At 65.0% G+C, this 42130-nt stretch carries 36 protein-coding genes and 2 pseudogenes; 19 read left to right on the forward strand and 19 right to left on the reverse strand.

Annotation, left to right across the window (positions count from 1 at the left end; genetic code table 11):
* Nucleotides 1-163 precede the first annotated feature (163 nt).
* The 3 genes from AC3WK8_RS30215 to AC3WK8_RS30225 are packed head-to-tail and all read left to right on the forward strand — an operon-like array spanning nucleotide 164 to nucleotide 3756.
* Nucleotides 164-823 carry a paraquat-inducible protein A gene (locus AC3WK8_RS30215; RefSeq protein ID WP_085594626.1) on the forward strand — a complete coding sequence of 220 codons (660 nt, stop codon included), beginning with the start codon at nucleotides 164-166 and terminating at the stop codon, nucleotides 821-823.
* A complete protein-coding gene (locus AC3WK8_RS30220) occupies nucleotides 810-1433 on the forward strand; it encodes a paraquat-inducible protein A (protein ID WP_085594628.1) in 624 nt (207 codons plus the stop codon). The genes AC3WK8_RS30215 and AC3WK8_RS30220 overlap by 14 nt, the downstream gene beginning before the upstream one ends.
* Complete coding sequence (locus AC3WK8_RS30225; RefSeq protein ID WP_103326736.1) at nucleotides 1426-3756, forward strand: PqiB family protein; 2331 nt, start codon at nucleotides 1426-1428, stop codon at nucleotides 3754-3756. The genes AC3WK8_RS30220 and AC3WK8_RS30225 overlap by 8 nt, the downstream gene beginning before the upstream one ends.
* Before the next feature lie 64 nt (nucleotides 3757-3820).
* Here AC3WK8_RS30225 and mksF read toward each other — a convergent pair whose 3' ends face one another.
* The 3 genes from mksF to mksB are packed head-to-tail and all read right to left on the reverse strand — an operon-like array spanning nucleotide 3821 to nucleotide 8641.
* On the reverse strand, nucleotides 3821-6670 hold the full coding sequence (mksF, locus tag AC3WK8_RS30230) for an Mks condensin complex protein MksF (RefSeq protein ID WP_085594632.1): 2850 nt from the start codon (nucleotides 6668-6670) through the stop codon (nucleotides 3821-3823).
* Nucleotides 6667-7374 (reverse strand): Mks condensin complex protein MksE, encoded by a 708-nt coding sequence (gene mksE / locus AC3WK8_RS30235; protein ID WP_053132143.1) that lies wholly within the window; start codon nucleotides 7372-7374, stop codon nucleotides 6667-6669. Before mksE ends, mksF begins: the two co-directional genes overlap by 4 nt.
* Nucleotides 7364-8641: an Mks condensin complex protein MksB gene (gene mksB, locus AC3WK8_RS30240; RefSeq protein WP_053132175.1), complete on the reverse strand. Its 1278-nt coding sequence runs from the start codon at nucleotides 8639-8641 to the stop codon at nucleotides 7364-7366. The genes mksE and mksB overlap by 11 nt, the downstream gene beginning before the upstream one ends.
* A 178-nt stretch (nucleotides 8642-8819) precedes the next feature.
* Here mksB and AC3WK8_RS30245 point away from each other — a divergent pair, with 178 nt between their 5' ends.
* Together AC3WK8_RS30245 and rimI are read left to right on the forward strand one after the other, a co-directional pair.
* Nucleotides 8820-9605, forward strand: a complete 786-nt coding sequence (locus AC3WK8_RS30245; protein ID WP_103326740.1) for an energy transducer TonB — start codon at nucleotides 8820-8822, stop codon at nucleotides 9603-9605.
* An 8-nt stretch (nucleotides 9606-9613) separates the two neighbouring features.
* The gene (gene rimI, locus AC3WK8_RS30250; RefSeq protein ID WP_085594636.1) at nucleotides 9614-10066 is read left to right on the forward strand and encodes a ribosomal protein S18-alanine N-acetyltransferase; all 453 of its coding nucleotides are present in this window, start codon (nucleotides 9614-9616) and stop codon (nucleotides 10064-10066) included.
* Nucleotides 10067-10088: 22 nt separating this feature from the next.
* Here rimI and AC3WK8_RS30255 read toward each other — a convergent pair whose 3' ends face one another.
* Entirely contained in the window at nucleotides 10089-10421 is a 333-nt protein-coding gene (locus AC3WK8_RS30255) for a serine kinase/phosphatase (RefSeq protein ID WP_103326742.1), read from the reverse strand.
* 153 nt (nucleotides 10422-10574) lie between these two features.
* Between AC3WK8_RS30255 and can the strand changes: the two genes are divergently transcribed.
* Nucleotides 10575-11219 (forward strand): carbonate dehydratase, encoded by a 645-nt coding sequence (gene can / locus AC3WK8_RS30260; protein ID WP_053132134.1) that lies wholly within the window; start codon nucleotides 10575-10577, stop codon nucleotides 11217-11219.
* A gap of 40 nt (nucleotides 11220-11259) precedes the next feature.
* On the opposite strand, the gene AC3WK8_RS30265 is transcribed toward can, so the two are convergent.
* The 5 genes from AC3WK8_RS30265 to AC3WK8_RS30285 form a co-directional block, all read right to left on the reverse strand.
* Complete coding sequence (locus tag AC3WK8_RS30265; RefSeq protein ID WP_103326744.1) at nucleotides 11260-12432, reverse strand: hypothetical protein; 1173 nt, start codon at nucleotides 12430-12432, stop codon at nucleotides 11260-11262.
* A 117-nt stretch (nucleotides 12433-12549) separates the two neighbouring features.
* The gene (locus tag AC3WK8_RS30270) at nucleotides 12550-14169 is read right to left on the reverse strand and encodes a J domain-containing protein (protein ID WP_207245166.1); all 1620 of its coding nucleotides are present in this window, start codon (nucleotides 14167-14169) and stop codon (nucleotides 12550-12552) included.
* Between the two features lie 9 nt (nucleotides 14170-14178).
* Nucleotides 14179-15876, reverse strand: coding sequence for a molecular chaperone HscC (locus AC3WK8_RS30275; protein ID WP_103326747.1), 1698 nt, complete (start codon nucleotides 15874-15876; stop codon nucleotides 14179-14181).
* 166 nt (nucleotides 15877-16042) lie between these two features.
* Nucleotides 16043-17743, reverse strand: coding sequence for an acid phosphatase (locus AC3WK8_RS30280; RefSeq protein ID WP_103326749.1), 1701 nt, complete (start codon nucleotides 17741-17743; stop codon nucleotides 16043-16045).
* A gap of 188 nt (nucleotides 17744-17931) precedes the next feature.
* A complete protein-coding gene (locus AC3WK8_RS30285; RefSeq protein ID WP_085594650.1) occupies nucleotides 17932-19350 on the reverse strand; it encodes a short-chain fatty acid transporter in 1419 nt (472 codons plus the stop codon).
* Between the two features lie 115 nt (nucleotides 19351-19465).
* Here AC3WK8_RS30285 and AC3WK8_RS30290 point away from each other — a divergent pair, with 115 nt between their 5' ends.
* Together AC3WK8_RS30290 and AC3WK8_RS30295 are read left to right on the forward strand one after the other, a co-directional pair.
* Nucleotides 19466-19699 carry a Pathogenicity locus gene (locus tag AC3WK8_RS30290; RefSeq protein WP_053132117.1) on the forward strand — a complete coding sequence of 78 codons (234 nt, stop codon included), beginning with the start codon at nucleotides 19466-19468 and terminating at the stop codon, nucleotides 19697-19699.
* 88 nt (nucleotides 19700-19787) lie between these two features.
* Nucleotides 19788-21104 (forward strand): MFS transporter, encoded by a 1317-nt coding sequence (locus AC3WK8_RS30295; protein WP_103326751.1) that lies wholly within the window; start codon nucleotides 19788-19790, stop codon nucleotides 21102-21104.
* Between the two features lie 15 nt (nucleotides 21105-21119).
* On the opposite strand, the gene AC3WK8_RS30300 is transcribed toward AC3WK8_RS30295, so the two are convergent.
* Nucleotides 21120-21539, reverse strand: a complete 420-nt coding sequence (locus AC3WK8_RS30300; protein ID WP_053132113.1) for a lysozyme inhibitor LprI family protein — start codon at nucleotides 21537-21539, stop codon at nucleotides 21120-21122.
* A 213-nt stretch (nucleotides 21540-21752) separates the two neighbouring features.
* Here AC3WK8_RS30300 and AC3WK8_RS30305 point away from each other — a divergent pair, with 213 nt between their 5' ends.
* The gene (locus tag AC3WK8_RS30305) at nucleotides 21753-22649 is read left to right on the forward strand and encodes a cation diffusion facilitator family transporter (RefSeq protein WP_103326753.1); all 897 of its coding nucleotides are present in this window, start codon (nucleotides 21753-21755) and stop codon (nucleotides 22647-22649) included.
* A gap of 9 nt (nucleotides 22650-22658) precedes the next feature.
* Here AC3WK8_RS30305 and AC3WK8_RS30310 read toward each other — a convergent pair whose 3' ends face one another.
* A complete protein-coding gene (locus AC3WK8_RS30310) occupies nucleotides 22659-23333 on the reverse strand; it encodes a heavy metal response regulator transcription factor (protein ID WP_053132105.1) in 675 nt (224 codons plus the stop codon).
* A gap of 382 nt (nucleotides 23334-23715) precedes the next feature.
* On the opposite strand from AC3WK8_RS30310, the gene AC3WK8_RS30315 reads away from it, so the two are divergent.
* The 3 genes from AC3WK8_RS30315 (at nucleotide 23716) to AC3WK8_RS30325 (ending at nucleotide 29575) form a co-directional block, all read left to right on the forward strand.
* Nucleotides 23716-24984: a TolC family protein gene (locus tag AC3WK8_RS30315; protein ID WP_085594658.1), complete on the forward strand. Its 1269-nt coding sequence runs from the start codon at nucleotides 23716-23718 to the stop codon at nucleotides 24982-24984.
* A 199-nt stretch (nucleotides 24985-25183) separates the two neighbouring features.
* Nucleotides 25184-26413: an efflux RND transporter periplasmic adaptor subunit gene (locus AC3WK8_RS30320; protein WP_022640941.1), complete on the forward strand. Its 1230-nt coding sequence runs from the start codon at nucleotides 25184-25186 to the stop codon at nucleotides 26411-26413.
* Between the two features lie 27 nt (nucleotides 26414-26440).
* The gene (locus tag AC3WK8_RS30325) at nucleotides 26441-29575 is read left to right on the forward strand and encodes a CusA/CzcA family heavy metal efflux RND transporter (RefSeq protein WP_103326755.1); all 3135 of its coding nucleotides are present in this window, start codon (nucleotides 26441-26443) and stop codon (nucleotides 29573-29575) included.
* Between the two features lie 232 nt (nucleotides 29576-29807).
* On the opposite strand, the gene AC3WK8_RS30330 is transcribed toward AC3WK8_RS30325, so the two are convergent.
* Nucleotides 29808-30014: a hypothetical protein gene (locus tag AC3WK8_RS30330; RefSeq protein WP_085594662.1), complete on the reverse strand. Its 207-nt coding sequence runs from the start codon at nucleotides 30012-30014 to the stop codon at nucleotides 29808-29810.
* Between the two features lie 175 nt (nucleotides 30015-30189).
* Nucleotides 30190-31518, reverse strand: a complete 1329-nt coding sequence (locus tag AC3WK8_RS30335) for an OprD family porin (RefSeq protein WP_103326757.1) — start codon at nucleotides 31516-31518, stop codon at nucleotides 30190-30192.
* A 328-nt stretch (nucleotides 31519-31846) separates the two neighbouring features.
* Between AC3WK8_RS30335 and AC3WK8_RS30340 the strand changes: the two genes are divergently transcribed.
* Nucleotides 31847-32179: a DUF2790 domain-containing protein gene (locus AC3WK8_RS30340; protein ID WP_085594666.1), complete on the forward strand. Its 333-nt coding sequence runs from the start codon at nucleotides 31847-31849 to the stop codon at nucleotides 32177-32179.
* A gap of 75 nt (nucleotides 32180-32254) precedes the next feature.
* Here AC3WK8_RS30340 and AC3WK8_RS30345 read toward each other — a convergent pair whose 3' ends face one another.
* Nucleotides 32255-32749 carry a RidA family protein gene (locus AC3WK8_RS30345; protein ID WP_103326759.1) on the reverse strand — a complete coding sequence of 165 codons (495 nt, stop codon included), beginning with the start codon at nucleotides 32747-32749 and terminating at the stop codon, nucleotides 32255-32257.
* Nucleotides 32750-33054: 305 nt separating this feature from the next.
* Between AC3WK8_RS30345 and AC3WK8_RS30350 the strand changes: the two are divergent.
* A pseudogene (locus AC3WK8_RS30350) lies at nucleotides 33055-33687 on the forward strand (PAS domain-containing protein); the annotation flags it as partial.
* Nucleotides 33688-33852: 165 nt separating this feature from the next.
* Nucleotides 33853-34281, forward strand: a pseudogene (locus AC3WK8_RS30355) (methyl-accepting chemotaxis protein); the annotation flags it as partial.
* A 44-nt stretch (nucleotides 34282-34325) separates the two neighbouring features.
* On the opposite strand, the gene AC3WK8_RS30360 reads toward AC3WK8_RS30355, so the two are convergent.
* The 3 genes from AC3WK8_RS30360 to AC3WK8_RS30370 all read right to left on the reverse strand — a co-directional run bounded on the left by AC3WK8_RS30360 (nucleotide 34326) and on the right by AC3WK8_RS30370 (nucleotide 36693).
* A complete protein-coding gene (locus tag AC3WK8_RS30360; RefSeq protein WP_022640933.1) occupies nucleotides 34326-34874 on the reverse strand; it encodes a GNAT family N-acetyltransferase in 549 nt (182 codons plus the stop codon).
* A 49-nt stretch (nucleotides 34875-34923) separates the two neighbouring features.
* Nucleotides 34924-35829: a LysR family transcriptional regulator gene (locus AC3WK8_RS30365; RefSeq protein WP_085594672.1), complete on the reverse strand. Its 906-nt coding sequence runs from the start codon at nucleotides 35827-35829 to the stop codon at nucleotides 34924-34926.
* Between the two features lie 90 nt (nucleotides 35830-35919).
* Nucleotides 35920-36693 (reverse strand): SDR family oxidoreductase, encoded by a 774-nt coding sequence (locus AC3WK8_RS30370; RefSeq protein WP_103326761.1) that lies wholly within the window; start codon nucleotides 36691-36693, stop codon nucleotides 35920-35922.
* Nucleotides 36694-36855: 162 nt separating this feature from the next.
* On the opposite strand from AC3WK8_RS30370, the gene AC3WK8_RS30375 reads away from it, so the two are divergent.
* Nucleotides 36856-37461 carry a flavin reductase family protein gene (locus AC3WK8_RS30375; RefSeq protein ID WP_103326763.1) on the forward strand — a complete coding sequence of 202 codons (606 nt, stop codon included), beginning with the start codon at nucleotides 36856-36858 and terminating at the stop codon, nucleotides 37459-37461.
* Between the two features lie 12 nt (nucleotides 37462-37473).
* A complete protein-coding gene (locus AC3WK8_RS30380) occupies nucleotides 37474-37968 on the forward strand; it encodes a YbaK/prolyl-tRNA synthetase associated domain-containing protein (RefSeq protein ID WP_103326765.1) in 495 nt (164 codons plus the stop codon).
* Nucleotides 37969-37974: 6 nt separating this feature from the next.
* On the opposite strand, the gene AC3WK8_RS30385 is transcribed toward AC3WK8_RS30380, so the two are convergent.
* Nucleotides 37975-38859 (reverse strand): LysR family transcriptional regulator, encoded by an 885-nt coding sequence (locus tag AC3WK8_RS30385; protein WP_103326767.1) that lies wholly within the window; start codon nucleotides 38857-38859, stop codon nucleotides 37975-37977.
* 95 nt (nucleotides 38860-38954) lie between these two features.
* On the opposite strand from AC3WK8_RS30385, the gene AC3WK8_RS30390 reads away from it, so the two are divergent.
* A complete protein-coding gene (locus tag AC3WK8_RS30390) occupies nucleotides 38955-40361 on the forward strand; it encodes an MFS transporter (protein WP_103326769.1) in 1407 nt (468 codons plus the stop codon).
* Nucleotides 40362-40366: 5 nt separating this feature from the next.
* Here AC3WK8_RS30390 and AC3WK8_RS30395 read toward each other — a convergent pair whose 3' ends face one another.
* Nucleotides 40367-41296, reverse strand: a complete 930-nt coding sequence (locus AC3WK8_RS30395; protein WP_103326771.1) for a DMT family transporter — start codon at nucleotides 41294-41296, stop codon at nucleotides 40367-40369.
* Nucleotides 41297-41398: 102 nt separating this feature from the next.
* Between AC3WK8_RS30395 and AC3WK8_RS30400 the strand changes: the two genes are divergently transcribed.
* Nucleotides 41399-42130: LysR substrate-binding domain-containing protein (locus AC3WK8_RS30400; protein WP_103326773.1), on the forward strand; the 732-nt coding region annotated here is incomplete at its 3' end.

Genomic DNA, 42130 nt, shown 5'->3' on the forward strand with positions numbered 1-42130 from the left:
AGGTCATCGTCAAGATTAAATTCCGAAACCCCAATTGCGAAAGCAGTTGGGGTTTTGTCTTTGCGCGGACGAAAAACATTCCGATTCGAGGACAAATTTGCACAGTTATTTTCGAATCGGAACACTAGAATAGTGGCTATTTTTCTCAATTCCCGAGCCCTCTATGCTGGATCCGGTTGATACCCCCGGGGTGTCGGAATTGCCGCTGGATGATCTGGTCGCCTGCCATGAGTGCGACTTGCTGATGCGCAAGCCAAGACTCGCCCATGGCGAAAAAGCCCAATGCCCGCGTTGCGGTTACGAGTTGTATGCCCACCGGCACAACGTCGTCCAACGCAGCCTGGCCCTGGTGATCGCCGCCTTGCTGCTCTATGTGCCGGCCAATTTCCTGCCCATCATGCAGCTCGATCTCATGGGCCAGTCTTCCGACGATACGGTCTGGAGTGGAGTTCTAGGGCTGTTCGACACGGGCATGCAAGGCGTGGCAGTGGTGGTGTTCCTCTGCAGCATGGGCATCCCGTTGTTGAAGCTGATCTGCCAATTGCTGGTCCTGTTGAGCATTCGCTGGTGCATCGGTCGAAGCTACGGTCTGTTGCTCTATCGTATTTATCACCACCTGCGCGACTGGGGCATGCTCGAGGTCTACCTCATGGGGGTGCTGGTAGCCATCGTCAAGCTGGCCGACATGGCGTCCATTACCGTGGGCCTGGGCCTGGTGTGCTTTATCGCGTTGCTGTTGATCCAGGTCTGGCTGGAAGTGGTGATGTCGCCACACCAGGTCTGGCAGGCGTTATCTGGAGAAGACGTACATGCGGGCGATTGATGCGGGCATCCTGATTTGTACCGAATGCCATGAGTTGAACCGGCAGCAGGCCGACAGTCACAGCCAGACCTGCACACGTTGTGGAGCCAAGGTCCATGCCCGTCGTCCCAACAGCATCCTGCGGACCTGGGCATTGCTGATCACGGCGGCCATCCTCTATATCCCGGCCAACGTCCTGCCGATCATGACGGTCAGCGCCCTGGGCCAAGGCAGCCCCAGCACCATCATGTCGGGTGTCATCCAATTGGTGCAGCACGGCATGATCCCCATCGCCACGGTGGTATTCGTCGCCAGCATCCTGGTGCCGACCTTCAAGCTGGTGGGTATCGCCTTGCTGCTGTTCTCGGTGCAACGCCACCAACCGTTGTCGGCTAGGCAGCGGATCGTCATGTATCGCTTCATCGAATTCATCGGCCGCTGGTCGATGCTGGATATCTTCGTCATCGCCATCCTGGTGGCGGTGGTCAACTTTGGCCGGCTGGCCAGCATCGAAGCCAACCTCGGTGCGGTCGCCTTTGCCAGCGTGGTGATCCTCACCATGATGGCTGCGATAACCTTCGATCCCCGACTGATCTGGGACAACACGGAGTCGGACGACGACCATGAGTGATTTGCCTACTGCCAAAACCCGACCGGCTTCCAACTGGTCGGCCATCTGGGTGCTGCCCCTGATTGCCCTGGTCATTGGTGGCTGGCTGGGCTGGCGCGCCTACAGCGAGACCGGGATCCTGATCCAGCTACGCTTTGAAAGCGGCGAAGGCGTCCAGGCCAACAAGACCGAGGTGTTCTACAAAGGCATGCCCGTGGGCAAGGTCAAGTCCCTGGAACTGGATGATGAAGGCAGCTCCAAGGGCGTGGTCGCCACCGTCGAGATGAGCAAGGATGTCGAGCAGTACCTGAAGACCAACACGCGCTTCTGGCTGGTCAAGCCTAGTGTCAGCCTGGCCGGTATCACCGGCCTGGAAACCCTGGTCTCGGGCAACTACATCGCCGTCAGCCCGGGAGAAGGTGGCGAGCCGACCCGCAAGTTCACCGCGCTGGTCGAGGAGCCGCCCCTGTCCGATGCCAAGCCCGGCCTGCACCTGACCATCAAGGCCGAGCGCCTGGGTTCGCTGACCCGTGGCAGTCCGGTGTTCTACAAACAGATCCAGGTCGGCCAGATCAAGAGCTACCTGCTCTCCGAAGACCAGAGCACCGTCGAACTCAAGGTCTACATCGAGCCGACCTACGCCAGCCTGGTGCGCAAGCACACGCGCTTCTGGAATGCCAGCGGGATCAGTGTCGACGCCAACCTGAGCGGGCTGAAGATCCGCAGCGAATCCCTGGCCAGCATCGTCGCCGGTGGTATTGCCTTCGCCACTCCGGAGAATCGCAAGGACAGCCCGCCAACCGATCCGAGCCTGCCGTTTCGCCTCTACGAAGACTTCGACGCCGCCCAGGCCGGTATCCGGGTCAAGGTCAAGCTCAGCGATTTCGAAGGCTTGCAGGCCGGGCATACGCCAGTGATGTACAAGGGCATCCAGGTCGGCAGCCTGAAAGCCCTGAAGGTCGATGCCGACCTGACCAGCGCCACCGCCGAACTGACCCTTGACCCACTGGCCGAAGACTACCTGGTGCAGGGCACCCAGTTCTGGACCGTCAAGCCATCCATCACCCTGGCGGGCATCACCGGGCTGGAGGCCCTGCTCAAGGGCAACTACATCGCCGTTCGCCCGGGTGACAAGGGCGCCGCGCCGCAGCGTGAATTCGAGGCTCGGGCCAAGGCGCCACCGCTGGACCTGCGTACGCCGGGCCTGCACATGGTGCTGTTCACCGACAACCTCGGTTCCCTTGAGGTCGGCAGCCCGATCCTCTACAAGCAAGTCAAGGTCGGCGCGGTGCAGAGCTACCAGTTCTCCCATACCCGCAAGCAGCTGGTGATCGGCGTCCATATCGAGAAGGAGTACGAGAAACTGGTCAACGGTTCGACCCGCTTCTGGAACGTCAGCGGCATCACCCTTACCGGAGGGCTGACCGGCGGTATCCAGATCAAGAGCGAGTCGTTGCAAAGCCTGATGGCCGGCGGTATCGCCTTCGATACGCCGATACCTGACGTGCCGCTGAAAAAACGCATCCCGCGGTTCCGCCTGTTCGCCAACCAGGAAGAGGCAGCGCAGCGCGGCATCACGGTGCAGATCAAGGTCGATCGCGCCGATGGCCTGCGTGCCGGCACCCCGGTGCGCTTCAAGGGCCTGGATGTGGGCAAGCTCGAACAAGTCAGCCTCAGCCCCGATATGCAGTCGGTGATGCTCAAGGCGCGGATCACCGAGGTGCCCGAGCGTATTGCCCGGGTCGGCAGCCAATTCTGGGTGGTCAAGCCCGAGTTGGGTTTGATGAAGACCTCGAACCTGGAGACCCTGGTCACTGGCCAGTACATCGAGGTCCAGCCACCGGAGAAAAACCTCGGTGCGCAAACCAGCTTCGTGGCCCTGCCACAGCCACCACAGGCCAGTGTCCAGGAGCCTGGCCTGAGCCTGGTGCTGAGCGCTGCCCGGCGTGGATCGCTGAAGATCGGCGTACCGGTGACCTACCGCGAGATAACGGTGGGCAAGGTCACTGGCTACGAACTGGGGCAAACGGCCGATCGGGTCCTGATCCACATTCTTATCGAGCCCAAGTACGCGCCACTGGTACGCAGTGGCACGCGCTTCTGGAACAGCAGCGGCTTTGGCGTGGATTTCGGCCTGTTCAAGGGCGCGACCGTGCGTACTGAATCCCTGGAGACCCTGATCCAGGGCGGTATCGCCTTCGCCACCCCGGAGGGCGAGCGCATGGGCAACCCGGCGCGGCCCGAGCAGACTTTCCCGCTGTTCGACCAGTTCGAGGATGAATGGCTGACCTGGGCGCCGAAGATTCCCCTCGGCAAGCAACCGGCCGCCCCAGTGACGCGCTAGCGCCAACCCAATAAAAAAGGCCGCCCTCGCAAGAGGGCGGCCTTTGTGTTTCAGCGCAGGGAAATCAGGCTTCGTCCAACTCCGCCTGTGTTTCATCCTCGGCGTGTTCGTTCATCACCGCCTTGACCTGGTCGTGGCGCCGGATGAACTTCCAGTCCGCTTCATCGATATAGATGCCGTTCGGACCGCTACCGCCTTCCAGGTCGATGGCCACCTGGGCCGAAACCTGCGGCTTCACACTGGCCAGGATCGGCACGAAGCCCAGTTGCAGGCTGGTCTCGAGCAGCGCCGCCTGGTTGCGTTCGTCGATGTCCGCCGCCTCGTCGAGGTAGTAGGGCAGGCGAATACGCCCGGCCTGGTCGCGGTCCATCAAGTGCAGCAACAAGTACATGTTGGTCAGCGCCTTGATGGTCATGGTGGTGCCGTTGGACGCCGCGCCATCGATGTCGGTATGGATCACCGGCTGGCCGTTGACCTTGGTGATCTCGAACGCCAGCTCGAACAGGTCCTTCAGGCCCAGCTGGTTGTGGTTGGCCGCCACCAGCCGCGCCAGGTACTCCTTGGCCTCTTCGTTCTTGTTGTCCTGCTCGGCGCTCTGGCTCAGGTCGAACACCGACAGGGTCTCGCCTTCCTCGTACTGGCCGGCGCTGTGGATGATCTGGTCGATGTGCTTGAGCGCTTCCTTGTTGGGCGCCAGGACGATGCGGAAGCTCTGCAGGTTGGAAACCTGGCGCTTGTTGATCTCGCGGTTGAACAGCGCCAGCTGGTGTTCCAGGCTGTCGTAGTCGCTGCGGATATTGCGCAGGGTCCGGGCGATGTCGGTGACCGCCGCACGGCGCGCCTTGCCCAGGGTCAGGGCTTCCTCGGTGCGGTGCGAATAGGCGTTGATCAGCAATTGCAGGCGACGCTCGACATCATCCTCGCTGTCGAACTTGGCCACGCCCTTGAGGCGCACCTGGGCATACAACGCCTCGATCTGGCCATCGACCCGCTGCAGGCCCTGCCAGCTGTCCTGGTAGTCGTTGAGCAACGGCAGCAGGTTGTCCATGGAGTCGTCCACCGGGTCCATGAACGGTGTGCCGAACGGCAGGTCCGCCGGCAGCAGCTGGCGACGGCGCAGGGCGTCGTCGAGGGTGCGCTGCTTGGCTTCCATGTCGCTGATCTGGCGACCCACCAGTTGCAGCTTGGCCGACAGTTGCTGGACGCGCTCGGTGAAGGCGTCGCTGGAGCGCTTGAGTTCGTCCTGGGCGGCCTCCATCTGCGCCAACTGTTCCAGCTTCTCGCCTTCCTCGGCGCTCAGGGTCTGGGTCCGGCGGAAGTCTTCCAGGGCTTTCTGCGCATCCAGTACCTGCTGGTACAGGGCCTCGGTCTGGGTCTTGCTCGCGGCGCGGTCGGCAGCCACGGCGGCCTGGGTCTTGAGCTGCTTGAGCTCCTTCTCCAGGCGCTCCTTCTGGTCGCGCAGGGCCGCGCGGTCGGCCAGGGCCTGCAACGCCGGTGGTTCGATATGGGAGATGTCGATGGTCAGCCCGGGCACTTCGAAACGCTCGCCCTTGAAGCCGTCGAGGATCAGCTCCACGGACTTCACCCAGTCGCCATTGTCGTCCAGGGCGATGCCGTGCTCGCCCAGGGGCAGGCTGAACAGCGCGCTGTTGAACAGGCGCATCAGGCGTTCCACATCCTGCTGGGAGAACTCCTCGCGCAGGCGGGCGTAGCTGTTGTTGTCGGCGTGGTCGAGCTGCTGCTTCACCGACTTCAGGCGTTTTTCCAGGTCGCGCAGGCGCTCTTCCAGGTCTTCGGCGGAGAACTGCCGTGACTGGGCCAGGGCGCCGGCCAGTTCGTCGTGGGCATCCTTGGCCGCCAGCAGTTGCTGCTCCAGCACCTTGACGTCATCCACCAGGGCGAAGCGGTGCTTGAGCACCGACAGCTCGCCCAGCCAGCGCTGGGTGCCGGTGATTTCCCGCTCCAGGCGCATCATTTCCTGGGTACTGCTGCGCTGGTCGTTCTGCAGGGCGTCCTGCTCGTTGCGGTAGTGCTCGGCCTGGATGGTCAGCTCTTCCTTGCGTGCACTGGCGTAGTCCGACCAGGTGCCCAACAGCGAGTCCAGCAGCGGCGACAGGCGATGCAGCTTGCCGCGCAGGATGTCCCGTTGCTTCACGCCGTTGGCCAGGGCCTCCACCAGCGGGCCGGCAGCCACCAGGGAGTTGTAGTCCTGCTCCATGCGCCGCACATCGCGGAACGCCTCGTCGCAGGCGGCGATGTAGTCGACGCTGCCCGAGCGCAGGCTGTGCTCGAAGGCATCGAGGAACAGCTGCTTGAGCTTGGCGGCGGTGATTTCGCGCATGTGCAGCAGGTTGATGAACAGCGCGCGGAAGGTCTTCAGGCTCTGCTCGCTGGTGGAGCGCAGCGGGATCAGGGTCAGGTCCAGCGGGATCGAGGTGTGGCCACCGACCAGCAGGCGCCGCAGTTCATCGGGCTTGAGCTCGTAGGCCTTCAGGCCATGGCGCTCCAGGTTGGTGAACAGCTCTTTCTGCCGCAGGCAGGTGTCGTCCTTCTGGTAGTGGGCCAGGTCCAGTTGTCCGGCGTAGGCGAAGAACTGGTGGCCGAAGCCGCCACCCGGTCCGCGTCCCGACACGCCGATGACGTGGGGGCCGTGGGGCAGCGAGACTTCCACCAGGATGTAGCTGGTGTCGGAGGCGAAGTAGAAGCGCCGCGACTGCTCCAGGCTGTACTTGCCGAAGCTCATGTCCGACATGCGCGCCAGGATCGGGAATTGCAGGGCGTTGATCGACGCCGACTTGCCCAGGTTGTTCGCACCGTAGACCGACAGCGGCTCTTCCAGGGGGAACAGGCCCAGGCTGTAGCCAGCGGTGTTCAAAAGGGCAAAGCGGCGGATGCCGTAGCGTTCCTTGCTCATGCGTCGAGCTCCTGTTCTTCGGCGATGGCCCGGGCCAGCGCGTCTTCTTCACTTTCCTCGGACTCGTCGAATTCGCTCAGGTCCAGCGGGTCATCGGTTTGCAGCAGTTTCTCGTCGCTGTCCTCGTCCACCAGCACCGGGGTCGGCAATGGCAGCACGCTGTGCAGGCTGGCCGCCAGGTCGCGGTCTTGCTGTACCGACAGGCAGACGTCGAGGAAGCGGTGCATCGGCGGCAGGAAGCGGTAGATCCCCGGTTCCTCCAGGGCGAAGCCCAGCTGGGTCATGCGGCGCATGATCTTTTCTTCCAGCTCTTCCTGGGTCTGCACTTCGGCCTGGATGAACAGGTCGCGGTACTTGTCCAGCAGCGAGGGCAGCTCGTCGCGACCCAGGCTGCCGCCGTCGAGCACGGCGATCGGGTCGCGGCCCTGGTCGGCCAGGTGCTCCACCAGGATGAAGGTGAACAGCGCCAGGCGCTGGGCGGTCTTGTTCACCTGCGCCGCGGCGTTTTCCGGCACGAAGTAATAGAAGCCGCGGGTATCGCACACCAGCTCGAAGCCCAGGGCCTTGAACAGGGTTCGGTACTGGTCCTGGAAGTTCGACAGTTGCGCGTACAGCTCCGGATCGCGGCGGCTGACGTGGTAGCCCTTGAACAGCTCGCGGAAGATCGGCGCCAGCTGGGACAGTTCGGAAAGATCAAGATGCATTGGCATTACTCGCAGTTTGCTCGGGCTGGTCGTCGCGAGCCGAGAGCAGGGCGAAGGAGCGCAGGCTGACCTGGTGCTCCTGGGTGTGGTATTCGCGGCGTTCGAGACGCTCGCGCTTGAAGCGTTTTTCCCGGGACAGGCGGGAGAACCAGTACAGCAGCTCGTCGGTGGCGCCGTCCGGTTCCTGGTCCAGCAGCCAGCTCATCAGGTCCGGCATCGGTAGGGCGTTCTCGCAGCGTTCGAGCATTTCCCGGACCGTGCGCGGTGCCTTGGGGGCCAGGCCCTTGTGGGTCTTGTGGGCCTTGGGGAAGCGCGCCGGCTTGGGCTCGAAGCGGGCCAGGGCGTAGACATAGGCCTCCACCTGGCCGGAGCTGCCGAGGAAGGTACTCTGCGGACGGGTGAACATCGGCATCGCCGCCTGGGGCACCGCATCGATGCCCTTGCGCCGGATGACCGACAGGGCCAGGGCCGCGCCGCGGGTCACGGCGTTGTGCCGGCGGGCCTCTTCGCGCAGCGGCAGCAGCAGTTCCCGGGCATGGCGCAGGGTCAGCTGGGCGCTGGTCTGCATCTCCAGGATCCGCGCGTGGGTGCGCAGCAGCATGTCGTCGTCCACCAGGTGGCCCAGGCGCTGCTGTTCGGTGAGCATGCGCAGCAGCACGTTCTCCACCTTGCGCACGCCCTGCTCGAAGGCGCCGTCGGCGTTCACCAGCTGGATCATCGGCTCGACGTATTCGTCCCAGGTGGCCAGCACCTCGGCGTAGCGCTGGCGCAGGGGGATCTGCCGGTCGCTGGTCTTGGCCCGTTCGGCCACCGCCACCAGGGCCTGTTCGTCGTTGGCGAGTTTCTTCAGGACATCGCGTACCCGCATGTCCAGCAGGCGCAACTGGCGCGCCAGGTCGTGGCCGTCGCGGATCTCGAAGGCGTCCTGGATGTAGCCTGCCAGGCGCTCCAGGTGGCGCAGGTAGGCTTCGATCTCCAGGCACAGGCCCAGGCGGTGTTCACGCCGCAGGTAGGCGAGGAAGTCGTGGATCTGCGCATTGAGCTCGAAGCGGTTCGGGCTTTTCGCCACCGGGACCAGGATGTCCAGGCGTATCCATACGTCCAGCAGGTTGGTGATGTCCTGGGGCGTACTGTCCAGTTGCTGGGTGGCCAGTTGTGAGCGCAGTTCGGCAAGACTCAGGGTGCCTTGGTCGAAGTGCTCGCACAGTGGCTCCAGAAGTGCCCAGTGTTCGGCGAGGGCGCGCAACACGCGCTTGGGTTCGATCATCGGAATGGCCGGCTGGTTGGCAATGAAAAGCGGCGATTGTACTGCATCAGGGGGCCGACGATTCACCCAGGATCCAGTAAGGAGACGGACTGTCGCTTTTGCGCTGCATCAACTGCGGGCGATCTTCGGCGAAGGACGGTAGAATCCCCCACCTCAGTTATCCACAAGTGGCCGACCCTTGCTTATCGAGTCCCGTCGTCGCGCTTATCTGTCCGCCATGCAGGTGGTCAGTTGGTTGCCGCGCAGCGAATTGCCCTTTGCCGCCCCCTCGCGCCCCGAATTGCTGGTTTTGCCGGAGCCGGTGGTGGAGGCGCCGCCTGCGCCCGTCGCCGAGGCCCGGGCCGCAGCGGCCCCGGTGGCACGCAGTGTCGAGCGGCCGAAGATCGAAGTGCCGCGCCCGGCTGCGGCCTCTGCCCGCCCGGTCGCCAAGCCCGTGGTCGAGGACGAGGAAGCCGCCCCGGTGGTCAAGGCGCCGGTGGTCCCACCGCCGCGCTTCGCCCTGCAACTGTTGCGGGCCGGACATTGCCTGTTGCTGGTGGAATTGCCCACCGGCGAGGCGTTCCAGAGCCGCGACCCGGCCTACCTGCTGCTCAAGGACATGCTGCGCGCCGCCGGCCTGCCGGACAGCCCGCAGATCCTCGCCGAGCCGGTGCGCTGGCCGCGCCTGACCCGCGGCAACCTGGACCAGGGCCCCGAGGCCGCGCGGGATTTCGTCCAGGCCTTCGTCGGCATGCGGGTCGAAGAACAACCCTGCGCCTGCCTGTGGCTGGTGGGCCTGCCGGCCATACGTTTTGCCGGCGAGGCCGATGCCGAGTCCTACAACCGTGAGCTGGAGGTCGAGGGCCTGGGCTCGGCCTGGGCCTTGCCCGGGCTGGAACTGTTGATGGACGAGCCGCAGCGCAAGGCCGACGTCTGGCAAGCCATGCGCCGGTTGATGGCGCGCTGGAAAAGCAATGATGAGTAAGAGTAGCGATGAGTGACGCGTTGACCTTCCGCCTGGCCACCGAGGCGGACCTGGATGCCATCCTGAAGATCGAATATGCCGCGTTCAGTCACCCCTGGACCCGCGGCATCTTCATGGATGCCCTCAAATCCTATGAAGTCTGGCTGATGTTCGAAGGCAGCCAGCAAGTGGGGCACGGGGTGATCCAGGTGATCATCGACGAAGCTCACCTGCTGAACATCACCGTCAAGCCGGAAAACCAGGGCCGCGGCCTGGGCCTGCACCTGCTGGAGGCACTGATGAAGCGTGCCTACCAGAAGGACGCCCGGGAATGCTTCCTGGAAGTGCGCTCGAGCAACCAGACCGCCTATCGATTGTACGAGCGTTATGGCTTCAACGAGGTCGGGCGCCGCCGCGACTACTACCCGGCGGTGGGCGGGCGCGAAGACGCGCTGGTCATGGCCTGTACCCTGGTGGATTGAGCCGCGCCAGCCAGCGCTTTCTTCAGCGCTGGTCATCCAGTGGCTTGCGCCTGGCCAGCTCGGCTTCATCCAGGCCCGAGCCACCACCGATCTGCGAATCGTCGACGATGCTCAGGTCCCAGTCGGCGGGCCGGTTGGCCCCTTTCTCCCGGACGGAGCGGGCGCCATCTTCCGGCGTCAGGACCTCCGGGCTCAGGTCGTTCGCGGTGGACCCATCCTCGGTGGCCGGGCCGTCGCTGCCAGCCACCGGGGCCTGGTCGTCGAAATGCAATTCCTCCATCGAACCCATGCGGTCCTGGTCGTCATCGATGGGCTCGGGTTGGGGCGCGTTGTAGGGGCGTCGTGGTTCAGTCATGGAAGGTCCTCGAACTTCAGGGGCTTGTAGGGGTGGACCGAGCCCCTTGCCGAAGATTCCCCCCCATGGGATGACCGGTATCTGCCGCATCGCGCGTGACCCCGGCCGGAGGTCGTCTGTCAAACCTGCGCATCATTCCTGAGGCTTCACAGCATGAACGAACTACAAGACCTGATTGATAACAACGAGCGTTGGGCCGAAGCGATCAAGCAGCAGGATCCGGAGTTCTTCTCCAAGCTGGCCCGCCAGCAGACCCCGGAGTACCTGTGGATCGGCTGTTCGGACGCACGGGTGCCGGCCAACGAGATTGTCGGCATGCTGCCGGGCGACCTGTTCGTACACCGTAACGTGGCCAATGTGGTGCTGCACACCGACCTCAACTGCCTGTCGGTGATCCAGTACGCGGTGGATGTACTCAAGGTCAAGCACATCCTGGTCACCGGCCATTATGGCTGTGGCGGTGTACGGGCCTCGATGCAGGACCGCCAGCTGGGCTTGATCGATGGCTGGCTGCGTTCGATCCGCGACCTTTACTACGAACACCGTGATGCGCTGGGGGCCCTGACCACGGAAGAGGAGCGGGTCGACCGCCTGTGTGAACTCAACGTGATCCAGCAAGTGGCCAACGTCGGTCACACCAGCATCGTGCAGAACGCCTGGCATCGTGGGCAGAGCCTGTCGATCCACGGCTGCATCTATGGGATCAAGGACGGCCGCTGGAAGAGCCTGAACACCACCATCAGCGGCCCCGAGCAGTTGCCGCCGCAGTACCGCCTGCGCCCGGTGGGCTCGCCCTGAGGCACCGCCAGCGCCGGTCCGGGCCGACGCTGGCGCGACCTCACAGGTGTGGCGCTTCGGTGCTGGGCGCCGGTGCGGGGGACTGGAGCTGCAGCAACTGGCTCTTGACCGCCGCGCTGGCGCACTTGGCCGCTGCCTGCTGCTGGTCCAGCTTGCGGATCGAGGTGTAGAACAACTCGCAGGTCTTGGCCTTCTGCGTCACCTGCCAGGTCTGGGTGCAACTGTTCAACTGCGCCTGCGCATCGCTACCCGGCTTGCTGCCCATTCCCGCCTGCCAGCAGGCCGCGCTCAAATCCTGGCCCATCACCTTCAAGCCCGCGGCATCGGCCTTGGTTTCATCATCGTCGTAGTTGGCCGGATCTGCCGCATACCAGATGTAGCTCGGGTGGTTGGAGCCCAGTACCGGCACCTTGAGCCCGGCACTGGGGCTGATCTGCGCCAGGCCCAGCACATTCACCGTTACCCCGTACTGCTGCTTGAGCCAGCTGCGCACCGGCGCGCCGAAGGCCACCATCGGCAGGGCGGCGCCGCTGCTGCCCTGGCTGACCTCCTTGACCATGGTGGTCTGGTAGTTGTTGAAGTAGCCGTAGACGCCTTCCAGGTCCTTGCCGGCATTGGACGGTGCGGCGATCGGCGCGATGTCGACGATGGTCTGGTAGGCCGGGGTCTGCGTGGCGTCGATGCCGTTGGCGACCAGCAGGGTGGCCCAGCGATCGGTGGTAGCCGATTCGAGGTAGTCCTGGGCCTGGGTCAGGGAGTAGTCCGGCGGGAAGTGCAGCAGCTCGACGCTCTTGCGGTTTTCCAGGGCCATGCCCAAGGGCAGGAACAGGTACCAGCTATAGGCCCACTTGCCGTCGCTGTTGAGTTGGCTGGCGCCCTTGTAGGCCAGGTCGCCGGCGTCCAGCAAGGCGCCCAGGGGCTTGCCGTAGCCCGCCGGAACCCCGCTGAACGAGGCCAGGACCTTGTCGCCAGCGGTCTTGACGCTGACCTTGGCGTTGGCATAGCCATCGCGTTGCACGCTCTGGGTCAGGTAGTGCGCCACCGTCTGTTCCAGGGTCCAGTCGCGATAGCAGATGACGTTGCAGTTGTTGGGAAAGGCGAACAGCCGGGTCACCCGTTGCGGGCTGCCCAGGTCGACCTCGACATCGGCCATGACGGTGGAACTCAGCGTAGCGGCGGCCAGCGCGAGGGTCAGTCCTGCGAGTTTCAACATGCTCAGATCCTTTTCAGCGTGAACCCCGTCGAAGGGGGCAAGACATACTGGTACAGCGCCGGGCGCAGCGACAGCCGGCGCTGCAAAAATACCTTCCATCCGGCCGCTTGTCGGTACCTACCCCGGGATCAGGCGGGTCAGGGGAAAGCCCAGGCCATGGATCTGGCAGGCGCGCACGAGCACCACCATGAGCAGCAGGTACACCGGTTGCCATGGGCTGAAGTGATTCCAGTGCAGTGCCCCCAGCCACGGATGCCGGGCATGGAACTGCGGGTTCGCCTGGCCGATGCGTCCTGAGTGCAGCCAACCGATCAGGACAAAACCCAGGTAGCCGAGCATTCCGAGCAGACCGAGCCAGAAGCCGAACAGCGCCAGCATCACCAATTGCGGCACGCCGTGGCGCAGGATGAGCCAGTAGCTCCTTGGATTCAGGCGCTTGGGCACCAGGCGCTCGGTCAACCACAGGTCCGGTAACAGCAAGTGGCCAATCAATTGTTGCCAATTGCTGAGCAGGAGGATCCCGAACCCTCCCAGCATGGCACTGCAGACCAGCCCCAGCATCAGCGCCAGCTCAGGGCCGTAGCCTGGCCTGGGCATGAAGTACAGGCCCAGGGCCAGGCCGCTGCCCAGGCTGCAGCGTATCCAGTTGTCCATACCTATCAGGCGTGGAACCAGGCTCCTCCAGAACAACAGGTCGTGCTGGGGCAGGCGTTCCACCAGGGCCGGGAAGCGCGAGGCCAAGGTATGCGACAGCTCCAGGCAGGCCTGCCAGTGTTCGCTCTGGAAGTGACGGACCAGGGCGACCTGGCGGCGCCGGGACGGCGGGGTCAGGAACAGCCGCGCGGCTGCGGACTGGGGGGTGGTATCCGCGTTGTTGGCGGCATCGGCCTCTAGCTTCTGGTAGAAGGCTTCCTGTTGGTAGCGCTCGGCCAGCGCTCGCCACATCCACTCGGGTTCCGGGGTCGCGCCGCGCTTTTCATCCCAGCCGAACAGCTGGCATACCCCTTCGAACACCGACGCCGGCCAGGGCTGCTGATGCAACAGTTCCAGGACCTCGCCCTGCCAGTACTGGCGATGGTCGAAGATCTGCAGCCAGGGCTGTGCGCAGTAGCCGCCCAGGCATTCGAGGAACTGCCGGTCCCGGCCTGCGGCCAGCAGTTCTTCCAGCACTCGGCGATATTGCTGCAACAGGCCTTGTACCAAGACCGCTTCCTGCAAGGCGGTCATCGACGGACGTTGCCAGGGCGTCAGCCAATCCAGGTGGGCCACGGCCCATTCGATCAGCGCCAGGTGTTGTCCGGGAGTGTCGTAACAGATTGCCAGCAAATGCTTGAGGAAAGGTTCGGCGCAGTCCTGCTCTTGGGCCTGCTGCCAGCGCTGTGGCAGGTTGCTGGCGTCCAGGCCGTCCTGCAGCGATCGTAGCACTGGCACCGGCACCGGCACTGGCACTGGCACTGGCACTGGCACCGGCGCGGGGCCGGGCACTGGCAAAGGGGCCAGTTCCACCAGGCTCGACCATTGCCGCAGGTTGTCGGCTGCTGGCTGTTGCGCCTCGTGCGCAGCCTCGCTGATTCGCCAGCGGGCCAGTTGCAGTGCCCGTTCGTAGGCTTCGCGCAAGCGCTGGAAGCCCTCGGCATCGGTGTCGGGCCGCACGCTCTTCAACTGCCGGGCGTAGCTGCGCTTGATCTCTCGTTCATTGGCATCTTGTGGCAGCTCCAGCACCGACCAGCAGTCCATGGGTGGCTCCTAGTGCCAGTGGCCGTTTTCCAGGAGCTGCAGTTGCTCGTTGAGCTGGCCGCGCAGTTCACGGATCCGGCGCTCGTCCTGGGTGTCCAGCATCTGCTGGAACTGTCCGGCCCAGTAGCCGACCTGCTCGCGCAGTTCCCCCAGGCTCTCCTGGTAGAGGCGTTCCAGGCGAGCGCTGAGCAGGGTATTGGCCTGCTGGTCCCGAGGGTGGACCTTCAGTTGTGCCAGGGCCAGCAGGCGCTCCTGGATTTCCTCCGGGGTCAGTACCCCCGGGTTGTTCTCGATCACCAGCGAGTGGCTGTCCCCGGTCAGGGGAATGGTCACCTGGGCCTCCAGCAGGCCGTTGATGTCGTAGGTGAAGCGCACATCCAGCGAGACTTCCCCGGCCGGGCGCTTGGGCACCTTGATTTCCAGCTGGCCCAGGGCGACGTTGTCGCGCACCAGGCGGCTCTCGCCCTGGAAGATCTTCAGCAGCACATGGTCCTGATTGTCGTGCAGGGTCTGCACGGACTTGACCCGGCTCACCGGCACCACGCTGTTGCGCTCGATGATCGGCAGGTAGTGCCCGCTTTCGAACTGGTTGCCGTGCTGTTGGGTGGTCTCGATACCCAGGGTGTAGGAGCAGACGTCGGTCAGCACCACTTCTTCCAGGGCCAGGCTGCGTGCCTTGAGCGCGGCCTGCACCGCAGCGCCCTGGGCCACCACCTGGTCCGGGTCGAGGGTGATCGAGGGAAACCGGCCGAACAGCCCGGCTGCCAGCTTGCGCACCAGGGGCATGCGGCTGGCGCCACCGACCAGGAGGATTTCATCCAGGTCGCTGACCCGGATCCGCGCGTCGCGCAGGGCCCGCTCGATGGGCAGGCGCAGGCGTTCCAGCAGGGGCGCGTAGAGCGTCGCCAACTGGGCCTGGGTGATGGTCTGGGTCCACTGCCGGCCGTCCACCCGCAAGCTGAATTCGGCGCTGCTGTCCTGGCCCAGGGCCCGGCGCACGCGCTCGGCTTCGCGGCGCAGGGCCTGGAGCACGCTCTGGCGCTCGGGGAAGTCCGGGACCTGGGCCTGTTGTGCGAGGAAGTGCTCCAGCAACAGGCTGTCGAAGTCCTCGCCACCGAGGAAATTGTCGCCGGCGCTGGCGCGGACCTCCATGACCCCGTCGAACAGCTCCAGGATCGACACGTCGAAGGTGCCGCCGCCCAGGTCGAAGACCAGGAACGAGGTTTCCTTGTCACGCTGGTGCAGGCCGTAGGCCAGGGCGGCGGCAGTGGGTTCGTTGACCAGTTTCTCGACCTTGAGCCCGGCCAGCTCGCCGGCGATCCGCGTGGCCTTGCGCTGGGCGTCGCTGAAGTAGGCCGGCACGCTGATCACCGCTTCTACCACCGGTTCGCCATAGCTGCGCTCGACGTCTTCCTTGAGGCTCTTGAGCACCAGCGCCGAGAGTTCTTCCGGGCGCCAGGAGCGCTCGCCCAGGCGTACTTCGGTGTTGCTGCCCATGTAGCGCTTGAACAGCGCGGTGGTCAGGTGTGGATGGGTATGCAGGCGTTCCTTGGCGGCCTGGCCCACCAGGACCCGGCCTTCGTCGTCCAGGCCCACCACGCTGGGCGTCAGGAGCTGCCCCAGGGCGTTGGGCACCAGTTCGCTGGTAGTTTCGCGCCAGACCGCGACCAGGCTGTTGGTGGTTCCCAGGTCGATGCCTACGATCATGACGATGAACTCCTTGGCGGGGGTAAAACGGCTGAAACGAATAAGAGGCGCGCAGGATATTACCCGGCGGGGGAATGGGTAAAGAAAATGATGTCACATGGCTATTATAGGGGCGCGCCAACCATTGCCGCCCCTGGTTGGCGGCAATGGCGCACCGGGGGCCGGGTCAGGCCTTGAAGTGCAGGGCGTTGGTCAGGTCGCCCATGGGCTTCTGGCCACGAGCGACCATGGCCTGGTCGCGCTCCTTGAGGCCGTCGAGAGTCTCGAGTTGGAACACCCGGGTGATCAGCCGCAGGACCGAGGCGGTGTCATAGACCGTATGGTCCACCGTGCCCTTGCGGGCGAACGGCGAGACCACCAGCGCCGGGATCCGCGTCCCCGGGCCCCAGCGGTCGCCCTGGGGCGGTGCGACGTGGTCCCACCAGCCGCCGTTCTCGTCGAAGGTGACCACCACCACCATGTTTTTCCACTGCGGGCTCTCGCGCAGCACCTTCAGCGCCCGGTCCAGGTGCCGGTCGCCGGCGGCGACATCGGCATAACCGGCGTGCAGGTTGAGGTTGCCCTGGGGCTTGTAGAAGGTCACCGCCGGCAGCTTGCCGGCCTCGGCGTCGGCGAAGAACTTGTTGCTGCTCGACTCGTCCCCCAGGCCGCCGTCACGCAGGCGCTTGGCGCGCTCGCCCGGGTTCTCCGGGCCCTGGCGCACGAAATAGTTGAACGGCTGGTGGTGGTACTGGAAGTTGGGGATCTTGGGAATCCCGCCGGAATCCTTGAACTGCTCCAGGGTGGCCTGCCAGGCGCCGCCGTACCAGGCCCAGTCGACATTCTTCTTCGACAGCTTGTCACCGATGTGTTCGTGGGTCTGGGGCACCAACACGCTGGGCAAGTCGGGCTTGGCGTAGTCCGGGCGGTCCGGGTCGCGGATCCAGGTCGGCCAGTAGGGCGGGGCCATGGTGTTGACCGCGTAGCCGTCCGGGGTCAGCGCGCTGGGGCCGAATTGCGGTGCACCGTCCATGGCACTGGCCGGGGATTTCTCCAGGGGCTTGAGACGGGTGCCCTTGGGATCGTCGCCCTGCAAGGTGGCGATCTGTGACTTGGCCACCGAGTTGGCTGCATCCGGGTAGAACGGCGCCCTGGCGCTGATCAGGTACTGGTGGTTGAGGAAGGAGCCGCCGAAGGCGCCCTGGAAGAAGTTGTCGCACAGCACGAACTCCCGGGCCACGTCCCACAAGCGCAGGGAGTAGCGGGTCTGGGCGTAGTAGCCCATGGGCAGGGCGCCGGAGTCGGCCCAGGCGACGAAGCCATCGTTCTTGCCGCCGTTGATCTGCATCTGGTTCTGGTAGAACACATGCCACAGGTCGCGGGTCACCAGGCCCAGGGGCAGGTCCTCGCCCTGTGGTCCCTTGAGGGGGAATGGGGCATTGGGCAGGTTTTCCTGGAACTGGCTTTCCACCGGATAGGTAACCCCATCCAGGGTCTGCGGACCGACTTGCAGCAGGCCGCCCCAGATCGGTGGCAGCTTGTCGAGCAGGCGGCCATCGCGATCGCGTTGTTGGAACGCCTCGGGCTTGAGGGCCGCCAGCGGCTGCTCGACCCCGGGGAAGTTGGCGAACAGGTTGTTGAAGCTGCGGTTCTCGGCGTAGATCACCACCACGGTCTGCACCTGCTCGCGCAGCGCCTGGTCCAGTTCGGTGGGCGACAGCGGGCGCTCATCGGGCTTGCACTGGGGGTCGCCGGCCTTGCCGCAAGCCGCCAGGGTGGCACCGACGCCCAGCACCGCGGCCCCGCCCAAAAAGCGCCGGCGGCTGGTGCCTGTGGGGTGCTCGGCAGCGTTTTCCTTGGTGTCACGCGGGTCGGTATCGTCGCTCATGGCGGCTCCTTGCTCGTCTGTCCGGGTAATCGTTACAAAGTATTTCGCAGGCACGGTAACAACCGAATATGACAAAAAAGCTACAGCGACGCAGGGGTGGGTTGGCTTCGGTGGAACCGCTCAAGCCCGGGCTGTGCCGGGAGTTATCCACAAGCCGCGCAGGGCGGCTTGTGGAGCCTGGGCGATGCTCAGGGGGTCATGGGTGGCAGGTAGGCCAGGGTCGTGCCCAGGGCCCAGAGCAGGATCAGCACCAGGGGCGTATGTACCAGCAACTGGACGAAGGAGAAGCCGATCAGGTCCCGGGCCTTCAGGCCCAGCACGCCCAGCAGCGGCAACATGTAGAAGGGGTTGATCAGGTTCGGCAAGGCCTCGGCAGCGTTGTAGATCTGCACCGCCCAGCCCAGGTGGTACTGCAGGTCGTTGGCCACCTGCATCACGTAGGGCGCCTCGATGATCCACTTGCCGCCGCCGGAGGGAATGAAGAAGCCCAGTACCGCCGAGTACAGGCCCATCAGCAAGGCGTAGGTATCGTGGGAGGCGATCTGCACGAAGAAGGTCGAGATGTGATGGGCCAGGGTCTGGCCGTCCACGCCCTTGACCACGGTCATCAGCGCCGCGATGGAGCCGTACAGCGGGAACTGGATCAGCACCCCGGTGGTGGTCGGCACCGCCCGGGCCACGGCATCGAGAAAGCTGCGCGGGCGCCAGTGCAGCAGGGCCCCGGTCATCAGGAACAGGAAATTGTAGGTGTTGAGCCCGGAGATCGCGGTGATCGCCGGCTTGGTGGCGAACTCGTGATACAGCCAGCCGGCGGCCAGCAGGGCCAGGAGGATGATCAGCAGCGGGCTGTGTTCCAGCCATTCGCCTGGGCGGGTGCGTGGTTGCGCCTTGGGCAGGCTGAAGCTGGGATCGACCCCGCAGGCCTGGGCGTCACGGGCGCTGCCGGGGCCGGGGGCGGTGGCGTAGGCAATCACCAGCGACACCACCACCAGCGCCAGCAGCAGTACGCCCGACTGCCAGAGGAAGATGGTCTGGGTGAAGGGGATCACCCCGGTGATGGCCAGGATCGAAGGCGGCAGGCTGCCGGGGTTGGCCTGCAATTGCGCGGCCGAGGATGACAACCCCAGGGCCCAGACCGCGCCCAGGCCCAGGTAGGCCGCGGCGCCGGCGGCGCGGTAGTCCATGCGCAGCTCGGTACGCCGGGCCAGGGCCCGGACCAGCAGGCCGCCGAACACCAGGGACAGGCCCCAGTTGAGCAGCGAGGCGAGCATCGAGATCAGTGCCACCCAGGCTACCGCCGAGCGGCCGTTGGCCGGGATGCGAGCCAGTTTGTCGATCAGTTTCACCGCTGGCGGCGAGCTGGCCACCACATAACCGCCAATGACCACGAAGGCCATCTGCATGGTGAAGGGGATCAGGCTCCAGAAACCGTCGCCAAAGGCCATGGCTGCATCGGTGGGCTTGGCACCCATGGCCAGGGTGGCCAGGGCGACGATGATCACCGCCAGCGCGGCGAACACCCAGGAGTCGGGAAACCAGCGCTCGGCCCAGTTCGAACAGCGCAGGGCGAAGCGGGCGGAGCGGCTATCTTGAATATCGGCGGCCACGTGGATACCTCGTGTTTTCTTATGTTTGTAAGGAGGTCGGCCGCCCCGGGCTGGGGCGGTCGAGAACTGTGCAAGAATGCGGCAATTGCCACGTACTGCAAAGGATTGAACGCACATGACATTTTCCCCCGAAGAACGCGCCGCGCTGCTCCAGGTCAAGGGTGTGGGACCCACGGTGGTGGGGCGCCTGGAGCAGTTGGGCATCGCCTCCCTGGCCGAGCTGGCTGGCGCCGACGCCCTGGATATCGTGACCCGGGCCTCCTCCCTGGTGGGTTCCAGTTGCTGGAAGAACAGCCCCCAGGCCCGCGCGGCGATCCAGGCCGCCATCGCCCTGGCCAAGGGCAACTGAATCTGCGCCCGGTGCGGGGAACGGCTTGTTCCCCGGGACTTTTGCGTAGACCATGGCGCCCTTGTCTTGTGCCACCCGAGTTGCCCTCATGACCCTTGCCAGCGAATCGACGGCGCGTTTTTCCCGCGCCGACTACAGGACCCTGGGCCTGGCCGCCCTGGGCGGGGCCCTGGAAATCTACGACTTCATCATCTTCGTATTCTTCGCCCTGACCCTGAGCCAGCTGTTCTTCCCACCGGAAATGCCCGAGTGGCTGCGGCTGTTGCAGAGCTTCGGGATCTTTGTCACCGGTTACCTGGCCAGGCCCCTGGGCGGCATCCTCATGGCCCACTTCGCCGACCGCCTGGGGCGCAAGAAGGTCTTCAGCCTGAGCATCCTGATGATGGCGCTGCCGTGCCTGCTGATCGGCAGCATGCCCACCTATGCCCAGATCGGTTATTTCGCGCCCTTGTTGCTGCTGGCGCTGCGGGTCCTGCAAGGCGCCGCGGTGGGTGGCGAGGTGCCCAGTGCCTGGGTGTTCGTCGCCGAGCATGCTCCCCGGGCCCATCGCGGTTATGCCCTGGGGTTTCTCCAGGCCGGACTGACCTTCGGCTATTTGCTGGGGGCGTTGACCGCGACCCTCCTGGCCCAGGTCTTCAGCCCCGAGGAAATCCTCGACCACGCCTGGCGCTATCCCTTCCTGCTCGGCGGGGTATTCGGCGTGATCGGTGTCTGGCTGCGTCGCTGGCTGGGCGAGACCCCGGTGTTCATGGCCCTGCAGCAACAACGCGAGAACGCCAGCGAACTGCCCCTGCGCACGGTGCTGCGCGAACACCGCCTGGCGATCCTGCCAGCCCTGATCCTCACTTGCGTGCTGACCTCGGCGGTGGTGGTGTTCGTGGTCATCACCCCGACCATGATGCAGAAGAGCTTCGGCATGAGCGCCAGCCACACCTTCGCCCTGAGCAGCCTGGGCATCGTCTTCCTCAACCTCGGCTGTGTCCTGGCGGGCCTGCTCGTCGACCGCCTGGGGGCCTGGCGCACGGTGATGTTCTACAGCCTGCTGCTGCCCCTGGGGATCGCCGTGCTCTACGGCTGCCTGATCAACGGTGGCGCCTGGATCGGCCTGGCCTACGCCATCGCCGGCCTGGGGTGCGGCGTGGTGGGGGCGGTGCCGTCGGTGATGGTCGGGCTGTTCCCTGCACGGATCCGCGTCTCGGGGATTTCCTTCACCTACAACATCGCCTATGCCCTCTGGGCCAGCATCACCCCGTTGCTGTTGATCGCCCTGATGCCCTGGAGCCCTTGGATCTGCGTGATCTTCTGCGCGGTGATGGGGGCGATCGGGGCAGCCAGTGCCGGGTATTTCGGCACCCGGGTCGGCGAGGCCCGCCGGTCCCAGGTCCAGGAAGCCGGCTGCTGTTGAGCTGGCGGCCTGGCTTCAGTCGACCAGCAACTGGTCCAGGTAGTGACTGCGCTCGTTGCTCAGGCGGGTTACGCAACGGTTGATCAAGGTGGTGTGGGCCGGTTTGCCCGGCTCCACGTCGACCGCCTCCAGCACGCAGGTGCTGTCGCGGTACTTGATCCAGGCGCGCTGGGCGTTCTTCAGCTTGCCCAGGTACTCCTGCTCCTGGAGCAGGTTGCCGGGATAACGCTGGTGGACCCGCTCCAGCAGCGCCTGGTAGCTCTGGTTGAGGGCGCTGTCGGCCAGCTCCTTGTCTTGCTGGGCACAGCGATCGACCTGCTGGCTGTATTGGATGTGCGCGCAGTCCAGGGCTGCTGCTCGCGCTGGCAGCCAAGCGCCGCCGGCGCCGAGCAGCAGGGCGGTGGCCAGAGCGAAGATCCGGGGCTGGCGAGGCATGGCGATCCCTTGGGCGAAGAATGAAGCGGGCATTCTACAGGGCCGCGGCCGGCACAAAAGCGACATGAGCGCGCGGGCCGCGAGTGGCCCCCTGGTGGCACGCTGGATAACCGGCAGATAACAGCCCGATGACAATTCGCCCAGCCGAGCCTGTCCGGTGCTCAACCGGACTATCATCAGGCCGAGGTTTTCCACCACACCGCAGGAGGCTCCATGGGCGCAGGACACAGTCACGGACAGGTACGGGCCGGGCACGAACGCAAATTGTGGATGGCCCTGGGGCTGACCGGCAGCTTCATGATCGCCGAGGTCATCGGCGCTTTCGTCACCGGTAGCCTGGCGCTGTTATCGGATGCCGCGCACATGCTCACCGATACCCTGGCGCTGGCGATATCCCTGGTGGCGATCCAGGTCGCCAAGCGCCCGGCGGACCGCAAGCGCACCTTCGGCTACGCGCGATTCGAAATCCTCGCCGCGGCCTTCAATGCCCTGCTGTTGTTCGTGGTGGCCTTCTACATCCTGTTCGAGGCCTGGCAACGCTTGCAGGCACCGCCCGAGATCCAGTCCACGGGAATGCTGGTGATCGCAGTGCTGGGGCTGATCGTCAACCTGATCTCCATGAGCCTGCTGGCCTCCGGCAGCAGCCAGAGCCTCAACGTCAAGGGCGCCTACCTGGAGGTCTGGAGCGACATGCTCGGCTCGCTGGGGGTGATCCTCGCCGCACTGGTGATCATGTACACCGGCTGGGGCTGGGTCGATTCGCTGGTGGCCGCGGCCATCGGCCTGTGGGTGCTGCCACGGACCTGGACCCTGCTCCGGGAAAGCACCAACGTGCTGCTGCAAGGTGTGCCCGAAGGCATCGATATCGACCAGGTGGAGCAGGACATTCGCGGCGTGCCAGGGGTCAGCGATGTGCACGACCTGCATATCTGGGCCCTGACCAGCGGCAAGAACGTGCTCAGCGCGCACCTGGTGGCCCAAGTGGGCAGCCGTGACGAGCAGGCGATCCTGGCCGAGGTCAGCGAGCTGGTGCAGGAGCGTTTCGAGATCGCCCACGTCACCTTGCAGGTGGAGCAGTCAGGCTTTCACGAACAGGCGCACCAGCACTGAGGGTGGCCCTCAGTCGCGCTCCTCGAGCACATAGCCGACACCGCGCAAGGTATGGATCAGCTTGCGCTCGAAGGGGTCGTCGATCTTGGCCCGCAAGCGGCGGATCGAGACCTCCACCACATTGGTGTCGCAATCGAAGTTCATGTCCCAGACGAAGGAGATGATCTGGGTCCGCGACAGCACCACGCCGCTCTGGCGCATCAGCAGGTGCAGCAGGGCGAACTCCTTGGTGGTCAGGTCGATTCGCTGCTTGCCGCGAAAGGCCCGGTGCCGGCCCTGGTCCAGCTCCAGGTCGGCGACCCGCAGTACATCCGGTACCGGCGACTGCTCGCTGCGGCGCATCAGGGTACGGACCCTGGCCAGCAGTTCGGGAAAGGCGAACGGCTTGACCAGGTAGTCGTCGGCCCCCAGGTCCAGGCCACGGATCTTGTCCGCCAGCCGGCCCTGGGCGCTGAGCATCATGACCCGGGTATTGCTGAACTGGCGGATCTGGTCCAGCACGCCCCAGCCGTCGATCTGCGGCAGGTTGACGTCCAGGATCACCAGGTCGTAGGCATGCTGGCGCGTCAGGTACAGGCCATCGGCGCCGCTGTTGGCGCAATCCACGATATAACCACTTTCCGTCAATCCCTGTTGCAGGTAGTCGGCAGTCTTGAGTTCGTCTTCGATAACCAGGATGCGCATATTGAGGAAGTTCTCTGCAATTGAGGTTGGTAGTCGACAAACACTGGAAAGTTATTATTTAAGTTATGGGCAAGTTGTCGTTGGTAAGTTGTTAAGTTGCTTGTGGAACTTCTCTTGGCGAGCGTGGAAGTACCGTGGGCCTGGGCTTTGTTGATGGGATCTTAATACAGAAGCCCGGGTCGTAAACCTTGATTACAGATTTGTAATTTTTGCGCCACCCTGCTGATAAGGACCGAAAGTTAAAGTTGGCCGATCTTGAATATTTCCCTGTCGACAAGTACAGCGGTGTAATTCATATCGGTCGAATAACCCTTTTATATGTACCGGTATATACCGCCGTGCCTGCGCCAAGACTTCGTTTCAGCAAGGGTCGGAACCTGATATGCCGAATTTCCCGAGAATCTGCGCCCGGGCCGCAAGGCGCTGTTGCACGGCTTTATTACTGGTCCTGGCGGGGCAAGCCGCGAATGCCGCCGGGCAACCGGTGTTGAGCCTGGACAGCGCCATGGCCAAGGCTTTTGCCAACAATCCGGAACTGGCCGCTGCGAGCTGGGAGATCGATATCGCCCAGGGCGCCCGCCAGCAGGCCGGGCTGATTCCCAACCCGGTGCTATCCACGGATATCGAGAACACCAAGCGCGGACAGGGCACCACCTCGGTCAAGCTCACCCAGACCCTGGAACTGGGGGGCAAGCGCGGCGCGCGGGTGGAGGTGGCCAGCCAGGGCCAGAGGCTCGCGGACCTGGAGCTGGATCGGCGGCGCAACCAGTTGCGCGCCGATGTACTGGACGCCTACTACGCAGCGCTGCGGGCCCAGGAGCGCACGCAACTGGCCGGGCGCTCCCTGGCCCTGGCCGAGCGCGGCCTGGCCGTGGCCCAGGGGCGGGTCGGTGCCGGCAAGGCATCGCCGGTGGAGGCCACCCGGGCCCAGGTGCAACTGGCGGAGATCCGCCTGGAACTCAATCGTGGCCAGTTGGAGCAGGACAACGCCTATCGGCAGCTGGCCAGGGTCACCGGTAGCGCCAGCGCGGACTTTTCCGCGGTGCAGGAGCAGTCCGGGGACGCCACTGCGCCGCCGGCGCCGGCGCAGCTGTTGAATCGCCTGCCCCAGACTGCGGAGCTGCGCCTGGCAGAGCAGGAGATCGCCCAGCGCGAGGCGTCCCTGGACCTGGAAAAGGCCCAGCGCATTCCCGACCTGGATATCAGTATCGGTAGCCAATACGACGCCAGCAGGAACGAAGACGGCAGCAAGAAGGACCGGATCAACCTGGTCGGCCTGTCGATGCCGTTGCCGTTGTTCAACCGCAACCAGGGCAACGTGCTCTCCGCCGCGCGCCGCGCCGACCAGGCCCGGGACCTGCGCAACGCCACTGAACTGCGCTTGCGTACCGAGACCCGCCAGGCCCTGGAGCAGTGGGAAACCGCCCGGCGTGAAGTGCAGTCGTTCAACCAGACCATCCTGCCCGCCGCCCAGAGCGCGGTAGACAGTGCCACCCGTGGCTTCGAGATGGGCAAATTCAGCTTTCTCGAGGTGCTCGACGCCCAGCGCACATTGATCGGCGCCCGCAACCAGTACCTGGTGGCGGTAGCGCAGAGCACGGATGCCTGGGTACGGATCGAGCGTATCTACGGCGACCTCAGCCGCTGGTGAAACCCTGGCTGCGGGGCCTCGCGTACTTCGCCCTGTTGCTGCTCAGCGACTGCGGCAGGGTGCCTCCGGCCAGCAGCCACGAGCCCCCCCGGCACTGGTGCGTGCACGAGCTGCACCGGGCCCTGGAGAAGTTCTTCTTTGCGTCTACTTCGTAAGGCCGCGCCTGCGCCGCCGACCCTCGACATTTTCAGGAGCATCCATGGACAAAAAACGCAGTCTTGTTGTGGCCATAGTGGCGGTGGCCGGCCTGGGGCTGGCGGCCTCGTTGCTGCCGGGCCTGTTCAATCGCCAGGCCCCGGCCACAGGCCAGCCTTCAGCGTCCACGGCGCCCGCCGGGCATGGCGAGCCGGGGCATACCGAGCAAGGGCACGGCGAACAGGGCCATGGGGAGGAGGGCCACGAAGGCCTGGTGGAACTCGATGCCCAGCAGATCGCCGCGGCCGGGATCGAGCTGGCCGAGGCCGGTCCGCGGCGTCTGGATCGCCTGCTCAGCCTGCCGGGGGAGATCCGCTTCGACGAGGACCGCACCTCGCATATCGTGCCGCGCGCCGCCGGGGTGGTGGAGTCGGTACAGGCCAACCTCGGCCAGTCGGTCAAGCGTGGCGACCTGCTGGCGGTGATTGCCAGCCAGCAGGTTTCCGACCAGCGCAGCGAGCTGGCGGCAGCCGGCCGGCGGGTGGAACTGGCCCGTACCACCTTCGAGCGTGAGCGTCAGTTGTGGGTCGACCAGATCTCCGCCGAGCAGGACTACCTGCTGGCGCGGCAGACGCTGCAAGAGGCCGAGATCGCCCTGGGCAACGCCCGGCAGAAGATGGCGGCGCTGGCTGGCAGTGCCCAGCTGGCGGGGGGCAACCGTTATGAAATGCGTGCACCGTTCGATGGCGTGGTGGTGGAGAAGCACCTCAGCGTCGGCGAAGTGGTGGGCGAGACCACGGCGGCTTTCACCCTGTCCGACCTGTCCCGGGTCTGGGCGACCTTCGGTGTATTCCCCAAGGACCTGGACAAGGTCCGGGTCGGCCAGTCGGTGAATGTCAGCTCCAGCGAACTGGGCTCCCAGGTCCGCGGGCAGGTGGCCTATGTCGGCAACCTGCTGGGGGAGCAGACCCGCACCGCCACGGTCCGGGTGACCCTGGCCAACCCCAAGGAGACCTGGCGCCCGGGCCTGTTCGTGGCGGTCGAGGTGGCCACCGCGGCCGTCGAGGTGCCGGTCAGCGTGCCCCAGGAGGCGATCCAGACCGTGGAAGAACGGCCTTCGGTGTTCGTGCGCGTGGCCGAGGGTTTCCAGGCTACGCCCGTGGTGCTCGGGGCCAGCCAGGATGGGTTCGTGGAGGTCCGCGAAGGCTTGGCCGCCGGCGCCCAGGTCGCCACGCGCGGCAGCTTCACCCTCAAGTCCGAACTGGGCAAGGGTTCGGCCGAGCACAGCCACTGAACAGGCCCTAGCGGAGAGTGACTATCCATGTTTGAACGCATCATTCAATTCGCCATCGAGCAGCGCATCATCGTCCTGCTGGGGGTACTGCTGATGGCCGGTATCGGTATCGCCAGCTACCAGAAGCTGCCGATCGACGCCGTCCCCGACATCACCAACGTCCAGGTGCAGATCAACTCCGCGGCGCCGGGTTTCTCGCCGCTGGAGACCGAGCAGCGCATCACCTTTCCCATCGAGACCGCCATGGCCGGCCTGCCCGGCTTGCAGCAGACCCGCTCGCTATCGCGTTCGGGCCTGTCCCAGGTGACGGTGATCTTCAAGGACGGCACCGATATCTTCTTCGCCCGGCAACTGGTCAACGAGCGCCTGCAGGTGGCTCGCGAGCAACTGCCCGAAGGGGTGGAGGCGCAGATGGGGCCGATTTCCACCGGGCTGGGAGAAATCTTCCTATGGACCGTGGAGACCGAGGAAGGCGCACGCAAGGAAGATGGCACGCCCTACACCCCAACCGACCTGCGGGTGATCCAGGACTGGATCATCAAGCCGCAGTTGCGCAACGTTCCCGGGGTGGCCGAGATCAACACCATCGGCGGCTTCGCCAAGGAGTACCAGATCGCTCCTGATCCCAAGCGCCTGGCGGCCCACCGCCTGACCCTCACCGACCTGGTGACGGCCCTGGAACGCAACAATGCCAACGTCGGTGCCGGCTATATCGAGCGCAGCGGCGAACAGTTGCTGATCCGTGCCCCGGGGCAACTGGCCTCCATCGACGACATCGCCAACATCGTCATCAGCAGCAGCGACGGTACGCCGATCCGCGTGCGCAACGTGGCCCAGGTGGAAATCGGCCGTGAGCTGCGCACCGGCGCAGCTACCGAGAATGGCCGTGAAGTGGTGCTGGGCACGGTGTTCATGCTGATCGGCGAAAACAGCCGCGCGGTGTCCCAGGCGGTGGCCAAGCGGCTCGAGGAAATCAACCGCACACTGCCCGAGGGCGTGGTGGCGGTCACCGTGTACGACCGCACCAACCTGGTGGAGAAAGCCATCGCCACGGTGAAGAAGAACCTCTTCGAGGGCGCACTGCTGGTGATCGTCATCCTGTTCCTGTTCCTGGGGAACATCCGCGCGGCGTTGATCACCGCCCTGGTGATCCCGCTGTCGATGCTGTTCACCTTCACCGGCATGTTCAGCAACAAGGTCAGTGCCAACCTGATGAGCCTCGGCGCCCTGGACTTCGGGATCATCGTCGACGGTGCGGTGGTGATCGTCGAGAACGCCATCCGCCGGCTGGCCCATGCCCAGCAGAGCCACGGGCGCATGCTGACCCGCTCGGAGCGCCTGCATGAAGTCTTTGCCGCGGCCAAGGAAGCCCGGCGCCCACTGATCTACGGCCAGTTGATCATCATGGTGGTGTACCTGCCGATCTTCGCCCTCACCGGCGTGTCCGGGAAGATGTTCCACCCCATGGCCTTCACCGTGGTCATGGCCCTCCTGGGGGCGATGATCCTCTCGGTGACCTTCGTCCCGGCGGCCATTGCGCTGTTCGTCACCGGCAAGGTCCAGGAGAAGGAGAACCTGGTGATGCGCAACGCCAAGCGTGGTTATGCACCGGTGCTGGACTGGGTGATGCAGCGGCGCGGGCTGACCTTCGCCCTGGCCGGCGCGGTCCTGGTGGGCAGCGGCCTGCTGGCCAGCCGCATGGGCAGCGAGTTCATCCCCAGCCTCAGCGAGGGCGACCTGGCCCTGCAGGCCCTGCGGGTGCCGGGCACCAGCCTTTCGCAATCGGTGGACATGCAGCAGCGCCTGGAGAAGACCCTGCTGGCCCAGGTGCCGGAGGTAGAGCGGGTGTTCGCTCGCACCGGTACCGCGGAGATCGCCTCGGACCCGATGCCGCCGAACATTTCCGACAGCTACGTGATGCTCAAGCCCAAGGCCCAGTGGCCAGACCCGGGCAAGTCGCGGGAGGCGCTGATCGCCGATATCCAGCGCGCCAGCGCCATGGTGCCGGGCAATGCCTATGAGTTGTCGCAGCCGATCCAGTTGCGTTTCAACGAACTGATTTCCGGGGTGCGCAGCGATGTCGCGGTCAAGGTCTTCGGCGACGACATGGCGGTGCTGAACAAGACCGCCAACGAGATCGCCAGCGCCTTGCAGGGACTGTCGGGCGCTTCGGAGGTCAAGGTCGAGCAGACCACCGGGCTGCCGGTGCTGACCATCAATATCGACCGGGACAAAGCCGCGCGCTATGGCCTCAACGTCGGTGATGTGCAAGACACCATCGCGGTGGCCGTGGGCGGGCGCCAGGCCGGAATCCTGTATGAGGGCGATCGGCGCTTCGACATGGTGGTGCGCCTGTCCGATCAGTTGCGTACCGACATCGATGGGTTGTCACGGCTGCTGGTCCCGATCCCGGCGACGGCCGGCAGCGTCAACGGGCAGATTGGTTTCATCGCGCTGTCGGAAGTGGCCAGCCTGGACCTGGTCCTGGGCCCCAACCAGGTCAGCCGGGAAAACGGCAAGCGCCTGGTGATCGTCAGCGCCAACGTGCGCGGTCGGGATATCGGCTCCTTCGTCGAGGAGGCCACGACCCTGATCGCCGACAAGGTGAAGGTCCCGGCGGGTTACTGGACCACCTGGGGCGGCCAGTTCGAACAGTTGCAGGAGGCTTCCCAGCGCCTGCAGGTGGTGGTGCCGGTGGCCCTGCTGCTGGTGTTCGGCCTGCTGTTCATGATGTTCAACAACCTCAAGGACGGGCTGCTGGTGTTCACCGGCATTCCCTTCGCCCTGACGGGCGGGATCATGGCCTTGTGGCTGCGGGACATTCCGCTGTCGATCTCGGCGGGGGTCGGTTTCATCGCCCTGTCGGGGGTGGCGGTGCTCAACGGGCTGGTGATGATTGCCTTCATCCGCAACCTGCGGGAGGAGGGGCGGTCGCTGCCCATGGCCATCTGCGAGGGCGCCCTGACCCGGTTGCGTCCGGTATTGATGACGGCGTTGGTGGCGTCCCTGGGCTTCGTGCCCATGGCCTTGGCCACCGGCACCGGCGCCGAGGTGCAACGCCCCCTGGCCACGGTGGTGATCGGCGGCATCCTGTCCTCCACCATCCTCACCCTGCTGGTACTGCCCGCGCTGTACCAGTGGGCCCACCGCCGGGAGGAGTGATGCCTGTGTGATCGCTCCCGGGAGTGGCTTCGTGTAGGTACCGTCTTGCCCGTTAACGGGCAAGACGGTACCTACAGGTTTGCGGGGCGCGCGATCGCGGGTGTCGTCATGAAGGAGGTGCGTGAGCAAGGCAAAAAAAAGCGCCCCGAGGGGGCGCTGAAGATTCATCTCTTTCCAAAGGAGCATCATGAAAACGCTTCAAGAGATGAATGTGCTCTGTGGGCCAACGCCGTCAAATATCTTCGCCAGCCTTGCTGGGCGTGGAAGGGGCGTCGGTGGTGGCGGTTTCCGTTTTCTGCTCGGATTCGCCTTGAATCTGTTCCTGGCTGGCCAGGAAGGTTTCGCGGGCTTGTCGCGAACGTTCGCTGCCGTCGGCGGCCCAGGCACCGAGGCTGGTGCTGGCCAGAAGGCCGATGAACAACAGTTGGCTGGGGCGCATGATGCTTCTCCTGACAGGTTGCCCGCCTTCGAAAAACCAGCGGATCCGAATCTGCCAAGGAGTATAAGGAGACCAACCTAACGAGAAGGTGAGGTGGATATTACAGTTCTGCAAGACATGAGTCTGTGAAGAAGTTTTAACACCGGGCAGGCCGCAACCTGCCCGGCCAGAGCCATCAGAGCAGGGCCAGTGGGTATTCGACGATCAGCCGGAATTCCTCCAGGTCCGACTCGAATCGGCTGGAGCGGACGGTGGCCTGGCAGATGCGCAGGGCCAGGTCCTTGAGCTGTCCGCTCTGGAATACGTACTTGGCTTCGATATTCCGTTCCCAGCGCCGCTGGCCGGCCAGTGGATTGCCCGCCGAGTCGCGTTGCATGTACTGCGCGTTGGCATGGCTGTAATCGGCGCCCCGGCCGCGTCCATAGCGGGCCATGAAGCTCAGGCCGGGGACGCCCAGGGTCTGCATGTCCAGGTCATAGCGCAGCATCCATGAGCGTTCCTTGGGAGCGTTGAAATCGCTGTACTGGATCGAGTTGTCGAGGAAGATCGAGTCCGACTGGCGCAGGTAGTCGAAGGGGTTGTTGCCGTTGTTGCGCTGGTGGGAGAGGGCCAGCGTGTGGGCGCCGAAGGTGGCGCCGATCTTGGCGCTCCAGATGTTGTTGTTCAGCTCGCCCAGCTCCTTGCGGCCTTCGTCCACCACGTTGTAGTAGTTGAAGGCGCCCAGCAGCGTGAGGTCCTGGGACAACGGATACTTGCCCGAGAGGCCGAAGTAGCGCTGGTCCCACACCTCCTTGAGGCGGCTGCCGTAGAGGCTGACGCTGAGGTTGGGGTCGATTTGGTAGTCACCACCGAAGTAGCCGATCCAGGGGGAGTCCACCTTGCCCTTGTAGAAGGTGACGAAGCCCTCGCGCAGGCTGCTCTGGTTCGTCGAGCCCACGGCATGCAGGCGCCCGGCTTGCAGCTTCAGGTCGTCGAGGCTGGTGTTCTCCAGGGTGAAGCCGCGAAAGCTCTGGGGCATCACCCGGGAGTCGCCATAGTGCAGTACGGGTGTCGTGGGGAACACATCGCCGATCCTGGCCACGGTATCCAGGGCTCGCACCTTCACCGCGCCACCGGCCTTGCCGTAGCTGTCGGCCGGTTCGTTCCTGCCGTTCACCGGCAGCATGGCGAACGACCCCTTGCCGCCGCTGCGCCCTGTTCCGGAGTCGAGCTTGAAGGCATGCATGACAAAAGCATCGAGGCCGAAACCCACGGTGCCCTGGGTGAAGCCCGATTCGAACTTGCCGATCAGGCTTTGGGTCCAGGCTTCGGAGTAGCCATTGCCGGTGGGGCTGGACTGGCCCTTGCGGTCATCGCGATTGAAATAGAAGTTGCGTAGCAGCAGGTTGAGCTGGCTGCCTTCGATAAAGCCTTCGGGACGTTCCTCGGCAGCTACCGCCGCCATAGGGCCGAGCCCCAGTGCCGCAGTGAGTGCGGACAGGGACACAAGAGGGTTGATACGCATGGGGGGGCGCTCCTGAGTGTGCAGCTATCGGTTTTTATATCGCCGCAGGCGTTCTTATTGGTTTGGCCGCCGGGGCATCGCCGCGCCCGGAGCCGTTGTCGATAGTTGCAAACCGCAGATAACGACGGGGTGACCCGACAGTTACAATTGCGCAAGAAAATGGCTGGCCAGAGATCGCTCGGATGAGCTGCAGCCCTTGTGGACCGGGCTCTTCGTGAATCTGGCCGAAGGTGGGAGGGGTGCCTTACAGATAAGTAATGCGCGCGCGATGATTCTGACAGGGTCGGTTTTTTATCCTCGTGGACATCAACAGAACGAGGAGGCTGTCATGAAACTACTTAACTTGAGCATCGCCGCGATGCTCTTTGCCATCTCTTCCCTGGCATTGGCCGAAGGTGGCGGTGACCGTACCTTCGCCCGGGCCATGCAGGAGAACGAAAAAGCCATGGAGCGCTACGCTGCGAAGCAGGGCAAGACCGCGCCGGTGGTGCGGAACTACCGCTATGGCATGGAGCTGGATATCGTCAAGGTGGTCAACGTCACTCCACCGATCAAGTCTTGCCAGGTGGTGCCTTCACGCATGACCTATGAAGACTCCAGTGGCCAGCTCAAGACCATCGAGTACCAGATCCTGGGCCAGTGCCGTAACAATGGCAGTTGATCCATGGATGGTCACTGCCTTGCCCGCGATGTGCCGGCCGGGTCCCCGAGGGCGGCCCGGCCGCTGCCGGCGTCTTCAGTCCTGCGCCGATCCGGGATGCAAGGCGACGATCATGTCGACCTCCACCGAGGCGTTCTTCGGTAGTTGGTAGACCCCCAGCGACGTCCTGGTATGCACGCCGGCCTCGGCAAATACCGCATAGAGAATTTCCGAAGCGCCGTCCGCCACTTCGCTTTGCTGGGTGAAGTCCGCCGCGCTCTGGACGTAGACGTTGATCCGCAAGATTCGCTTGATCCGCCCAAGGTTGCCGAGCATCTGCTCGAGGATGGCCAGGGCCCGCAGGGTGCAGATCCGCGCGGCGTGCCGGCCCTGCTCCAGGGGGGTCTCGGCACCGACCCGGCCCATCACCATCACCGTGTCGTCGACCCGGGGGATCTGCCCGCTGACGTAGACCTCGTCGCCGTTTCGTACCGCCGGCACGTAGTTGCCGCCAATGCGCATCTGGCCTTCGAAACTGTGGCCGACCCGTTCGGCCGCCTGGAGGAAAAGTGCCTTGCGTGATGCATCCATGAGCCAACTCCGTCGATCGCCAGTGAAATTTGCGAAATCGCACTATACCCATTGCCCTGTGCCGCACAATCCCCGGCCAAAGCCCCGTTTCACGGGGGGTGGCAGCCATCGAATTATTTTCGTCGGACAGCCTCGCACGGCTATTAAGAAATGTATTTCAGGGCCGATGTTAGGCCCAAGGCAGCCTATTTTTTCCAGTCCCCCGGTACACCCACATGTTCAATAAACGCTTGAAGCAAGAGCTGGCGACCATTCGTGAAGAGCTTTCGAGCCTTCAGCAGGTGAAGGAAAGCCTTGAAAGCGAGATGCTCGTGATCAATTTGAGCGCCGATGGACGGATTCAATCGGTCAACCACAACTTCGCCCAGGAAATGCTCTACAAGAGCGGCGACCTGGTGGGGCGTCCTCTGGAAGATATCGTCCCGGCCCACGTCAAGCACGACGAGTTCCACCTGCGGTTCAAAAGCACCCTGACCCGGGGCGAGCACTTTGCCGGGGCGGTGCGCCTGTTGCGTGGCAATGGCCAGGAAGCCTGGCTGCGTTCGATTTCCCAGCCGGTGCGCGACTCCGAGGGGCGGATCAAGTACTTCGCGATTTTCTCCAGCGACCTGACCCGCACCATCGAGGCATCCCGCGAGCACGAGAACCTGATCGGCGCCCTGGTGCGCTCCACCGCGGTGATCGAGTTCGACCTCAATGGCACCGTCCTCAGCGCCAATGAGCGTTTCCTGACGAGCATGGGCTACAGCCTGGCGCAGATCCAAGGCAAGCATCACCGCATCTTCTGCGAGCCCGAGGAGTACAACAGCCCGGCTTACCAAGAGTTCTGGCGGCGCCTGAACGCCGGCGAGTTCATCGCCGAGCGCTTCAAGCGGGTCGACTCCCATGGCCGGGTGGTCTGGCTTGAGGCCTCCTACAACCCGGTGATGGACGCCAACAACAAGCTCTACAAGGTGGTGAAGTTCGCCACGGTGATCACCGACCAGGTGAACCAGGAGTTGGCGGTGGCCGAAGCCGCCAGCATCGCCTACAACACCTCGTTGCAGACCGACACCTGCGCCCAGCGCGGCACTACCGTGGTGACCGAAGCGGTGACCGTGATGCAGGACCTGGCCAGGCACATGCAGGATGCCGGTAACGGCATCGAGGCCCTGAGCGAGCAGTCCCTGGTGATCGCCAGTATCGTCAAGACCATCAGCGGGATCGCCGAGCAGACCAACCTGCTGGCGCTCAATGCCGCCATCGAGGCAGCCCGGGCCGGTGAGCAAGGACGAGGGTTCGCGGTGGTGGCCGACGAGGTGCGGCAACTGGCCTCGCGTACCAGCAGCGCGACCGACGAGATCGTCGGCGTGGTGCGCCAGAACCAGGACATGGCCCGCACCGCGGTGGAGCTGATGGTCGAAGGCAAGCAACGGGCCGAGCAGGGCCTGGCCCTGGCGGCGGAAGCCGGTACGGTGATCGTCGAGATCCAGGACGGCGCCCAGAAGGTGGTCAGCGCGGTGGGACAGTTTGCCAACCAGCTCTCGACTTGATGCCACCTGGCCAGGGGCGTCCGTTCAGGCGGGCGCCGGCCGGTTCAGGGCTGCAACGGCCCGTGGCATTCATAGTGCAGGCGATCGAACCACTGCCCGTGGAGCAGGAAGCTGCGGCGTGAATGGCCGTAGCGGGAAAAACCGCAGGCCTCGAGCACGCGCACCGAGCCGATGTTCTCCGGCCGGGCGTTGGCCTCGAGGCGGCTCAGGCCCAGCTCGCCGAACGCCCGTTGCAGTACCTGGGCTACCGCCGTCCTGGCGATCCCGCGGCCGATGAAGCGCTCGCCAACCCGATAACCCAGCTCGGCGCAATTGAAGTAGTGCCGTTGCACCCGGTGCAAGTTGACCCGCCCCACCAGCAGGCCGTCCTGGCGAATCAGGAACTGGTAGCCACGGTCCGCCTCGGCGTCTTGCCGCGCCTGGACGATCGCCTCGGCGACGCCCTCGCTGCAGTAGTAGCTGGGCGACCGGGCGTTGATCGAGGCTTCGAAGAACGCACGGTTCTGCTCTTCGAAGGCCAGCAGGTCATTCAGGTCGTCGAGCTGTGGAGCAGCGATCCGCAGGTGCGCCATGGTCCAGGTACCTCCATCCATTGGGGGCGCTTTCATCTCACGATTCGCCGCCCTCGGGCAAGCCCGGGACTCAAGTCTGCAGGTGTGGATGGATCAGCTCGGCGAACCATTCGATGAACACATTGAGGCGGCGCGAGCGATGGCGCCGATCGGGATACAGCGCGCAGATATCCATCGGCGCCACTGGCAGCCCGTGCAGCACTTGCACCAGCTCGCCTCGATCCAGCAGGTGCTGCACATCGAAGCGTGGAACCTGGATCAGGCCCAGCCCCTGGCGGCAGCAGGCGATGTAGTTTTCCACGTTGTTGACGATCACCCGGCTGGGCAGGCTCATCAGGTGCTCACGGCCTTCGAGCAGGTATTCCCAGGGTTGCTCGCGGCCGGTGTCCGGTGAGGCATAACCGATCATCCACTGGCCTTGCTGCAGGTCCTGGGGGCTGTGGGGTTCACCATGGGCGGCGAGGTAGGCGGGGCTGGCGCAGTTGATCAACCCCAGCTGGCCCAGGGGGCGGGCGATCAGGCTGCTGTCGGCCAGGCTGCCGACGCGGATCGCGCAATCGACGCCTTCCTGCACCAGGTCGATGCTGCGGTCGCAGGCGCCCAGGGCCAGTTGCAAGCCGGGGTATTGAGCCAGCCACTGGGGCAGGGCGGGCACTATCAGGCGCCGGGCGATGCGGCTGGGCACATCGATGTTCAGGCGACCGCTGACATCCACCTGGCGATGCTGGAACAGCTGGTTGAGTTCCGCCGCGTCGGCCAGCAGGCGCCGGGCCCGTTCCAGCAGGATGGCGCCGTCGGCGGTCAGTTGCACCTGGCGGGTGGTGCGGTGCAGCAGCCTTGTGCCGAGGCCGGTTTCCAACTGCTGCACCGCCGAGGACACCGTGGCCCTGGGCAACTCCAGGACATGGGCGGCCTTGATGAAACTACCCATGTCGGCCACCTGGATGAACACCCGGTACTGCTCAAGTTTATCCATCGTCGCAACTGTCCTGGTTCGCGGGCATGCCTGGGGGGAGTGGACCGTGGCGCCGGTCCGGCAGGCCAATGTACCCCTTGGACGCGAGGATTACTTGGTGGTGTAGCCGCCGTTGATCAGTAAGGTCTGGCCGGTGATCCACCAGCCCTCGGTCACCAGGTGGCGGATGAAGGGCACCACGTCCTCGATGTCGGTCAGGCCGGTCTTGCTCGACGGCGACAGCGCCGCAGCGCTCTTGTGATAGGCAACGGCATCGGCGCCTTCGGCCGGGTAGAAGAACGGCGTGTCCATCGGCCCCGGACCCACGGCAGTGACCGAGATGCCCCGGGCGCCGAACTCCTTGGCCGCCGCCCGGGTGAAGTGTTCCACCGGCGCCTTGGCGCCGCCATAGGCGGCATAGAACGGCGTGAACGCACCCAGCAACGAAGTCACCAGGGTCACCAGCTTGCCGTTGTCCTCCAGGTGCTTGCCGGCCTCCTTGATGAAGAAGAATGCGCTCTTGGCATTGACCGCGAACATCTGGTCGTACTCCTCTTCACTGATCTCGACTATGGGTTTCTTCAGCACCTTGCCCACGGTGTTGATGGCGATATCGATCTTGCCGAAGCGTGCCTTGACCTCGTCGAACAGTCGCTCCACGGCACCGGCGCGGGTCAGGTCGGCCTGCCAGGCCTGGGCCTGGACTCCCAGCTCCTGGAGGGCGGCCAGGGTCGCCCGGGCATCGGCGGCGCTGGCATCGCTGTTGTAGTGCACGGCCACGGCCCGGGCGCCGTGGCGGGCGAGGTCACGGGCGATCAGGCCGCCGAGGTTCTTCACGCCGCCGGCGATCAACACGACTTTGTCGTTCAGGGAATGGTCAGCCATGGTGCGCATCCTTCAAGTGTTGAAATGAAGGATGAGTCTAGTCCGGGGGGCGCTGTGGATAAGCCGCCGAGCGCTGGACGGATCATCCAGGAAATCCGTCCAATCGACCCATCTGCACGGCCAGGGCTTGACGCTACAATCGCTTTTTTTCAGGAGCCTGCCATGCCCGCATTTCGTCGTTCGGTCCCCCTGGACAAGGCCTATCGTCTGCTCAACCACGGTCCCACCGTACTGGTCAGCGCCGCCCATGAAGGGCAGCGCAACATCATGGCCGCCGCCTGGGCCATGCCCCTGGATTTCCAACCGCCGAAGGTCGCGGTGGTGCTCGACAAGACCACCTGGACCCGGCAACTGCTGGAGGCCTCCGGCAGCTTCGTGCTCAACGTGCCCTGTGTGGAGCAGGTCGACATCACCCAGAGCCTGGGCAACAGCTCCGGGCTGGAACTGCACCAGGGCGGTCGCGACAAATTCAGTGCCTACGGCCTGGCCACCTTCGCCGGCCAGGTCCTTGCCGCGCCGTTGCTGGAAGGTTGCGTGGCCTGGCTGGAGTGTCGGTTGCTGCCCGAGCCCCACAACCACCAGCAATACGATTTGTTCCTCGGCGAAGTGATTGCCGCCCAGGCCGACTCGCGGGTGTTCAGCGAGGGGCGTTGGCACTTCGACGGCCATGATCGGCTGCGCACCTTGCACCATGTGGCCGGTGGGCATTTCCTGACCATTGGCCAGAGTATCGACGGGCGCCAGTTGCCCTTGGCCGGCGAGGCCTGAACAGGAGGTTGCATGCACGAGGTTTTCCAACGCCTGGTGGCGCTGTTGGACAGGCACCAGGCCCGTTACCGGGTGATCGAGCACCCGGCCGAAGGGCAGTCGGCACGGGTCGCCGAGATTCGCGGCACCGAGCCGGGCCAGGGGGCCAAGGCCATGCTGTGCGGCCTCAAGGGCGGTGGCGATGCCTACGCCCTGGTGATCCTGTCCGGGGACCAGAAACTGGACATGAAGAAAGTCGGCGCGGCCCTGGGAGGCAAGAAAGCCCAGCTCGTGGCGCCGCAGCTGGCCCGGGAACTGACGGGCTGCGTGATCGGAGCCATCCCACCGCTGAGCTTCGATCCACGGATTGCGTTGATCGTCGATCCGCAGCTGACTTCGCGCTATGAACAAATCGCCTTCAATGCCGGGCGCCTGGATGCATCCATGGTGCTGGCCACCGAGGACTACCTGCGGATCGCCCAGCCGCGCTTGCTCGATGTGACCCAGGATGCGGCGCAAGAGGGCTGACGCGCCTTACCAGCTCACCTGGCCCAGGGCCGCGGCGAACGTGGTGAGTTTTGCCGAGCACTGGCGCGAGGGCGGGTAGACCAGCGACAGCTCGCGGCTGCGCCCGTCGTATGGCTGGAGAATGGGCCGCAGGCGCCCGTCGTCCAGGGCCTCGCGCACGGCGAACTCCATCAGTTGGGCGATGCCGAAACCACCCAGCACGGCGTCCACCAGGGCGTCGCCGATATCGAAGATCAAACGTCCCGTGACCGCCAGGTCCAGGGGCTTGCCCTGGTCCATGAATTGCCATTCCACCAGCCGGCCGCTGCGCAGGTTGCGCACGGCCAGGCAGTTGTGGCGTTGCAGCTCGGCCAGGTCCCGAGGCGTGCCGTGGCGTTCCAGGTAGGCTGGTGCCGCCACCGTGACCCAGCGCAGCGGCGCCAGGGGGCGGGCGATCAGGCGCTGGTCCTGGATGGTTCCGGTACGCAGCACGGCATCGAAGCCTTCGTCGACGATATCCACGATCCGGTCGGTCATCACCGCCTCGATGCTCAAGGCCGGATAACGCTCGGTCAGGCCGCCGATCACCGGCATCACCACCTTGCGTCCGAACAGTGAGGGTGTGCTGATCTTCAGCACGCCGGTGGGCGAGTCGCGGCGTTCCAACAGCAGGCTCTCGGTCTGGACCAGTTCCGCCAGCAGCGGCCCGGCACGCTCCACCAGCATCTGGCCATCCGGGGTCAGGCTGACGCTGCGGGTGTTGCGTTGCAGCAGGCGCACGCCCAACTGCTGTTCCAGGCGCGAGATGGCCCGGGACAGGCCGGACTGGGTCAGCCCCAGGTCCCCGGCGGCGCGGGTGAAGCTGCGGGTTTCGGCTACCCGGACCAAGAGGCGCAGGGCGTTCAGATCCATGATTAAAGTCATTACTGAAAGAAGGAACGGCTTGTTTATCATTTAAAACGCATCGATGAAACTGACCGCCGTCATTTCATCCGAGGAGTCCCGCGATGTCCGCGAACCCGTTAGCCAAGCCGTCGGGCTGGATGCTGCTGTTGCTGGCCACGGCCCAGCTGATCATTGCCCTGGACGCCACCATCGTCTTCGTTGCCCTGCCGGAGATCGGCCAGCACCTGGGCTTTTCCGCCCAGCAGCTGCAATGGGTGGTCAGTGCCTACAGCGTGACCTTCGGCGGCTTCCTGCTGCTGGGCGGCCGGGCGGCGGACCTGTTGGGCAAGCGGCGTTTCTACATCGTCGGCCAGGGACTTTATGCCCTGGCGTCCCTGGCCGGGGGGCTGGGGGGCAGTGCCTTGTGGCTGGTGCTGGCGCGAGCGGTGCAGGGTGTGGGAGGCGCGATGCTGTTCCCCGCGACCCTGGCCCTGATCAATACCTACTACGCCGAAGGCCCGGCGCGTAACCGTGCCTTCGCGGTGTGGAGCGCGGCGTCCGCGGCGGGGCTGGCCCTGGGGGCGCTGCTGGGTGGCGTGCTGACCCAGTACTGGGGCTGGGCGGCGGTGTTCCTGGTCAACGTGCCCCTGGCCGGTGCGTGTGCATGGCTGGCCCGGCGCTGGATTCCCGCCGACCCGCCGCGCCAGCGCGGGCGCCAGTTCGACCTGCCGGGCGCCTTGAGCGTGACCCTGGGCGGCACCTTGCTGGTGTTCGCCATCGTCCAGGGGCCGGAATGGGGCTGGGCCGCCCCGGCGACCCTGGCCTGCCTGCTGCTGGCGCTGGTCTTGCTCGGGTTGTTCCTGCGTATCGAGCGCCTGGGGCGTGATCCGTTGATGCCCCTGCGCCTGCTGGGTTATCCACAGCTGCGCATGGCGATGCTGATCACCGCGTTGTTCATGAGCAGCTTCGGCGTGCAGTACTACTTCCTCAGCCTGTACTTCCAGCAGGTCTACCAGTTCAGTGTGTTGCACAGCGGCCTGGCCTTCCTGCCCTCGACGGTGCTCTGCACCCTGGGTATCTGGCTGGGCGAGCGGGCGCTGCGGCGCGCCAGCCTGCGGGCGGTCCTGGTCTGCGGCTTGCTGGCCGGGGCCCTGGGCATCGGCATGATCTACCTGGCGCTACCGGGCAGCCGGGGTTTTGTCGGCCTGTTACCCGGGATCGTGATCATGAGCATCGGCCAGGGCATGACCTGGAACACCATGTGGATCTCGGCGGGGCAGGGCATTGCCGCGACCGAGCAGGGCGTGGCGGCGGGCGTGGCTTCCACCAGCCAGCAGATCGGCGGTGCCCTGGGCCTGGCCTTGCTGGTGTCCCTGGCCAACACCCTGGGCCCGGTGGGCAACCAGGCCCAGGGCATCGAGCTGGCCACCGCCGCCAGTGCCCTGTTGGCGTTATTGGGCGCCTTGCTGGCCCTGCGCCTACCCCGCTCCCCGGTGGCGCTGCCGGGTTGTTCTGCGGCCTCGGGCTGAGGCCCTTAGTGAGCCTGGGGCAGGTGCCGGCGCACCGCCCAGAGCACGCCGGCCAGCAACAACAACGCCGCGCTGGCTTGCAGCAAGCTCGGCAGGTGCTGCAGGCAGATGAAGCCGTAGAGCAGGGCGAACAGGGTCTCGAACACGATCAACTGGCCGCTCAGGGTCAGTGGCAGGCGCCGGGTCGAGGCATTCCACATGCGATTGCCGAACCACGAGCCGAGCACCGCGCTGCACAGGCTCAGGCCCCAGAACAGCATCCAGCGCTGGTCGCTGGCCTCGCTCCGCGTGCCCGGCAACTCCAGGCCCTGGGCCAGCAGCCAGACCACGGCGCTCATCAGGCCGGTGGTGATGCCCCACAGGCTCGACCACTGGCCGCTGTCGAAGCGGCTGTTCTTGAGGTAGCGGGCGTTGTCCTTGGCGAACCAGGTCCAGCACAGCAGCGCGCCGAAGGCACACAGCAGGCCCAGGGCGCGCTGGCCCAGCTCCGGCGAATCGCCCTGGGCGGTGAGCAGGGTGTCGAGGTTGATGCAGCAGATCCCACCGAACACCAGCAGCAACGGCCAGCGCAGGCGCCGCAACGGCACCGCGTCGGCATCCCCGCGCCCGGCCAGGGTGATGGTCAGGGGCAAGAGGCCGACGATCAGCGCGGTACTGGCCACCCCGGCCCACTGGATGGCGCTGGCCAGCAGCATGAAATAGATCAGGTTGCCGGTCAGTGCCAGCTTCACCAGCAGCAGCGCGTCGTTCCAGGTCAGGCGTTGCAGCAGCTCGCGAGCCTGGGACGCAGCCAGGAGCAGGGAGAATGCGCCATACAGGGTGAAGCGGGCGCAGCTGAGCATCAGCGGGCTGAACTCCGGCAACAGGCTGGGCACCACAATGGCCAGGCCCCAGACCGCACCGGCCAGGACCGCATAAGCAACTCCGCGTTTCATGCACACACTCGCAGCGATTCATCAAGGTGCGCAGGCTAGTCATTGCTGACCGGATGGACAAAGGATATATAGGCACCTACCTATTCTCCTGGGGAATACCTGATGAGTCGCTTCGCCCGGCACTTGCCGCCACTGGAAACCCTGGTGACCTTCGAAGCGGTGGGCCGCAACGCCAGCTTCACCCGGGCCGCCACCGAGCTGTGCCTGACCCAGAGCGCGGTGAGCAAGCAGATCCGCAGCCTGGAGCTGTCGCTCAAGACCGAGTTGTTCGAGCGCCAGGCCCGCGGAGTGAAGCTCACCGCCAGCGGCGCGGCGCTGTTCGCCCAGGTCAGCACCCAGCTCGAAGCCTTGTTGCGCAGCGTCACACGGCTGCGGGCCGGGCGCGATGCCAACACCATCACCGTGCAATGCACCCATGCGGTGGCGCAGTTCTGGCTGTTCCCGCGCTTGCTGGCATTCAACAAGCAGCACCCGGGGATCACCGTGAGCATCCACGCCAACAACGACATGGACGAGTCCAGCGTGGCCGAGCATGACTTCGGCATTCTCTACGGGCCGGGGCACTGGTCGTCCCTGGCGGCCACGCCGCTGTTCGCCGAGATCGTCTACCCCATCGCCAGCCGGCGCCTGGAGTTGCCGGTGGTCAGCGAGCTTGGGCAACTGGCGGCCTTGCCGCTGATCCAGCTGGACGCCTCGGCCTGGAACTGCATCGACTGGCGGGACTGGTTCCGTCACTTCGGCCTGGACTACAGCGCGCCGCCGGGAGCCTTGGGCTTCAACCAGCTGACCTTGATGTTCAGCGCCGTGCAGCAGGGGCTGGGGGTGGGCCTGGGC

Source organism: Pseudomonas sp. FW507-12TSA, from assembly GCF_058781435.1.

What these genes read in the sequence shown, in the direction of transcription:
- AC3WK8_RS30215 (WP_085594626.1), top strand. Translation starts at nt 164, where the DNA reads ATGCTGGATCCGGTTGATACCCCCGGGGTGTCGGAATTGCCGCTGGAT.
- AC3WK8_RS30220 (WP_085594628.1), top strand. Translation starts at nt 810, where the DNA reads ATGCGGGCGATTGATGCGGGCATCCTGATTTGTACCGAATGCCATGAG.
- AC3WK8_RS30225 (WP_103326736.1), top strand. Translation starts at nt 1,426, where the DNA reads ATGAGTGATTTGCCTACTGCCAAAACCCGACCGGCTTCCAACTGGTCG.
- mksF (WP_085594632.1), bottom strand. Translation starts at nt 6,670, where the DNA reads ATGAGCAAGGAACGCTACGGCATCCGCCGCTTTGCCCTTTTGAACACC.
- mksE (WP_053132143.1), bottom strand. Translation starts at nt 7,374, where the DNA reads ATGCATCTTGATCTTTCCGAACTGTCCCAGCTGGCGCCGATCTTCCGC.
- mksB (WP_053132175.1), bottom strand. Translation starts at nt 8,641, where the DNA reads ATGATCGAACCCAAGCGCGTGTTGCGCGCCCTCGCCGAACACTGGGCA.
- rimI (WP_085594636.1), top strand. Translation starts at nt 9,614, where the DNA reads ATGAGTGACGCGTTGACCTTCCGCCTGGCCACCGAGGCGGACCTGGAT.
- AC3WK8_RS30255 (WP_103326742.1), bottom strand. Translation starts at nt 10,421, where the DNA reads ATGACTGAACCACGACGCCCCTACAACGCGCCCCAACCCGAGCCCATC.
- can (WP_053132134.1), top strand. Translation starts at nt 10,575, where the DNA reads ATGAACGAACTACAAGACCTGATTGATAACAACGAGCGTTGGGCCGAA.
- AC3WK8_RS30265 (WP_103326744.1), bottom strand. Translation starts at nt 12,432, where the DNA reads ATGTTGAAACTCGCAGGACTGACCCTCGCGCTGGCCGCCGCTACGCTG.
- AC3WK8_RS30270 (WP_207245166.1), bottom strand. Translation starts at nt 14,169, where the DNA reads ATGGACTGCTGGTCGGTGCTGGAGCTGCCACAAGATGCCAATGAACGA.
- AC3WK8_RS30275 (WP_103326747.1), bottom strand. Translation starts at nt 15,876, where the DNA reads ATGATCGTAGGCATCGACCTGGGAACCACCAACAGCCTGGTCGCGGTC.
- AC3WK8_RS30280 (WP_103326749.1), bottom strand. Translation starts at nt 17,743, where the DNA reads ATGAGCGACGATACCGACCCGCGTGACACCAAGGAAAACGCTGCCGAG.
- AC3WK8_RS30290 (WP_053132117.1), top strand. Translation starts at nt 19,466, where the DNA reads ATGACATTTTCCCCCGAAGAACGCGCCGCGCTGCTCCAGGTCAAGGGT.
- AC3WK8_RS30295 (WP_103326751.1), top strand. Translation starts at nt 19,788, where the DNA reads ATGACCCTTGCCAGCGAATCGACGGCGCGTTTTTCCCGCGCCGACTAC.
- AC3WK8_RS30300 (WP_053132113.1), bottom strand. Translation starts at nt 21,539, where the DNA reads ATGCCTCGCCAGCCCCGGATCTTCGCTCTGGCCACCGCCCTGCTGCTC.
- AC3WK8_RS30305 (WP_103326753.1), top strand. Translation starts at nt 21,753, where the DNA reads ATGGGCGCAGGACACAGTCACGGACAGGTACGGGCCGGGCACGAACGC.
- AC3WK8_RS30310 (WP_053132105.1), bottom strand. Translation starts at nt 23,333, where the DNA reads ATGCGCATCCTGGTTATCGAAGACGAACTCAAGACTGCCGACTACCTG.
- AC3WK8_RS30315 (WP_085594658.1), top strand. Translation starts at nt 23,716, where the DNA reads ATGCCGAATTTCCCGAGAATCTGCGCCCGGGCCGCAAGGCGCTGTTGC.
- AC3WK8_RS30320 (WP_022640941.1), top strand. Translation starts at nt 25,184, where the DNA reads ATGGACAAAAAACGCAGTCTTGTTGTGGCCATAGTGGCGGTGGCCGGC.
- AC3WK8_RS30325 (WP_103326755.1), top strand. Translation starts at nt 26,441, where the DNA reads ATGTTTGAACGCATCATTCAATTCGCCATCGAGCAGCGCATCATCGTC.
- AC3WK8_RS30330 (WP_085594662.1), bottom strand. Translation starts at nt 30,014, where the DNA reads ATGCGCCCCAGCCAACTGTTGTTCATCGGCCTTCTGGCCAGCACCAGC.
- AC3WK8_RS30335 (WP_103326757.1), bottom strand. Translation starts at nt 31,518, where the DNA reads ATGCGTATCAACCCTCTTGTGTCCCTGTCCGCACTCACTGCGGCACTG.
- AC3WK8_RS30340 (WP_085594666.1), top strand. Translation starts at nt 31,847, where the DNA reads ATGAAACTACTTAACTTGAGCATCGCCGCGATGCTCTTTGCCATCTCT.
- AC3WK8_RS30345 (WP_103326759.1), bottom strand. Translation starts at nt 32,749, where the DNA reads ATGGATGCATCACGCAAGGCACTTTTCCTCCAGGCGGCCGAACGGGTC.
- AC3WK8_RS30360 (WP_022640933.1), bottom strand. Translation starts at nt 34,874, where the DNA reads ATGGATGGAGGTACCTGGACCATGGCGCACCTGCGGATCGCTGCTCCA.
- AC3WK8_RS30365 (WP_085594672.1), bottom strand. Translation starts at nt 35,829, where the DNA reads ATGGATAAACTTGAGCAGTACCGGGTGTTCATCCAGGTGGCCGACATG.
- AC3WK8_RS30370 (WP_103326761.1), bottom strand. Translation starts at nt 36,693, where the DNA reads ATGGCTGACCATTCCCTGAACGACAAAGTCGTGTTGATCGCCGGCGGC.
- AC3WK8_RS30375 (WP_103326763.1), top strand. Translation starts at nt 36,856, where the DNA reads ATGCCCGCATTTCGTCGTTCGGTCCCCCTGGACAAGGCCTATCGTCTG.
- AC3WK8_RS30380 (WP_103326765.1), top strand. Translation starts at nt 37,474, where the DNA reads ATGCACGAGGTTTTCCAACGCCTGGTGGCGCTGTTGGACAGGCACCAG.
- AC3WK8_RS30385 (WP_103326767.1), bottom strand. Translation starts at nt 38,859, where the DNA reads ATGGATCTGAACGCCCTGCGCCTCTTGGTCCGGGTAGCCGAAACCCGC.
- AC3WK8_RS30390 (WP_103326769.1), top strand. Translation starts at nt 38,955, where the DNA reads ATGTCCGCGAACCCGTTAGCCAAGCCGTCGGGCTGGATGCTGCTGTTG.
- AC3WK8_RS30395 (WP_103326771.1), bottom strand. Translation starts at nt 41,296, where the DNA reads ATGAAACGCGGAGTTGCTTATGCGGTCCTGGCCGGTGCGGTCTGGGGC.